This window comes from Burkholderia sp. CpTa8-5 (genome assembly GCF_017815045.1).
Taxonomy (GTDB): domain Bacteria; phylum Pseudomonadota; class Gammaproteobacteria; order Burkholderiales; family Burkholderiaceae; genus Burkholderia; species Burkholderia sola.
Window position 1 is genome coordinate 1 of the sequence record NZ_JAGIQD010000029.1, and the last position, 57,671, is coordinate 57,671.

Consider the following 57,671-nt stretch of genomic DNA (forward strand, 5'->3'; position numbering starts at 1 on the left):
GCGGCAGCGGCCGCCGCGATGTGCGGCTGCGCGAACGAATGCAACCTTCACCAGCATGCGCACGCGAGCGCATGGGCCAGCACGTTGCCGACGTCGGATGCGAAGGGCTTCTGGGGCGCGTTCGGGTGTTCGTGCTGGGCGATCTGATATCGCGTGCATACCGCTTTCAACTCCCCGGCATGGGTCCGCGCGCTGCCGCTCGCGGTGCGCGTGTTTCTCGCCTGTCGTCCGGGCCGCCCGGATGAGCGGCCTGCATCCCGCTGAATCAGAATCCGCGCGCGGCGCCACGCCGCGCGCGTCAACATCACGGAGAAAACCAATGAGTTCATTCAACCTGCGCAACCTGCTGCGCATGACCGCCGCGTCGTCGGCCGTGCTCGCCGCGCTGCTGGCCGGCGCGCCGGCATTCGCCGACGAAACCCACCTCGACGACATCGCGTCGCCGGCCGCCGCCGCGCGCTCCCCCGCGATCGCGGTCGGCCCGCAGTACGACACGACCCACGTGTGCGTCGCGCCGGAAGACTTCGATCGCTTCACCGACAGCTTCGTCGCGACGTTCGGCGGCAAGAAGTCGAAGCAGGGCGTGTTCCAGGTCACGCCGACGCCGAGCCAGACGATGTCGCAGCTCGTGCTGACGCCGGTCGGCACGATCTCGGTATTCGGTTTCAAGACGCCGATCCCGTATCCGTTCTGCGAGGAACGCACCGGCTATCTCGTCACCGACATGGACGTCGCGGTGAAGTCGGCGCGTGCGCATGGTGCGGACATCGTCGTGACGACGTTCCCCGACCCGATCGGCCGCGACGCGATCGTCCGGTGGCCGGGCGGCGTGAACATGCAGCTGTACTGGCACACGCAGGCGCCGAACTACGACCCGCTGCAGACGGTGCCGGAGAACCGCGTGTACGTATCGCCGGAAAGCGCGAGCAAGCTCGCGCGCAACTTCGCTGCGTTCTCGCACGGCAAGATCGTGTCCGACGTACGCCATGCGCCGGGCATCGAGATCGGCCGGCCGAACGATACGTACCGCCGCATTCGCATCGAGTCGGGCTTCGGCAAGATGACCGTGCTCGCGACCGACGGCCACCTGCCTTACCCGTTCGGGCGGGAAATGACGGGCTACGAAGTCGCCGATCTCGCCGCGACGCTGAAGCAGGCCGAAGCCGCGGGCGTGACCGTGCTGGTGCCGCCGTTCAAGTCGGACGGTCGCGACGCGGCGCTCGTGCAGTTCCCGGGCGGCTACGTCGCCGAAATCCACGCGCGGTCGAAATGACGGTGCGCCGGCCGATGAAGCGATCGTGGCGCGGCGCGCTGCCGTGCGTCGTGCTGGCGGGCGGCGCCGCGTTGCACGCGGGATCGGCCGTCGGCGCCGATGCCGATGTGGCGGCGGCCGGCGCGGCCGCGTCGCCGGCCGCCGCCGCCGCGGCGTGCACCGCGAAGCGCCCGACGGTGTCGTTCAACCGCTGGCAGGAAGACTGGTCGGTGCTCGCGAATCCGTGCGTGCCGCGCAAGCCGTTCGACGCGCTGAAATACATACGGCTCGGCGACGATCCGTCGACCTACCTGTCGCTCGGCGCGAACCTGCGCGAGCGCTTCGAACTGAACAACGCGCCGCTGTTCGGCCTCGGCGCCGCGCACGACGACAACTACGTGATCCAGCGCGCGAACGTGCATGCCGATCTGCGCTATCGCGGGCACTTCCAGGCGTTCGTGCAGTTCGTCGATGCGCGGCCGTTCGGCAAGGACACGGTCGGCCCGGTCGACAAGGATCAGCTCGATATCGAGCAGGCGTTCGTCGCGTACGTCGATCAACTGGGGCCCGGCACGTTCAAGACGCGGATCGGCCGGCAGGAGATGGCGTTCGACTTGCAGCGTTTCGTGTCGGTGCGCGACGGCCCGAACGTGCGGCAGGCGTACGACGGACTGTGGACCGATTACGAAATCGGCAAATGGCGCTTGATCGGCTATGTGACGCGCCCGGTGCAGTATCGCAATGCGGCCGTGTTCGACGACGTGTCGAACCGGCACCTGCGATTCGACGGCGTGCGCGTCGAGCGCACCGCAACGGGGCCCGGCGATCTGTCCGCGTACTGGTCGCGCTATACGCGCGACAACGCGCGCTATCCGGATGCATCCGGCACCGAGCGGCGCGACGTGTTCGACATGCGCTACGCGGGCAAGACCGACGGGTTCGACTGGGACGTCGAGGCGATGCTGCAGACCGGCCACGTCGGGCAGGATACGGTCGGCGCGTGGGCGTTCGGCGCGCTGGGCGGCTACACGTTCGCGAAGACGGCCGGCACGCCGCGCGTCGGCATCCAGGTCGACGGCGCGTCGGGCGACGCGCATCCGGGCGACCGGCGCGTCGGCACGTTCAACCCGATGTTTCCGAACGGCTATTACTTCACGCTCGCCGGCTACACCGGATACAGCAACCTGATCCACGTGAAGCCGTCGCTGACGTTCAAGCCGGCCAGCTCGGTGACGGTGCTCACCGCCGTCGGCTTCCAGTGGCGGCAGACGACCGCCGACGCGATCTACGGTCAGGGGATGTCGGCGGTGCCGGGCACGGCCGGCAAGGGCAGTGCGTGGACGGGGATGTACGCGCAGGCGCGCGTCGACTGGCTCGTGAACGCGAACGTCGCGCTCGCGCTCGAGGCCGTGCACTTCCAGCTTGGCTCGTCGATTCGCGCGCTCGGTGCGCGCAATGCCGACTATCTCGGGATGGAAGCGAAGTTCGGCTGGTGACGCGTCGTGTCGCTCCGCGCCGCACGTGTCAGCGCTGCGCGCGGGCGAGCGATTCGACGAAATCGATGAACGCGGTCACGCGCTTCGAGCCGCGCTGGTTCGGCAGGTACAGCGCGGTGATCACCGCGCGCGCCGAGCCCGGCGTCACGTCGTACTGATCGAACAGCCGCTGCAGGCGGCCCGCTTCGATATCCGCGTCGACGAGCCAGTCGGGCAGCAGCGCGATACCGGCGCCGTCGAGCGCGGCCTCGCGCAGCACCTCGCTGTGATTCGATTTCAGCCGGCCGGTGACGACGACCTGCGTCGTGCGTTGCGCGCCGGCGAACGTCCACGTCTGCTGGTCGACGCCGAAATGAAAGCGCAGGCACGCGTGATCGACCAGTTCGCCCGGCGTCGCGGGCGTGCCGTGCGCGTCGAGGTACGCGCGGCTCGCGACCACGTAGCGCCGGAACGTGCCGAGCGGCCGCGCGACGACTTCCGCGGTCGGGGCCGCGTCGCCGAGCCGGATCGCGACGTCGATCCGCGCGGACACGAGATCGACGCGTTCGTCGGTCAGTTGCAGGTCGAGGTCGAGCTTCGGATGGCGCGCGACGAACGCGGCGACGTGCGGCGCGATGCGTCGCAGCCCGTACGCGACCGGGACCGACACGCGCAGCGGCCCGGACGGCGCGTCGCCGCGGTCGGCCACCAGCGCGTCGGCATCGGCGAGTTCGCCGAGCACGCGTTTCGCTCGCGCATAGTAGACGGCGCCCGCGTCGGACAGCGTGACCTGCCGCGTCGTGCGGTTCAGCAGCACGGTGCCGAGCGATGCCTCGAGCGCGTCCACTGCGCGCACGACGGACGAAGCGGCGAGATCGAGCCGGCGCCCCGCGCTCGAGAAGCCGCCGGCTTCCGCTACTTCGACGAATGCGCGCAGCGCGGAGAATTTGTCCATGGGGTTGCTAGGGCCTGTTCACGCTAATAACGGGCTTGCGCTGGCCCCCGGAAGGGCCGAGCGCAAGGATTGCGACGAAGCGAATACTCGACGTATTCGCGAGGAGCATGACGCGGCGATCGGCCCTTCCGGGGGCAGCCCCACGAATGCATTTTTCCAAACAGGGGAACGCGCCTTTCCGCCCACATTGCGGCGTCGTGCGTCGCTTGTTTGGCACGGCCAAACGGCGCTCCTTACTCCTTGCACTGCGGGCGGAAAGGCACGTTCGCAAGCCCGTTATTAGCGTGAACAGGCCCTTGTGCGGGTCGTAACGTCGCGTAGCATGCGGTTCGCATTCTAGCGCCGGCCGGTGCGGCGGCCGCGCGCGCGTGCCGCGTCTTCAGGACAATTCAGGCGACGCTCAGGATTTTCGCCACGACGCCCGATAAGCTGCGCGACATTGCGTGTTGCACGGGTCGGTCCGTTCGTGACCGGGCGCGCGCACGGTTCGTCGCGGAGATCGCATGAAGACCCTGTTCCGGCACGCGTGCGTTGCGCATGCAGCCCGTTTGCTGATCGTGGCCGGGTGCGCGGGCCTGTCGGCGCCTGCGGCGTTCGCGCAGGCCGGCGCGCAGCCCGACGCCCACGCCAATGCGCAAACCGAAACGCAATCCGCAGCGCCAGCCCCTGGCGCGGGCCAGCAGCCTCCCGGCTTCTACCGGCAGAAGATCGGCGATTTCACGGTGATCGCGCTGTCCGACGGCACTCATCCGTTTCCGGTCGACACGGTGTTTCGCGACATCTCGAAGCACGAGATCCGGCGCGACCTCGACCGCGCGTTCCTGGAGCCGCCCGTGCAGGGATCGATCAACGCGTTCCTGGTCGATACCGGATCGAAGCGGATCCTCGTCGATGCGGGCGCCGGCACGCTGTACGGCGACTGCTGCGGCAAGCTGATCGACGACCTGCGCGCGGCCGGCTACGCGCCCGCGCAGATCGACGAAGTGCTGCTCACGCACCTGCACAAGGACCATGTCGGCGGGATTGCGTCGAATGGCGCGATGACGTTTCCGAATGCCGTCGTGCGCGTGAACGCCGTCGAGGCCGCGTACTGGCTCGATCCCGCCAACAAGGCGCAGGCGCCGGCGTTCCTCGCGTCGTTTTTCGACGCGGCCGCCGCGGCGGTCGCCCCTTACGTCGCGGCCGGCCGCTTCAAGACGTTTCGCGGCGAAGCGACGCTCGCGCCCGGCATTCGCGCGGTGCCGATGCCCGGCCATACGCCGGGGCATACGGCTTATCTGATCGAGAGCGGGAACGCGGGCCTGCTCGCGTGGGGCGATATCGTGCACGTGGCGGCGATCCAGTTGCGCGACGTCGACGCGACGGTCCAGTACGACAGCGATGCCGGCGCCGCCCGCCGTACGCGGCGGGACACGCTGAAGCGCGTCGCCGATCGACGCTATCTCGTCGGCGCCGCGCATATCGCGTTTCCGGGGCTTGGCCACCTGCGCCGCGAGGGTGCGCAATACGACTGGGTGCCGGTCAACTACGACGCGACGCCGGTGCGGTGACGGCCCGGCGTCCTTCGTCATCGCACACGAAGTGCCGTCACACCGCTTCTCCGACGGGCCGGCTACAGCGGAGAGGCCACCTCCGTGGCGGCATGCGCATGCTGCGGCATTCTGGAGGACGACGCGCCACGATGCGAATCGCTCAGGCGCGTTGCGTGTCCCGGTCCGGCGTCGACGCAAGCCACGACCGTCCGGTTCTGGATCGCGAGTCCGAGATACCGCGACGACACATCCAGCAGACATCCAGCAAAATCGACCATCATTTCGTCGTTCCCCCTGCATTCGTATCAGCAAAATCTTCATCAAGCTGCGCACGGCGTGAGCGTCGCCTGCGTCGCCGCCATCCGGGCCATGTTCGGTACAGCCGCCATTGCGCCGATCTCGTCGCGCTGCTCGCCGAAGGCGTCGAGCAAATACTCGGTCAATTTGCGCACCCGCGCGGGGAGATTGCGTCTGGACCGGTAAACGAGACAGGCTTCCAGTGGCGCCACCTGCCACGCATCGAGCACACGCACGAGTTCGCCGCGATTGAGCGCCGCTCGTGCGAGCGGGTCGGGCAGGATGGCTAGCCCCTCCCCGTCGACGGCCGCCGCGAGAAGCGCATGAGGGCAATTCGTGCGCAGCGCCGCGCGCGCGGCAAGCGTCACACTGTCCCCGGATGCTGCATGGCTGACCGTCCACACCGAATGCTGTGCGCCCGTCGCGAGGCAAGCTTCGGCAGGCACATCGAGCGGGTGAGCGAGATCGTTGGTCCGTTCGAGCCACGCAGGACTCGCATAGAGCCCGAGCGGCACGGCCGCGAGCGATCGCGCGATGCACGACGACGGTGCCGAACGACCGACGACGATCGCGAGGTCGGCAAGATCGCCGAGCGTGTCGGCCAGGTGATCGACGCGCCGCACGTCGACCCGTACTTTCGGCCAGGCGCGCATGAAGCGGACCAGGACGGAAGTGAGGCGGGCGGTATCGAAGATTGCCGGCACCTCGATGCGGACGTTACCCGCGCAATCGCCGGCTTCGTCGCTGCCGGTACGCGCGAGGTCTTCATAGGAGGACAGGACGCCCGTGACGCGCTCGAGCACCGCATGGCCCGCCGTGGTCAACGCGACGCGGCGCGTGGTCCGGTTGAAGAGCTGCACGCCGAGCATCGTTTCGAGATCCTGCACCGCGCGGCTGACCGACGGTACGCCAAGATTGGTGGCGTCCGCTGCCCGCGTGAAACTGCCGTGGTCCGCCACTGCCTTGAATACCTCCAGTGCTTTCAGACGCTCCATATCGACCTCCGATCATTGATTGGCTTGCATGGAGCCATATTGGCGGGCAGACGCGCATCGGGCCAGTTACGACTTGTTAAGCGTTGCTAAGTCGGCGCCCGAATCCGTGCCAATCGTCGTCGGCTGCAACAAAGCGGTTCTTTTTAAGATCTTTTAAGGGCGCGTACTGAGCTTTTGAGTAATGATTGGCTGTTTTTGCGTCAGTGTGCGCGCCCAGCGCACCGTATTGGTCGACACGGCCGACCCTCAACCCGCGCGACGACGCTCTCGATGACCGCTCCTTACAGCCTCGCGTTCGGCCCTTTTACGCTGCAATTCCCGCAACGAATCCTGCTCAAGGACGGGACGCCGCTGAAAATCGGCAGCCGCGCGCTCGACATTCTCGTCGTACTCGTCGAGCAGGCGGGCGCGCTGGTCTCGACGCGCAATCTGTGCGACAGCGTCTGGGTGGACAACGTCGTCGAGGAAGGCGCGCTGCGCGTGCATCTGTCGGCGTTGCGCAAGGTGCTCGGTGACGGACCGGACGGCGCGCGTTACATCGTCAACGAACCCGGACGCGGCTATCGTTTCGCGGCGCCCGTTACCCGTGCCGACGCAGTGGACCCTGCCGCACCACGGCCCCATACGCACGCCGCCCAGCCTTCCAACGGGTCCGAAAGCGGTTCACGCGGTCTGCCGGTCACGCTCGCTCGCGTGATAGGCCGCGAGGACGTCATCGCAGGTCTGACCGACCACTTGCCCGAGCGACGCTTGCTCACCATCGCCGGCCCGGGAGGCATGGGCAAGACGACGGTAGCCGTGGCCATCGCGCATCGCTTCGCCCAGCGCACCGGCATGCGCGCCGTGTTCGTCAATTTCGCGCCGGTTTCCGCGGCCGCGAGCGCGGCCAGTACGATCGCCTCGGCGCTCGGCGTGGCCGTCTCCAGCGGCGATCCGGTACCCGATCTCATCCAGGCGCTCGGGGCGTCGCCGGTGCTGCTGGTGCTGGACAACTGCGAGCATCTGATCGATGCCGTTGCCGTGCTCGCCGAGCAACTGCTGCAAGGCGCGTCGGGCGTGCATCTGCTGGTCACGAGCCGCGAGCCGCTGCGCGCGGAAGGCGAATCCGTCCATCGCCTCGCCGCGTTGCCGTCGCCCGAAACGGTCGCAGGCGTGAGCCTCCACGATGCCGTGCAGTTCCCGGCGATCGCGCTGTTTCAAGACCGTGCGCGCGCCGCCAATGACCGGTTCGCGTTGAGCGACGCGAATCTGGCCCCCGTGATCGATATTTGCCGACGGCTCGACGGCATCCCGCTCGCGATCGAGTTTGCGGCGGCGCGCGTCGGCCTGATGGACGTGCATTCGATTGCAGCGCGGCTCGACGACCGTTTCGCGCTGCTCACGCAGGGCCGCCGCACGGCGCTTCCGCGCCAGCAGACGCTGCGCGCGACGCTCGACTGGAGCTATGAATTGCTCCGGCCGGAGGAGCGCCAGGTGCTGCGCCGCCTCTCGGTCATGCGGGCCGCGTTCGGCATGGATGCCGCGGCGGCTGTCGCGGCCGGTGGCGACGTCGATGAACTCGCCGCCTTCGACGCCGTCACCGGCCTGATCGCCAAGTCGCTGATCGCCTGCGCGATCGACGATCCGGACCATCCGTATCGACTGCTCGACACGACGCGCCATTACGCATATATGCGACTTGAAGAGGCGGACGAACTCGACGACGCGCGCCGCCGCCATGCGCTGTACTGCTGCGCGATCTTTGCCGACCCCGTGGCGGCGTGGGAAGGCAAGGCGCCGCGCCAGTGGCTTGCGATTCACAGCCAGCGAATCGACGACGTGCGAGCCGCGTTCGATTGGGCGGCCGCGCAGGATCGCGAGCCGCAGCTCGCGATCGACCTGCTGATCGCGACGGCGCCGCTGTGGTTTCATCTTTCGCTCCCTCACGAGTTCCTCCGGATGGCCGAGCGCGCGATCGCCGCGGCGGAAAACTCGGATCTGGCGGGCAAGGCGCAGCATATCGAGCTGCTCGCCGCGTACGGTCACGCGCTGTGGCACACGCGTGGGCCGACGGCGGCGATGGCGAACGCATTCGACGCCGCACAGGCCGCCGCGCAGCGCCTTGGCGACGACCGGCTCGCATTGCGCATGCTGTGGGGCGTGTGGGCGCATCGCACGCTCGCGGGCGCGTACACGGAAAGCCTCGAACATGCGCGTGCGTTTCGCGCTGCCGCCGCACGGACGGGTGATTTTTCGACGACGCAAACCGCCGACCGGATGTGTGCGCTGTCACATCACTTCCTCGGGGACCACGATATCGCGCGCGCGTTGATCGAAGCGGTGATGGCGCGCGACAAGGATCCGGTGCGCGCGACGCACGCAAATCACGCGCAGGTCGACGCGCATATCGCTGCGATTTCCATTCTGATGCGCATTCTGTGGCTGCAGGGCGAGACCGACGCGGCGATGGCGCTCGCGCGCGACTGCGCGACGGAGGCGCTCGCGATCGATCACGATCTGACCGTCTGTTATGGGCTCGCGATCGGCTCGATCGCCGTCGCGACATGGGAAGGCGAAGTGGCGCTCGCGCGCGAATGGACCGCGCGGCTTCGCGAGCGCACGCGCCGGCGCGGTCTCGCGTATTGGGACAAATGGGGCGAGGGCTTCGAGGCCATTCACGAAGGCAGACCTGTCACGCCGGCGGGCGCCACCCCGATGCAACTCGAAGCGTTCGCGCGCGCCGGCGACGCAGCGAGCGCACACGCATTGATCGAAGCGGGACGGGCGGACACGCCGTCGTGGTTGCAGGGGCATTTGCAGGAGGCCGCGGCAACGCGCGGTGTGCGGACCTGAAGCGACGGCAAATCGGCTCGAAGCGCGCGTCGGTAGCCTGAACGCCTTGCTGGACATGGGCTTAACGGCTCTTAGCAACGCTTAACTGTGGCTCGTGCGGGAATCCGATGAAAATTTGATCTGTCGACGGCCAACGGCGCCGGATCGACAAGCAAGCTCACTCATCGGAAACTGCGCCATGAACGATTTCACGTCTGCCCGTCTGCCCGAAGACGCCGCACCGGGCCTGATCAGATCCGCGGACTCGTATCCGGTTCTCGATGCGGAAACGCAATCGTTCGTCGACCATGCCGCCGAGGCAGGGGTTCCGGCAGAGCGTTTGCGCGAATGGGCAAACGGCGATGCGACGGACGCGATACACGCCGAAGAAATCGCGCTGACAGCGGGTGCTGCGGATCCGGGCTTCACGATACGGATCGTGCGGCCGCCGCAGGCGGCGCCCACTCCGCTGCCCGCCGTGCTCTTCCTGCCGGACGGCGCGAGTTTCGCGGGTGGCCAAAGCGACAACCGGCTGGCGCGCAGGATCGCCACCGACGCCGAGGCGGCCGTCGTACTGGTCGATTACACGTCCGCGCCCGCTGCGTGCTTTCAGACCCAAAACGAGCAGGCATTCGCCGCGCTCGTTCATCTGCAGGAGCACGCACGTGCATTGAATCTCGACGGAGGCGCCCTCATCGTCGCGGGCGAAGGCACGGGCGGTCATCTCGTCGCCACCCTCGCGCTGCTCGTCAAGGCGCGCCGCGGCCCCCGTATCGCGCTTCAGATCATGCTGTGTCCGACGCTTTCCGCAAGCACGGCGGGCGCGTCGGCAGCGAGATATGCGGGCGGTCCGAGCTTGACCACACCGACCACGGGCATGCGTGCACGGACGCGCTTTCCGTTGGACAACCTCGGCGAAACAATCGCAATGCCGCTAAACGCGAGTTACACGGATCTCGAAGACCTGCCGCCCGCGCTGATCGTCACGGCCGAAAACGATGTCGCACGTGACGACGGCGAAGCCTACGCCCGCAAGCTGATGCTCGCCGGGGTGCGCGTCAGCGCGGTTCGCTGCCTCGGCACGATTCACGATTTCACGGTGCTCGATGGCCTTGCCGACACGCCGCCCACCGAGGCGGCATTGCGATTGGCATGCGGCACGATCCGCGCGACGCTACGCGGACACTGAATATGGGACAGATCGATATGTCAGTCGAGTGCATTGACGAGCGCCGCAGCTCAACCTTCCCCTCTCCTCAGGAAATCGAGCAGCAACGCGTGTCCATCATAACGATTAAGTTGCCCTCGGTTGGGGGACGTCCTCTAATTCAGGCGTGACCGACTCGCCTCGGTATTCGGTGGCGTCTGCAATAACTCGGGCGGTGCACTCGTGCAACGTGGTCCTGCATACACGCAAATGTCGGTCTATGTCGCCAAACCCGCGTTGAAGCAGCATTACATGGACCTGGATCCGTGCAATTGCTTCAATCCCGGCATGGGGCATACATCCAGATTCGCGAACTACCGGGAAGGCGGATCGATGGGAGCAGCGCCGGGCCTATATGCTTCAGCGCGACCGTGCGCGCCGCCACGCGCCGGGCGGATGGCCGACGATCCGCGCGAACACGCGGTTCAGATGGCTCTGGTCGGCGAAGCCGCACGCGACCGCGATGTCGGCCAGCGTCATGTCGGACGTCTCGATCAGCTCGCGTGCGCGCGTCACGCGCTGTTCGAGCAGCCACTGGTGCGGCGTGCGGCCGGTCGTGCGCGAGAACGCGCGGATGAAATAGCCGCGCGACAGGTCGCATTCGTTCGCCACTTCCTCGATCGATACGCCGAGGTCAGCCTTTTCCATCAACAGCTCCTGGGCGCGCGCCACCTTCGCGGCAGACAGCACGCCCTTGCGCTCGAGCTCGCGCGTGCGCGCGTTGCCGTAGCGGCGCAGCAGATGCGTGCCCATCGCGAGCCCGATCTGTTCGATGAACAGCGCGTTCAGCGGGCCGCCCGCGTCGAGGCTGTCGGCCACCGCGTGCGCGAGATGGCCGAGCACCGGGTCGCGTACGTCGGGACGGCACGTGAGGCCGCCGATCGATTGGCCGCTGTGCTCCGGGCCGACGTGTTCGAGATACGCATGCGGCAGCTCGACCAGCACGAAGTCGAAGTTGCCGTACAGATCCGCGTGGAAATGGCGCGAGAAGTCGCGAATGTAGATCGAGTGATGCTGGAACCGGCGCTCGCTCGCGCCGGCGCGCCCATAGAGCGTGCGGCGGTGGCCGCCGCTCAGCGACACGCCGACCAGGAAGCCGCGGTCGCACGGCGGCATCTCGATGCGTTCGACGTGCGCCTCGCGCATGCATTTGCGGTGCAGCCTCAGGCCGCCGGATGCCGTCTCGACATCCTTTGCCAGCAGGCTCGACACGCAGCCGAGCGTGTCTTTGGGCCGCCGCGGAGGCGATGCCACCGGCGCGGCGATGACGGAGTCTGACATGGAATTCCCCAGCGAGGGACTCGGAACATGAAATGACGAGTCCAGTTTAGATGCGCACGCGAACGTTCAAAATGAATTTGCATAAACGTCCGCTCGCCATCCTGACAAATTGCTTTCAATGCGTGGGCGCGGCGAGTGCGCCACCCGGCTCAACGCCTGCGCGAGCGGCCCGGCAGAGTATAGCGCCCCACTTTTACACGCAAGTGATCGTGCCGGTCGCGCCCGCCCGAAATGCGCGGGCAGAGCGCATTTTCCTTCAAGATTTTCGATGGCCATCCGTCTACACTCGGTCCGGAATTCGACATTTTCCGTCCGGTGCAACGGCGCGCCGGACGCGGACTTCCTGCCGGGTGAACTGCCGCGTTCATCGGGCAGCCATCCCGAGGGAACCGGAGGCGGCCATGATCCAGATCGGAACTTTGTCTGTGGATTTCGAGCAACGCGACATTCGTCAGCACGGCGCGTCGCTGCGCATCGGCGCGCGCGCGCTCGACATTCTCGAAGTCCTGCACCGTGCAAGCGGTTCGGTCGTGTCGAAGGACGACATCATGGACGCCGTCTGGCCGGGCCTGATCGTCGAGGAAAACCGGCTTCAGGTGCATGTGGCGACGCTGCGCAAGGCGCTCGGCGCGAGCCGCGATCTGATCAAGACGGTGCCCGGGCGCGGCTACCTGCTGGTGGCGAGCGCGTCGTCCGGCCCGGACCTCGTACCCGTGGTCGACGCGCCGGCCGTCGCGGCGGCGCCGGCCGTCGTCGCCTCGCCCGATACGCCCGATGTACCCGATGCGCCCGCGTCGTCGCTGCTCGCGCCGCTCGTCGGGCGCGACGCCGAACTCGCGCAGATCGTCGACATGCTCGAACGCACGCCGGTCGTCACGCTCGTCGGCGCGGGCGGCATCGGCAAGACGAGTCTGGCCGTGCGCGTCGCGCACGGCGTGCGCAGCCGCTCGCGCGAGCGCGTGCTGTTCGTCGAACTGGCGCGCGCGTCGACGCGCGACGACATGCTGATCGCGCTCGCCGCCGAGCTCGGCCTCGACACGCCCGGCGTGCCCGCCATCGACCGCATCGGCGACGCGTTCGCGACGTCGCGCTGCCTGCTCGTGCTCGACAACGCGGAGCACATCGTCGATCTGGTGGCGAGCCTCGTCGAAACGCTGACGTCGAGCGCCGGCTCGCTGCGCGTGCTCGTGACGAGCCGCGAGCCGCTGCACATCTCGGCCGAGGCGGTGCTGCGCATGAGCCCGCTCGCGGTGCCGGACGGCAACGCGTCCGCCGACGAAATCGTCCGCTGCTCGGCCGTCGAGCTGTTCCTCGAACGCGTGCGCGCGGCCGCGCCGGATTGCACGGTCGACGAAGCCGGCGTGCGGCTGATCGGCGACATCTGCCGGCGCCTCGACGGGCTGCCGCTCGCGATCGAACTGGCCGCGGCGCGCGTGGCGACGCTCGGGCTCGCGGTCGTCGCGTCGCGTCTCGACGACCGGCTGAACCTGCTGACGGGCGGGCTGCGCTCGGCGCTGCCGCGTCATCAGACGCTGCGCGCGACGTTCGACTGGAGCTACGTGCTGCTCGATCGGCCCGCGCGCGCGCTGTTTCGCCGGATGGGGTGCTTCATCGGGCCGTTTTCGTTCGATGCCGCGTACGCGGTCGCCACCGAGCCCGGCACGTCGGCCGCGGACATGATCGCGGTGCTCGGCGAACTGGTGGCGAAATCGCTGGTGACCGTCGAGTTTCATGGTGCGTATGCGCGCTACCGGCTGACCGAATCGACGCGCGCGTACGCGCTCGAAAAGCTGCACAACGAAGGCGAGTTCGAGCGCATCGTCGCGCGCCATGCGGCGTACGAGCGCGAGCGCGCGCCCGTGCGGCTCGTCGCGCCCGTGACGCCCGTCACGCCCGCCGACGTGCCGCCTGCCGATGCGCGCGCGCTGGCCGTGGACGAACCGATGGACGAACCGATGGACGAAGCGGTAGACGAACCGGCGGACGCCGCCGAGGCCGCAGCCGTGCCCGAGCCCGACCGGCTGGCGCGCGCGCTGCTGGAGCCGTCGCGAATGCGCGCGTGCACGGCGCGCGCGAGAGAGGTGCTCGACGAACTCGACACGGGCGCGGCAGACCCGGTCGACGCCGCGCGCGAGATGCGGCTGCGGGCGGCCTGCGCGTCGGCGCTGCTGCATACGGACGGCGACGCGCTGGCCGCCGCCGCGATGTGGGACCGCACGCTCGGTCTCGCCGCGCACATCGGCGACGATGCGTTCGACGCGCGCGCGCTGGTCGGGTTGTGGAACACGATGCTGACGCTGTCGGACATTCACGAATCGCTGCGCTACGCGACGCGCTTCGAGCGCGCGGCCGAGCGGCGCGGCGACCGGTCGCAGCGGCTGCTGGCGAACACGATGGTCGCGACGTCGCTGCATTACTTCGGCGAGCATGCGCAGGCGCGCGAGCGGCTGGAAGCGGCGACGGCCGAGCTCGCCGACGTGGGCGAATCGCCGTGCGCGCAGGCCGCGCTGGGCGTCGACATGGCGACGCTGGGCCGCACGATGCTGATCCGTCTGCTGTGGATGCAAGGCGAGCCGGAGCACGCGATGCGCGTCGCCGCGCAAGCGGTCGAGCATGCGCGCCGCGGCCCGTCGCCGCTCGCGTTGTGCATCGTGCTCGGCGCGGCCGCCGTGCCGATCGCGCTGCGCTACGGCGATCACGACATCAGCTCCGACTATCTCGCGACGCTGCGCGCGACCGCCGACGCGCACGGTTTCGACATCTGGCGCAGTCACGCCGAATGCCTGACCGGTCAGTTCGACGTCCAGGCCGGCCATCCCGGCGCCGGGCTCGCGCGCCTCGAACCGGCGCTGCGGCGCGTCGAGGCGAGCGGCTTCCGGCGCGTGCTCGCGCCGTTGACCGTCGCGTACGCGGAGGGCCTCGTGCGGACCGGCCGCGCGGATGAAGCGTGCACCCGGCTCGATGCGACGCTCGCGCGCTGCCGCGCGCACGGCGAGCACCTGTTCGTCCCCGAACTGCTGCGCGTGCGAGGCGTCGCGATGCTCGAGCAGGCGCGCACCGTCGGCGCGGATCTCGCCGTCGCGTACGAGGCGGACGGACATCGTCATCTGCAGATGGCGATCCAGACCGCGAGCGCGCAGGGCGCCGCGATGTGGGCGCTGCGCGGTTCGCTCGATCTCGCCGATCACCTGATCGAGCGCGGCCACACCGCGCAGGCGTCGGCGCTCGTCGCCGGAGTCGCGCGGCACTTCGATCCGCATTCGCGCGCCCACGACGTGCGCCGCTTGCTGCGCGTGCAGAACTTCGTCCGTCCGGATGCGCCGCCCGCGCCGTGCCTGACGCATGCACGACGCGATGCCGCCGACGCGGCGCAGCAGGCGGCATGACGATGCGCGAATCCGGTACGGCAGTGCGGCCGCGCGATCGCAGCATGCGTGCCGACGCGCGCGCCGCGGGAAGCCGCGCGTGTCGTGCGGCGTCGCGCGCGGGCGCGCACGGGAGACTCGACGGTGCTTAGAGCGACGGAACCCGCGCGTTCGGCGGACCTCGTCGTGTTCAACGGCAAGATCGCGACCCAGGACGAACAGCGCTCGTTCGTCCGCGCGCTCGCCGTGAAGGACGGGACCATCGTCGCGACCGGCGACGATCGCGACGTGCTGCGCCATGCGCACGACGACACGACCCGAATCGATCTGAACGGCCGTACCGTGATTCCGGGCCTGATCGACGCGCACCTGCAGGCGATCCGCGGCGGCATGAACTTCAACCTCGAGGTGCGCTGGGACGGCGTACCGTCGCTCGCCGACGCGCTCGAGCTGCTCGGCCGTCAGGTCCGCCGCACGCCCGCGCCGCACTGGGCGCGCGTGGCGGGCGGCTGGACCGCGCTGCAGTTCGTGGAAAAGCGCGGCCCGACGGCGGCCGAGCTCAACGCGATCGCACCCGACACGCCGGTGTTCATCCAGCATCTGGCCGACAGCGCGTGGCTGAATGCGGCCGCGCTGCGCGCGCTCGGCTACGGGCGCGACACGCCCGATCCGCCCGGCGGCGAGTTGCGGCGCGACCGCCATGGGCGGCCGACCGGGCTGCTGCTCGCGCGCCCGGACCCGGCGGTGCTCGGCGCGGCGCTCGCCCGCGCGCCGATGCTCGATGCGGACGACCGCGTCAACTCGACGCGGCAGTTCATGCGCGCGCTGAACCGCGTCGGCGTGACGAGCGCGATCGACGCCGGCGGCGACGGTCTCGCGTATCCGGACGACTATGCGGCGGTCGCGACGCTCGCGCGGCGCGGCGAATTGACGACGCGCATCGCGTATGCGCTGGGCGCGCGGCACGCGGGCCGCGAGCTCGACGACTTCGCGACATGGATCGCGCTGACGGCACCCGACCGCGGCGACGCATTCCTGCGCACGAGCGGCGCGGGCGAGCGGCTGCTGTGCTCGGCCGTCGATCTCGGGAATTTTCTCGAACCGCGCGTCGACCTGCCCGCGTCGGTCGACGCGGAGCTGGCGGCGATCGTCCGGCTGCTGGTGCGTCACCGCTGGCCGTTCCGGCTGCATGCGACCTACGACGAATCGATCGGCCGCTTCCTCGACGTATTCGAAGCGATCGATCGCGACACGCCGTTCGACGGGCTGCGCTGGAGCTTCGACCGCTGCGAGACGATTTCGGATGCCAATATCGCGCGCGTCGCGGCGCTCGGCGGCGGCATCACCGTGCAGCCGCGCATGGCGTTCCAGGGCGAAGCGTTCATCGCGCGCCATGGGGCGGCGGCGGCCACGCGCGCGCCGCCGATCCGCGCGATGCTCGCGGCCGGGCTGCCGGTCGGCGCCGGTTCGGGCGCGACGGGCGCGGCGAGCTACAACCCGTTCGTCGCACTGTACTGGATGGTGTCGGGGCGCAGCGTGGGCGGCACCGCGCTGTATCCGGCGCGCAACCGGCTCGGCCGGATGGAGGCGCTGCGCCGCTACACGGTCGGCAGCGCGTGGTTCTCCGCGGACGAGCATCGCAAGGGCGCGCTGGTGCCCGGCCGATACGCCGACTTCGCGGTGCTGAGCGACGACTATTTCACGGTCGACGCGCGGCGTATCCCGACGTTGTCGTCGGTGCTGACGGTCGTCGACGGCAAGGTCGTGCACGCGGAGCAGGAATTCTCGCCGCTGGCGCCGCCGCCGCCGCCCGTCAGCCCCGTATGGTCGCCGGTCGCCGCAGGCGGCGTCGCCGATGCGGCGGGCGCCGGCGGCCGCGACGCGCCGCACGCGTCGGCGGCGGGCGACGCATGCGCGGCGCCCGGCATCGATGCGTGCCGCGCGCGCGGTCACGGACGCCGCTTCGCGCGGTCGCGCTATCCGACCGCAAGCGCGGCCGCCGAACGCTGCGAAGCCTTCGGCCGCTGCTGCGTCGCGTTTTGAGCGGCGCGTGCCGGTGCGCGACGCACGCCGCCGTGCATTGAACGATTTTCCGCCCCGTGCGCGGGGCATGAAGGAGACAGGATGAATGCTGCGCACCCGCGCGCATCGGCCACCGGCGACGAAGTGGCCGGCGTTCGCATTCCGCGCACGCCCGTTGCGGTCGAGGCAGCCGACGCGGCCCGCGCGTCGTTGCCCGCCGCGCTCGTCGATCACGCGGCGCGCGTGTTCGTGTTCGCGTCGCTCGCCGCGCGGCGGGCGGGCGACGCGTGCGATGCCGATGCACTGTATGTCGCCGCGATGTACGCCAACATGGGGCTGAGCCCGGCGTACGGCCGTTCGACCGAACGCTACGAGCTCGACGGCGCGGATGCCGCGCACGCGTTGCTGCTGCGGCATCGCCGGTCGCGGCGCATGCGCGACGACGTGTGGCACGCGATCGCGCTGCATACGACGCCGGGCGTGGCCGTCCGCGCGTCGCCGCTCGCGCGCGCATTGGCGCGCGCGGTGTCGACGGACCTGATGGCGACCGACTTCGACGCGTACATGGCCCACGAGCGCGACGCGCTCCTTGCCGCGTATCCGCGCGCGGGCGATTTCCCCGAAGCGTTTCTCGACCTGGTCGCGCGCGGCGTCGCGCACCGGCCGCAGTCGACCTTCGGCACGTGGAGCGCCGACGTGCTCGAACGCGCGGATCCGGATTTTCATCGGCCGAATTTCTGCGGCCGCGTGCTGGGCGCGCGGTGGAACGACATGTGACGGCCCCGGTCGAGCGTGCGGCAGCCGCACGCTCGACCGGCTGCGGCGCGCGGCCGCGCGCGGGATGCCGCACGTGGCGCGCCGCATGTGCGGGTCACGCGTGCGACGGCGCCGCATCGTACCGCGCATAGTCGACGTAGCCGGCGCGGTCGCCGCCGTACCAGCCGGCGGCCTTCGGCTCCGCGAGCGGTGCGCGGGCCGCGATGCGCTCGACGAGATCCGGGTTCGCGATATACGCGCGCGCAAACGCGACGAGATCGGCGTCGCCCGCGTCGATCAGCGCGTTCGCCGCGTCCGGCGAAATGCCGCCGTTGACGATCAGCGTGCCGTGGAACGACCGGCGCGCGTGCTCGACGATGCGCGGCAGATCGGGCTCGCCGCTCCAGCCGTTGGTGTCGGCCGCGTGCAGGTACGCGACGCCCGCCGCGTCGAGCATCCGGCCGACGTACGCGAGCGTCGCGTCCGGATCGGCGTCGCGCACGTTGTTGTATTTCGCGTACGGCGAGATGCGCACGCCGACGCGGTTCAGCGGCATCACGCCGCCGACCGCGTCGACGATTTCCTCGAGAAAGCGCGCGCGGTTCGCGACCGAACCGCCGTAGCGATCGTCGCGGCGGTTCAGCGTCGACGACAGGAACTGGTGCGGCAGATAGCCGTTGGCCGCATGGATCTCGACGCCGTCGAAGCCCGCGGCCATCGCGTGCGCGGCGGCCTGCCGGAATTCGTCGACGGCCGCGACGACTTCATCGGTCGTCATCGCGCGCGATGGTGTCGCATGAATCTTCGTGTAGTAGCCGTTCTGCAACTGCGCCCACACCTGCAACTGTTCGAGGTCGTCGTTCACGCCGGACGGCGACAGCGGCGCGGCGCCGCCGAGCAGCGTCAGCGAACTGACGCGGCCGCCGTGCCACAGCTGCGCGAAGATGCGTCCGCCGTTCGCATGGACGGCGTCGGTGACGGTTTTCCACGCGGCGGCTTGCGCATCGTCGACGAGACCGGGCGTCAGCTCGAATGCGGCGGACGCCGGGCTGACGTTGGTGGCCTCGGTCACGATCAGGCCGGCCGACGCGCGCTGCGCGTAGTACTCGGCCATCAGTTCGGTGGGCAGGCCGCGCGACGGCGAGCGCGAGCGCGTCATCGGCCCCATCACGACGCGGTTCGGCAGCGCGAGGCCGTGCAGATCGTAGGCACTGAGCAGGGAAGACATGATGGACTCCTGTGGTTCGACGGGGAGCGGGGCGGCTTTGCGCCCCGCGAACGGATCGATTCGATGGGTGACGATGGATCAACCCGCGGCGTGACGTTGCGCGTGCGGCCGCCCGACGAGCAGGTAGTGGCCGAGCGCGACGATCGGGAACGCGCCGGCCACCGCGGCGACGAGCGGCCAGCCGCCGTGTTCGTACAGCGGGCTCGCGAGCGCGGAGCCGATGGCGCCGCCGACGAAGATGCTCGTCATGTACAGCGCATTGAGCCGGTTGCGGCTCGCCGCATGCAGCGCGTAGATCTCGCGCTGGCCGAGCACCATGTTCATCTGCACCGCGAAGTCGAGCACGATGCCGGTGACGACGAGCCCGTACAGGCCGGCGCCGTGCACGACCCCGACCGCATACGCGAGCGCGCCGGCAACCAGCGCGATCAGCGTCGCGCGCACCGTATGGCCGGCATCCGCGAGGCGTCCGGCCACCGGCGCCGACGTCGCGCCGATCGCGCCGACCAGCGCGAACAGGCCGATCGCCGATTGCGACAACCCGTAGTGACGCGTCAGCTCGACGGGCACGGCGGTCCAGAACAGGCTGAACGACGCGAACATCAGGCCCTGGTAGAACGCGCGGTGACGCAGCACCGGCATCGTGCGAACGAGGTGCAGCAGCGAGCCGATCAGTTCGAAATAGGTTGCGCGATGATCGGGCTGGCGCGACGGAATCGTCAGCGCGAGCACGGCCGTGACGAGCGTCATCAGCACGGCCGCGGCCGCGAACACGAAGCGCCAGCCGAACGCGTCGGCGACGACGCTCGACAGCGGCCGCGCGAGCAGGATGCCGAGCAGCAGCCCGCTCATGATCGTGCCGACGACGCGGCCGCGCGAATGGTCGGGCGCGAGGTGCGCGGCGAGCGGCACGAGGATCTGCACGGCCACCGAGCTGAACCCGATCAGCAGCGAAATCGCGAGGAAGAGCCCGGGCGTGCGCACGAACGCGGCCGCCGCGAGGCTCGCGATCGACACGATGGCCGTCACGATCATCAGCTTGCGGTTTTCGAGCAGGTCGCCGAGCGGCACGATGAAGAACAGCCCGAGCGCGTAGCCGATCTGCGTCAGCGACACGATCAGGCTCGCCGTGTTGCCGGACATGTGCAGGCTCGGCGCGATGAGCTCGGTGATCGGCTGTGCGTAATACAGGTTCGCGACGATCGCGCCGCAGCTGAACGCGAACAGCAGGATCAGCCCCTGCGTGAGTTTGACGCCGTGCGCGGGCGGCGCGAGCGGTGTTGAATCCGTTGACATGATCGACTCCTGGAAAAGGGAAAGGCCGGACACCGAAGCGTCGCGCCGGCATCGGGTTCGCTCGGCCGCGCTACGGTGCACCGCATTGCCGTCCATACTATTGATCAATCGATAAAACCGGAAGCGAGACGCCGCGCAATCGAGCGTTGCGCGGCACGCAAAAGTGCCGCGCCCGGTGGGGTCAGCCGCGTTTGCCCTGCAGCGTCGGAATCTGCTCGAACAGGCCCGCGAGCCAGTCGACGAACACCTTCAGCTTGACCGGGATGTGGCGATTGGGCGGATACAGCACCGAAATCGGCCTGGCCGGCGCGTTGAAATCGGTCAGCACCTCGCGAAGCCGGCCCGATTTCAGGTAAGGCTCGACGAGGTACAGCGATGTCTTGATCAGGCCGATGCCGGCGACGCCGCACTCGATGTAGTTGTCCGCGTCGTTGACGGCCACCGTGCCGCACATCTGCACGATGCGCGGCTCGCCGTCGACGACGTAATCCCACGGGCGCGGTCGCCCGGTGTCGGCCGAGATGTGACTGACCGCCACGTGCTGCGCGAGATCGTCGACGGTCTCCGGCTCGCCGCACCGCGCGAAATACGCGGGCGAGCCGCACGTGCAGGTGGTCAGGCTGCCGATCCGCCGCGCGATCATCCCCGAATCGTCGAGCGCGCCGATGCGCACCACGCAGTCGACCCCTTCGCCGACGAGGTCGATCTGCCGGTCGGTCACGCCGAGTTCGATCATGATGTCCGGATGGGCGTCGAGAAACGCCGGCAGCGCGGGCACGACGACCTGCTTCGCCATCGCGGGCGGCAGGTTCACTTTCAGCCGGCCGCGCGGCACGTTGCGGGCCTGCGACACCGACGCCTCCATGTCGTCGATCTCGCGCAGCACCGCGACGGCGCGTTCGTAATACGCCTGGCCGTCCTCGGTCAGCGAGATGCGGCGCGTGGTGCGGTTCAGCAATCGGCAGCCGAGATGCTGCTCGAGTGCGCTCAGCAGCGCGGACACGCGCGGCGTGGTGAGGCCGGTCGTGTCGGATGCGCGCGTGAAGCTGCCGGTTTCGACGATGCGCGTGAACACGCGCATCGAAAGCAAGGTATCCATCGTCGGAAGTTCTCCCGCCTGTCGGCATGCGGCGCCGGTGCGTGCCGGCGCCATCTTGTCGTGTATCGGATAGGGCGTGTCGCGCAGCGAATGCGACCGACCGCTACGCGTCGATGCGCTTTCTCAGCGCGTCGCCGGCAAACGGCATTTCGCGCAGGCGCTGGCCGGTCGCGTCGAAGATCGCGTTGGCCAGCGCGCCGGCGGTCGGCCCCATCGACGCCTCGGCCGCGCCGAGAAACGGCGCGCCGGGGCGATTGACCAGATGGACCTTCACGTTCTGCGGCGCGGCCGAGAAGCGCAGGATCGGGTAGCTGCTCCAGTCGAAGCTGCGAATCCGTTCCGTGTCGTACTTCAGCGCCTCGTACAGCGTCCAGCTCGCGGCCTGCACGATGCCGCCCTCGATCTGGTTGCGGATGCCGTCCGGCGACACGATCTGGCCCGCGTCGACGGCGGCTTCCGCGTGTTCGAGCGTCACCTGGCCGGTTTCCGGCACGACCGACACCTCGACCGCGATCGCGACGTAGGCCATCAGGTTCTTGTACTTGCCGAACGCGAAGCCGACGCCGCGGTTGCGCGCGCGCGGCGGCCGCGGCCAGCCGAAGTGCTTCGCGGCGAGCTGGATCACCTGCCGCGCGCGATGGTCTTCCATGTGGCGCAGCCGGAATTCGACCGGATCGACGCCGGCCGCGTGCGCGAGCTCGTCCATGAAGCTTTCGATCGCCCAGACGTTCGTGTGCGCGCCGAGCGAACGCATCGCGGACGTCTGCAGCGGCATCGTCGGCGAGAAGTGGTTGACGATGTGCTGGTTCGGCAGCGCGTACAGCGGGATCGCGTTGCGGTCGCCGCCGCCCTCCGGTTGCAGCATCGGCGTCGACGGCGCGGGCACGAACGGCGGCTCGAGCATGCGCGCGGGCAGCAGCCGGCCCGCGTTGACGATCCGCTCGTTGTGCGAGCTGCTCCACAGCGCATAGTTCCAGTCGACGATGCGGCCGCTCGCGTCGAGCGATGCGCTGACCTCGGTCACCATCGCGGGCGTGAAGTGATCCCAGGTGTGTTCCTGTTCGCGCATCCATTGCACGCGAATCGGCTTGCCCGGCATCGCGGCGGCGATCAGCGCCGCATGTGCGGCCACGTCGTCCGCCGCGTTGTGGCCGTAGCAGCCGGAGCCTTCGGTGTGAATGCAGCGAATGTTCGCCTTCGGCATCGACAGCATCTCCGCGAGCGCGTCGCGCAGCGGATAGACGCCCTGCGAGTGGGTCCACACCGTCATCATCCCGTTCTCGAGATGCGCGACCGAGCACGACGGCCCGATCGACCCGTGCAACAGGTAGTTCTTCAGGAACGTCGCGTTCAGCGTCTTCGCGGCCGGCGCGGTGGCCGCGTGCGTGTTCGCGATCTCGATGCGCTGCGTCGAGATCCGCTTCAGGTCCGCGTGCACGGTGCTGCGCTCGGGCAGCTTGCGGCCCGGCGACCACTGGCAGCCGGCGGCGAGCGCGCGCTGCGCGACCACCGCCTGCCACTCGCCCTGCGCGACCACCGCGAGCATGCTGCCGTTGCGCACGATCCGTACGACGCCCGGCAGCTTCAGGATCGCGGCTTCGTCGAACGACAGCAGTTTCGCGTCGTACACCGGCGGCATCACGACGCGCGCGTGCAGCATGCCGGGCAGCTGCATGTCCTGCACGTAGCTGACGCCGCCCGTGACCTTGTTCGGGATGTCGACGCGCGGCAGCGACGTGCCGATCACCGCGAATGTCGCCGGGCTCTTCAGCGGCGACGTGGGCGTCGCGTTGCGGTGCAGGTCGACCGTGCGGATCGCGTCGCCGTAGGTCATCGTGCGGCCGTCGGGCGCCGTGATCACCGCATCGGCGGTCGTCAGCACGCGCGGATCGACGCCGAAGCGTTTCGCCGCGCCTTCGACCAGCAGCGCGCGCACCTGCGCGGTCGCGTTCAGCAGCGCGGAGCCGCTGTCGGCCATCGTATGGCTGCCGGCGGTCAAGCCTTCGTCCGGCGACGCGCCGGTGTCGGCGGTCAGGAACGTGATCAGCGACGGCTTCATGTCGAGTTCCTCGGCGGCCACCTGCAGCAGCGCGGTGCGCACGCCGGTGCCGAGCTCGACCTTGCCGGTGTACACGGTGACCTTGCCGTCGGGCGCGATCTTGACCCATGCATCGAGCAGCGGATTGGTCTTCAGGCTGCCGGCGAGCGCCTGCGTGGCCTTCGCCACGTGCACGGCCGCGCCTTCGTCGGCGATCACCAGCTGCGCGGCCGCGCGCGACGCGGGCGCGAGCGTGAACGCGACGAACAGCGCGCCGGAGACGATGAAGTGCCGGCGGCCTTCGTCGATGTCGTCGTGGGAATTCATCACAGCCCCTTGCTGATCGTGACGGGAGCGGAAGCCGGTTCGGGGGCCGGCAGCCCCGCGACCGAGCGCACCGCCGCGAGAATCCGCATGTGCGTGCCGCAGCGGCACAGGTTCGGTTCCATGTGCGTGCGCAGTTCCTGTTCGGTCGGCTTCGGATTGCGTTCGAGCAGCGCCTGCGCGCGCATGATCATCCCGGCGATGCAGTAGCCGCACTGCGCGGCCTGGTGCTCGATGAACGCGCGCTGCAGCGGGCCCGGATGCTCGGCGGTGCCGAGGCTCTCGATGGTGCGCACGCTGCGCGAACCGACCGCGGCCACCGGCATCAGGCACGAGAAGGTCGGCTTGCCGTCGACGATCACGGTGCAGGCGCCGCATTGGCCGAGGCCGCAGCCGAACTTCGCGCCGTGCAGGTGCAGGTCGTTGCGCAGCGCGTACAGCAGCGGCGTGGACGGATCGATGTCCAGCGTGTGCCGCACGCCGTTGACGGTGAGGGTAATCATCGTGCGGTGTCCTCTTTTCTGAGCTTCGCGGCCATCGCGTCGACGCCCGCCCACGCGGGACGATCGGTATAGGTCTCGCGCACGTACGCGGCGAGATCGGCGATCTGCGCGTCGTCGTACTGGTCGATGAACGACGGCATGTAGTTGAGCGTGTCCTCGCCGTGCCAGCCGATGCCGTTGAACATCATCTGGATCGCGTTGCGCGGCGTATCGGCGTTGACTGCCGTGCTGAACGCGAGCGTCGGCCGCTCGCCGATCGACTGCATCGGCGCGGCCGGCCCGTGGCACTGCGCGCACGATGCCTGGAACAGCGTCGCGCCGCGCTGCGCGGCCGGCGTCGTCGCGGTGTGTTCGCCCGCGGCCGTTGCCGCGGCCGCACGCGCGGTCGCCGGCTTCTGGATCGACAGGATGTACGCGGCGATCGCGTCGACGTCCTCCACCGGCACCGTCGCGAGGTCGCGCGTGACCGGCAGCATCGGCCCGGCCGCCGCGCCGTGCTCGCTCGCGCGGCCGGTGCGCAGGTAGGTGACGAGCTGCGCCTGTGTCCACGGGCGCGCGGCCTGGCCGAGCGCATTGAGCGGCGGCGCTTCCCAACCGTCGACGATGCCGCCGTCGAATGCACGGCCGCGCTGCTCGCCGCCGATCGCGTTCAGCGGCGAATGGCACGATGCGCAGTGGCCGAGCCCGTCGACGAGCATCCTGCCGCGGTTCCATTGCGCGGACTGCGCGGGGTCGGGTTGATACGCGCCTTCGCGCAGGAACAGCACGTTCCAGAACGCGACCAGCGGCCGGAAGTTCAGCGGAAAGATCAGGTCGTTGGCGGGCGCCGTCGCATGTACCGGTTCACGCGTCATCAGGTACGCGTATGCGGCGGCGATGTCGTCGTCCGACATCCGCGTGAAATGAATGTACGGAAACGCCGGGTAGAGCGGCTGGCCGTTGCGGCCGATGCCGGTGCGCAACGCACGGGCGAAGGCGTCGCGCGACCAGCGCCCGATCCCCGTTTCGGCGTCCGGCGTGATGTTGGTCGCGTAGATCGTGCCGAACGGCGTCGCGAGCGGCAAGCCGCCCGCGAACGGCTTGCCGTTCTTCGCGGTGTGGCACACGATGCAGTCGCCGAGCGCGACGACCCGCGCGCCGGCGCGCACCAGTTGCGGATCGAACGAAGCAGGGGCGGGCGGATCGATCGGCGCGATCGACGGCCGCACCATGATGCCGATCGCGACCGCGATGCCCGCGATCGCGATGCCGGCCGCGCCGAACCAGAGTCGTTTGTGCTTCATGTGCGCTCCGCGCGAAGCGGTGCGCCGCACGTCGTGCGCGGCGCGCCCGGGGCGTCGTGCGTCGGCTGGCCGGGCCGCGAACGCGTGGCTGCGCGGCGGTGATTGGCAACTGGATCCACGTTGTCACTCCATCAATCGAAAAGGCGCGCAGGCTGGCCAGCGCGGTTGCTCTTGCAGCCAGTCTACGCAGACGCCCGCGTCATTTCCTGAAACCCGGCTGAAACGTTCTGAACGGGTTCCGGCCCGGTTCGGCGGCACCCGGCACGCACGCGCTAGATCCGCAGCAGCCGGCCCGCATTGCCGCCGAGCACCAGCGCGCGCTGGTCGTCGGGCAGGTCCAGCCGGTCGAGAAAACGCACCGGTTGCGCGTAGCCCATGTCGAAGCAATAGTCGCTGCCGAGCACCAGCCGGTCGATGCCGACGTTCTCGATCAGAAAGTTCAGCACCGGCCCCGAGTGGGACACCGTGTCGTAGCTGAAGCGCCGCAGATAGCTGCTCGGCTGTTGCGCGAGCCGGCGCGTTTCCGGCCGGACGGTCCACCCGGCGTCGAGCCGGCCGGCGAGGACCGGCAGCGCGCCGCCCGCATGCGGCAGCGTGACGTGCAGCGCCGGATGGCGGTCGAGCACGCCGCCGAGTATCAGGTGCGAAGCGGCGATTGCCGTATCGAACGGATTGCCGAGCAGGTTGCTCAGGTAGAAATCGCCGAGGCGCGCGCCGCCGACGGTTTGCTGCGGGTGCAGGAACACCGGCAGCCCGAGTTGCTCGATGCGCGCGAACACCGGCGCGAACTGCGGATCGTCGAGGTCGCGGTTGTCGATGTTCGTGCCCATGTACACGCCGCGCACGCCAGGCAGCGCCGACGCGCGCTCGAGCTCGTCGATCGCATCGGTCGCGTCGAGCATCGGCAGCGTCGCGAGGACGACGAAGCGCGCCGGATGCCGCTGGTGCACGCGCGACGCGGCCGTATTCCACGTGCGCGCCAGTTTCGCGTTGAACGGCCGGTCGCCCCAGTACGCCATCGGCACGCTCAGCGACAGCGCCTGCACGTCGACGCCCGACGCGTCCATGTCCTCGAGCCGCGCGTCGACGTCGATGAATTTCATCGGCAGCGGCCCGAGGCCGCCGGCCGGCGTGCGGAACGTGAACGTCGTGTCGTCGCACGCGAATGCGCCGCCGAACCGCTTGCCTTCGCCGCCGACGAGGTCGCAGAAGCTTTCCGGGTAATAGTGCGCGTGGATGTCGATCGCGCGTGGACGCCGGGCCGGCAGCATGGCTGCAGCGGCCGAGGCGGGCGCCGGTTGCGCCGCCGCGGCCGGACGTCCGGCAAGGGCCGCGACGGCAAGCGCGGCGAATGTGCCGAGCATGCGGCGCCGGCCGGTGGGCAGGCAGCAGGGGCAGGTCATCGGATCGTCTCCAGGTCGTGATTGTCGTGTTGTGGCGTGCCCTGGCGCGGGAGGGCGCCGAGTTCGCATGCGACGAGCTGCGCGTCGAACCGCGCGCGTTCGCGTCGCGCGCGGGCCGAGCCGTCGGTGGCCGACACCGCGACGATCGCGACGAACGCGGCGGCCATCGAGAACAGCGCCGGATATTCGTACGGGTAGAGCGCGTGCGCGTGGCCGAGCACCTGTACCCAGACGGTCGGGCTCAGCACGGTGAGCGTGACCGCCGTGACGAGCCCGATCGTGCCGCCGACCACCGCGCCGCGCGTCGTCAGGCCGCGCCAGTAGATCGAGAGCAGCAACACCGGGAAATTCGAGCTGGCGGCGATCGAGAACGTGAGGCTGACGATGAACGCGATGTTCTGCTTCTCGAATGCGATGCCCAGCACGATCGCGAGCACGCCGAGCACCAGCGTCGTCGCGCGTGCGACGCGCATTTCTTCGCGGTCGGTCGCCTGGCCGCGGCGCAGCACGTTCGCATAGAGGTCGTGCGAGATCGCCGACGAGCCGGCGAGCGTCAGCCCCGCGACCACGGCGAGAATCGTCGAGAACGCGACCGCGCAGATGAAGCCGAGGAAAAAGTTGCCGCCGATCGCATGCGCGAGATGGATCGCCACCATGTTCGCGCCGCCGGCCACCGCGCCGGACGCATCGTGATACCGCGGGTCCGCCGCGACGAGCGCGATCGTGCCGAAGCCGATCACGATGATCAATGCATAGCCGGCGCCGACGATGCCGGTTGCATGGAGGATGCTCTTGCGCGCCGCGCCGACGTCGCCGACCGTGAAGAAGCGCATCAGGATGTGCGGCAGGCCGGCCGTGCCGAAGATCAGCGCGAGCCCGAGCGACACCGCGGACACCGGGTCGGACACGAGGCCGCCCGGCCGCATGATGGCCGCGTGCTTCGGATGGACGCGCAGCGCCTGCGCGAACAGTGCGTCGAGGCTGAAGCCGAAGCGGCTCAGCACCATGAACGCCATGAATGCCGCGCCGGCGAGCAGCAGCACGGCCTTGACGATCTGGATCCACGTGGTGGCGAGCATGCCGCCGAAGAACACGTAGACGACCATCAGCACGCCGACGATCACCACCGCGGCCGTGTAGTCGAGCCCGAACAGCAGCTCGACGAGCTTGCCGGCGCCGACCATCTGCGACACGAGATACAGCAGGACGATGACGATCGAGCTCGACGCGGCGAACGCGCGGATCGGCCGTGGCTGCAGCCGGTACGACACGACGTCGGCGAGCGTGTACTTGCCGAGGTTGCGCAACGGCTCCGCGATCAGGAACAGGATGATCGGCCAGCTCGCGAGAAAGCCGACCGAATAGATCAGCCCGTCGTAACCGCTCGTGAACACGAGCGCGGAGATGCCGAGCAGCGATGCGGCCGACATGTAGTCGCCGGCGATCGCCCAGCCGTTCTGCAGCGCGGTGATGCGGCCGCCGGCCGCGTAATGATCGGCGACGCTGCGGTTCTGGCGGGCGGCCCAGCGCGTGATGACGAGCGTCGACGCGACGAACAGCACGAACATGCCGATGGCGACCGGATTGTGCGGGTGCGCGAGCGGCGCGGAGCCCGCCGCGAACGCCGGCGCCGCGGCTGCGCTCGCGGTTGCAGCGAGGAGGATGGCGAAGGTGCGTTTCATTGGCCGCCTCCGTCGCGGATCGACGCGACGAGCGCGTCATGCACCGCATTCGCACGCCGCACGTACAGCGCGACGAGCGCGAACGTCGCGACGAACATGCCGAAGCCGGCCGGGATGCCCCACGTGGTCGGGCGGCCCGGCACGATCGGCCGGCCGAGCCATGCCGGCGAGAACGCCAGCGACAGGATGAACGCGAAGTAAAGCGCGAGCATGACGGCGGTCAGCGACCACGCGAATCGCCGCCTTCGCGTGACGAGATGGCGGAAGCGGGCATCGCGCAGCAGCGGATGCGTGGCCGCGGCGGGCACGTCCTGATCGGGTGCGGGGCCGGCGGCGGCCGGAATCGAACGGTTCACGGTGTCTCCTTGTCGGTATTGGATGGGGCGCGATGCGGCGGGCGCGAGACGTCGTCCATGCGCCCGCCGGCGGTCAGAACCGCGGCGGCACGGCCGTTTCGCGCATCACGACTTCCGCGGTACGGTAGCGTTCGGCCATCTCGCGTTCGGTGTCGTTCTTCAGTTGCGCCTGCATGTATGCGCCGAGATGGCGCGCGTGTTCCACGATCGCGGCGCCGAACGCGGTGCGCGTTTCGCTGTACGCGTGCAGTGCATCCAGCGGATCGGCATGCGCGGCCAGCGCGCCGACCAGCGCAAGCGCATCGCCCGCGGCCTTCGTGACGCCCATCCCGCAGTGCGGCCGCGCGACGAATGCGGCATCGCCGAGCAGCGCGATGCGGCCGAACGCCATGCGCGGCACCTCGAGGTCGTAGATCGGCTGGAACAGCGGCTGTGCGGCGCGCGACACGACTTCCGCGAACTGCGGCGCGAGCAATGCATGCGCGGCGTCTTCCATGTCGGCGAGCACGTCGCGGCGGATCAGCGTCGGCGGAATGCCGGTCGCCCACAGCTTGCCCGTCGCGTCGGTGAGCAGGTTGGGCAGGTCGGCGTCCTCGCGGGTCGCGCGATACCACACGAAGTTGTAGCGGCGCTCGCCGGGCCGCGTGCTGTTGTGCTGGCCGGCGACCGGGTAGCCGAGGATCTGCTCGCGCGGCGGCAGGCCGAACGCGAACTTGTCGAACAGCGTCGCGTGCGTGCGCTCCGACAGTTCGCGCTCGTCGACGAGGCCGCGCCACGCGACGTAGCCCGCGTACTGCAGGCGCGCGTCCGGCAGGAATCGTTCGCGGATCGCCGAACGGAAGCCGTCGGCCGCGACGACGAGGTCGGCATGCACGACCGAGCCGTCGGCCAGCGTGAGCGTGGCGTGCTCGGGCCCGTCCGCGACGTCGGCGACGACGGCCCCCGCGTGATGGTGCTGGTCGGGCAGCGCGGCGCGCAGGACGTGGTACATCTTGCTCCATGCGGTCAGCGTCTGCGGCAGTTGCCGCTCGGATGCGAGCGAGCCGTCCCGCGCGAGCGTGACGCGCGATTCGACGTTCACGCCGATCGATGCGTCGACGCGCACGCCGGCCGCGCGCAGCACGTCGAACAGCTCCGGATGCGTGACGATGCCGGCGCCACGGCCGGACAGCGCGTCGGGCACGCGTTCGAACACGTCCACGTCCCAGCCGTTGCGCAGCAACAGGTTCGCGGCGAACAGCCCGCCCAGCGAGCCGCCGACGATGGCGGCCTTGCGATGCGTCGAATGGATGCTCATGTCAGTCTCCACGGGTAGCGGCGGGCGCTGCGGCGCCGCGCATGTCGAGGCCGGCGACTTCGGCGGCCGGGTAGTTCAGTTCGATCGTCACGCCCGACGGATCCTCGATGAAGACCTGATGCAATCCGAGGCTCGGCACGGTGCGGTCGCGCCACGCGATGTGTTCGGCACGCAGCGTGCGCCACATCGCCTCGACGCCGGTCGCGACGAATGCGATGTGGTCGACGGTGCCGGTGCCCGCGGCCGGCACGGGCTTGTCGCCGAGATACGCGGCGAGCCCGTTCGGGTTGGCCGGATCGATGCCGATCAGGTGGACCGTGCCGTAATCGGCTTCGTCGTCACCGAGGTAGAGCCACGCGCCCGGAAAGTCGAACGGCGGGCGGTAGCCGCGTCTGAAGCCGAGCACGCGTTCGTAGAAGCGGCACGATGCTTCGAGATCGGGCGTGCGGATCGAGTAATGCGCGAGTCGAGATACGGGCATGACGAACCTCTCGTTTATCGAAGGATAAGTTATCGTTCGATAAATTGTAGGTCGAAAACGGCGCAGCGCAAAGCCGTGATCGAGTCGTGTTAACCCTTGGCCCGGAATCGGGCGCGAATCGGGGACGAACGGGCGCCGATGGCGCCGCGTGTCGCGTTACGACGGAACTTCGCCGGCCACGACTTCGTCCGCGTAGCACCAGATCCAGCGCTCGCCGGGCTCGATCGAGCGGACGAGCCGGTGGCCGGTTTCGCGGAAATGCCGGCTCGCGTGGCGATTCGGCGACGAGTCGCAGCAGCCGATGTGCCCGCAGATCAGGCACATCCGCAAATGTACCCAGCGGCTGCCCGATTTGACGCATTCCTCACAGTAGTCCTTGTCGGTGTCGAACACGCGTGCTTCGTCGAGATGCGTACAGGCGTTGGTCATCTTGCGCTCCGGTGCCGGCGCGGGAGCGACGCTTGCGGCACGGCCGGCGCGAAGCCGCAAGCGGGAGGGGTACGCGGCATTGTGCAGCGTCGCGTCGCGGCCGCACCTTAATTGTCATGAAGCGGCCCGCGCGGCGCGCGGCGACGGCGTACAGTCGCGAATGCGTCCGGCGCGGGCACCGGCCGGGCCGCATTCGACATCGACATCCTCGGGAGGCGCTCATGGATCAACCGCAACACGTGCGGATCGTCGGCCTGCCGCGCAGCAGGGACGCGTATGCGATCCGCGATTTCCTGCAGCGGCGCATGATTGCGTACGACTGGTGCGAGCTGACATCCGACGCCGACTGCGCGCAAGTGCTCGGCATCGCGCCGCTGCACGACATCCGGCTGCCGGTCGTGATCTTTCCGGACGGCTCGCGCCTGTACCAGCCGACCCTGGCCGAAATCGCGGCGCGGCTCGGCTGGGTCGCGCGCCCGCGTTTCGTCGAATACGACGTGTCGATCTACGGCGCGGGGCCGGCCGGGCTGTCGGCGGCGGTCTACGCGGCGTCCGAAGGGCTGCGCGCGGTCGTGATCGAGCGCGGCGCGATCGGCGGGCAGGCCGGCACGAGTTCGCTGATCGAGAACTACATGGGCTTCCCGGACGGCATCCCGGGCGCGGAGCTCGCCGAACGCGCGCGCGAGCAGGCGGTGAAGTTCGGCGTCGAACTGCTGACGATGCGTGAAGGCGTGCATGCGACGTTCGTCGACGGCAAGATCCGCGTCGAGCTCGCCGACGGATCGATCCTGGTCGCGCGCGCGAACATCTGCGCGACCGGCATCGAATATCGGAGCCTCGGGCTGCCGGAGGAGCCGGCGTTTCTGAATGCGGGGCTGTTCTACGGCGCCGGGTCGAGCGAAGCGCCGATGTGCGCGGGCGAGCAGGTGTTCATCGTCGGCGGCGGCAATTCGGCCGGCCAGGCCGCGATGAATTTCGCGCGGCATGCGCGCCAGGTGACGATGCTCGTGCGCGGGGCGTCGCTCGCCGACACGCTGTCGCGCTACCTGATCGACCGGATCGAGCGGACGCCGAACATCGAGGTTCGCTACCGGTCGAGCGTCGCCGCGCTGCATGGCGACGGCTGGCTCGACGCGATCGAGCTTCGCTCGGCCGACGGCACGCGCGAACGGCTGCCGGCCACGCGCCTGTTCGTGTGCATCGGCGGCGCGCCGAATACCGACTGGGCGAAGGACACCGACATCATTCGCAATCCGGACGGTTATCTCGTGACCGGCGGCGACCTGTACGACTGTCCCGCGTTCGAGCGCGTATGGCCGCTCGAGCGGCGGCCGTACCATCTGGAAACCAGCGTGCCGGGATCGTTCGCGGCCGGCGACGTGCGATCGGGATCGGTCAAGCGCGTCGCGTCGGCGGTCGGCGAAGGCGCGATGGCCGTGACCTTCGTGCACCGGTTTCTCGGCGAGGATGCGCATCGGCTCGCGCTCGTGTGACGCGTTCGCCGGCCATTCGATCCTTCATCGCGCGTCGGCCTGCGTCGCGTCGCGTAACCCGTCCCGGCCGGCGCGCGCCGGCGGTGTCCATCCGCCGCCCAACGCGCGCACGAGGCTCACCGTCGCGACGGCCAGCGCCTGCCGGCTGTGAATCAGCTGGCGCCGCGCATTCAGCGCATCGCGATCGGCGTCGATCACTTCCAGGTAGCTGACGTAACCGTGCGCGTAACGGCTCAGCGACAGCCGCGCCGCGGCGTCGGTCGCGTGTGCCGCATGGTCGTAGCGCACGATCCGCTCCTTTTGCGCGGCGATGTCGTTGAGCGCGTCCTGCGCGTCGCGCAACGCAGCGATCGCGGTCGCGCGATAGTTGGCGTCTGCGACGTCCGTGCCGGCCCGCGCGGCGGCCACCGCCGCGTCGCGCTTGCCGCCGTCGAACAGCGTCAGCGCGACGTTCGCGCCGAGACTCCACAGCGAGCTGTTGCGGTCGAGAAACGAGCGCAGGTCGCGGGTGGCGAAACCGCCGTCGGCGGTCAGCGTCAGCGTCGGCAGCCACGCGGTGCGCGCGATGCCCAGCTCGAGCGACGCCGCGTCGGCGCGCCGGGCCGCCGCGAATACGTCCGGGCGTTGGGCGAGCAACGCGGACGGCAGCCCGGCCGGCACATCCGGCACCTGCACGGGCACGGCGCCCGCGTCGACGTCGAACGCGGTCGGCGACACGCCGGTCAGCACCGCGATGGCGTCGACGAGGTTCTCGCGCAGCCGGCGGCTCTCCGCGAGATCGGCATGCGCGGTATCGAGATCGGCGGACGCGCGCAGTCCGTCGAGATCGCTCGCCGCGCCGGCCCGCACGCGCGCGGCGATCACGTCGAGCGCGGTGCGCCGCAGCCCGATCGCGCGCGTGAGCGTCACGAGATCGTCGTCGACGTAGCGCAGCGTCAGGTAGTCGACGGCCACTTCGGTCGCCACCCGCAAACGCACCGCATCGCGGTCGGCCGCCGCCTGCAGCACGTTCTGTTCGCCGACGTCGGCGTCGCCGCGCAAGCGTCCCCATAGATCGACTTCGTAGCTCGCGGCGACCGGAACCGACCAGTTGTGCATCGTGCGCTTCGGCAGCGCGTTGTCGACCGTGCCGGATACGCGCGTGCGGCTGAACGACGGGTCGACGCGCACGGCCGGCGCCAGCGCGGCCTCGCGCACGCCGAGCAGCGCCTGCGCCTGGTCGACGCGCGCGGCCGCCGCGCGGATGTCGAGGTTGTGCGCGAGCGCGGCGTCGACGAGGCGGCCGAGTTGCGGGTCGCCGAGCCACGCAGGCCACGCCGCGAGCGACGGCGCGCGCGCATCGGTCGACGGATCGGCATGGCGGAACCCGTCGCGCCCGACCGGGACGGGCGCGAGCGGCTGCGGCGCGATCGAGCAGGCGGCCAGCAGGCTCGCGGCGAGTACGGCGAAGGCGCGCTTCATCGCGCTGCGCCGCCGGGTTGCAGCGTGACGACGACCGACAGCCCGGGCCGGATGCGCGGCTCCGTCGCGGCCGGGCCGTCCAGCAGGATCTTCACGGGGACGCGCTGCGTGACCTTCGTGAAGTTGCCGGTCGCGTTGTCGGGCGGCAGCAGCGCGAATTGCGCGCCGGTCGCGGGCGACAGGCTGTCGATGCGGCCGCTGAACGCGCGTTCCGGCAGCGCATCGAAGCGCAGTTGCACGGCGTCGCCGGCGCGTACGTGCCGCAACTGCGTCTCGCGGAAATTGGCGACGATCCACGGATGCGGCTCGACCAGCGTGAGCAGCGCATGGCCGGGCGCGACATGCTCGCCGGTCTCGACGGTCTTCTTGCCGACGTAGCCGTCCGACGGCGCGACGACCGCCGTGTAGCCGAGCTGCAGCAGTGCGTCGCGCAATTCGGCATCGTTCTGGCTCGACGCGGCGTCGGCGGCCTGGGCGGCGGCGAGGGCGCTGCGCCGTTGCGCATCGGCCGCCGCGACGCGCGCGCGGGCGGACTTGCGCGCGGCATCGGCCGCATCGAACTCCTGCTTCGACAAGCCGCGCGGCGTCTCGCGGGTCAGTTCGCGTGCCCGCGCGTAATCGAGTTCGGCTTTTTCGGCATCGGCGTGCGCCGACACGAGCGCCGCGTTCGCCTGCTCGATCAGCGCGTGGGCGCGGCTCGCATCGGCATGCGCCTGCGCGACGCGTGCGCGCTGCGCGGCGACGCGCACGTCGAAGTCGCGCCGGTCGATCTGCACGAGCGCGTCGCCCGCGTGCACGAACTGGTTGTCGTCGACGAGCACGCGCTCGACCGTGCCGGACACGCGCGGCGAGATCACGTGCAGGTGGCCGGTCACGTATGCATCATCGGTGCCGCGATCGCGTGCGTCGAACTCGTACGCGAGCAACGCGACGAGCAGCAGCGCGATCGCGGCGATCGCGACGATGGCCGGCTTGCGGGAACGCGCAGGCACGGCGGGCGACGGCGCGGGTGAGGGTGGGGTCATGATCGGCAAACTCCGTTGTACGGGCAGGATTCGACGCACCGCGTTATGCTTGCGCCAGCTTGACAGGCGGGAGCCGCTCGACGATGAACACGACGTTCGCCACCGGCAGTGCCATGCCGGCGCCGGCCGCAGGGCCGGCCTCCGACATTCCGACGTTTCGGTCGATCGCCGCGATCGCGGCCGTGCTGCTCGGCGCGATCATCGCGACGCTGACGTCGCGCATCACGTCGCTCGGGCTGGCCGACGTTCGTGGCGCGCTGGGCGTCGGCTTCGACGAAGGCGCGTGGATCAACACCGCGTTTACCGCATCGCAGATGTTCGTCGGGCCGCTCGCGATCGCGGCGGCCTTCATGTTCGGCACGCGCCGCGTGCTGGTCGCGGGCGCCGTGGTGTTTCTCGGCGCGGAAACCGTGCTGCCGCTCTGCACGCAATTCGGCGCGTTCATCGTGTGCCAGGCGATCGCGGGGCTCGCGTCCGGCGTGTTCGTGCCGCTGACGATCGGCTTCGTCGTGCGCACGCTGCCGCCGCGGCTGATTCCGTTCGGCATCGCCGCCTATGCGATGAATCTGGAGATGTCGCTGAACCTGTCGGCCACGCTCGAAGGCTGGTACAGCGAACACCTGAGCTGGCGCTGGCTGTTCTGGCAGAACGCGGCGCTGACCGTGCCGTTCATCGCGTGCCTGATGCTGTCGCTCCCCGACGAGCCGATCAAGCGCTTCGCGTCCGGCATCGACGCGCGCGGGATGCTGCTCGGCGCGGGCGGGTTCGCGTGCCTGTGCATCGCGCTCGACCAGGGCGAGCGGCTGTTCTGGCTGCAGTCGCCGCTGATCGTCGCGCTGCTGGCCGCCGGCATCCTGATGATCGCCGCGTTCCTGATCCACGAACTCGCGTCGCCGCGCGCGGGCATCGATCTCGGCTACCTGGCGCGGCCCAACATCGCGCTGCTGATCGTGCTCGTCGGCCTCGTGCGCTTCACCGTGCTCAACACGAGCTTCATCCCGTCGCTGTTCCTTGCCAGCACCTACGGGCTGCGCCCGCTGCAGATCGGCGATACGCTGCGCTGGATCGCGATTCCGCAGCTGCTGTTCGCGCCGTGCGTCGCGCTGTTGCTGCAGCGTGTCGACCCGCGCCGGCTGATCGTCGCCGGCTTCGCGATGGTGGCGATTGCGTTCGCGCTCGGCTCGCGGCTCACGCCGGTATGGGCCGAGCCCGATTTCATTCCGTCGCAATTGCTGCAGGCGCTCGGCCAGACGATGGCGCTCACATCGGTCATCGTGTTCTTCGGCCGGCACGTGACGGCCGAGCATGCGCTGACGTTCGGCGCGGTCGTGCAGACGACGCGCCTGCTGAGCGGGCAGCTCGGCACGACGTCGATCGCGGTGATTCAGCGGATCAGGGAGGCTACCCATTCGAATCTCGTCGGTCTGCATGTGTCGCTGTCGGATCCGGAAACGCTCGAACGGCTGCGGGCCGGCGCGGCGTCGCTGGTCGCGCATGGCGCCACGTTCGCGACGGGCAACCAGGCGACCTACGCGCTCGTCGATCGCGCGGTGCGCGTGCAGGCCACGACGCTCGCGCTGGCCGACAACTTCCGCGTGGCGATGGCGTTCGCGCTCGCCGGCGCGCTGCTCGGCATCCTGCTGCGCCCGGTGCGGGCGCCGTGAGCGCGGCGCCGCGCGATCTGAAATTTCCTGAAAAGTCCTGAACGGCACGTGTGCGGCGTCCGTCGCGGCGGCATGCGCGCCGCCGCGGCGGACGGCGCGCTTACGCCTGCAGGAACGCGAGCAACTCGGCGTTGATGCGATCGGCGTTCACGACGCACATCCCGTGCGCGCCGCCCTCGATCACCTTCAGCACCGCGTGCTTGACGATTTTCGACGACAGCCGCGCCGAATCGTCGATCGGCACGATCTGGTCGTCGTCGCCGTGCAGCACGAGCGTCGGCACGTCGAACTTCTTCAGGTCCTCGGTGTAGTCGACTTCGGAGAACTCCTTCACGCACAAATACTGGCCGTGAATGCCGCCCATCATCCCCTGCGACCAGAACGCGTCGATCGTGCCCTGCGACACCTTCGCGTTCGGGCGATTGAAGCCGAAGAACGGCACCGCGAGATCCTTGTAGAACTGCGAACGGTTCTCCGCGACGCTCTTGCGGATGCCGTCGAACACGTCCATCGGCAGGCCGCCCGGATTGGTCGGCGACTTCACCATCTGCGGCGGCACCGCGCCGATCAGCACGGCCTTCGCCACGCGCTTCGTGCCGTGACGGCCGATATAGCGCGCGACTTCGCCGCCGCCGGTGGAGTGGCCGACAAGCGTGGCTTCGCGCACGTCGAGCGCATCGAGCAGCGCGGCGAGATCGTCCGCGTACGTGTTCATGTCGTTGCCGCGCGACGGCTGGCTGGAGCGGCCGTGACCGCGGCGGTCGTGCGCGATCACGCGATAGCCGCGCTGCACGAGGAACAGCATCTGCGCATCCCATGCGTCCGCGCACAGCGGCCAGCCGTGCGAGAACACGACCGGGCGGCCGCTACCCCAGTCCTTGAAGTAGATCTGCGTGCCGTCCTTGGTGGTGATGGTGTTCATCGTCTGCGCGCCTGCATGGGCTGAAGAGGGGCTGTGGGACGGCGTGCCGGCGGCGGCCGCCATCGCGGGCAGCGCGGCTGCGGCAACGGCCGTCGCGCCGGCGAGCAGCATGTCGCGGCGGCGGGCCGACGCAACGGCATCGGTCGGTTCGGTATGCATCTGGACTCCTGGGGTATGCGGCGGCGAGGCCGCACGGGATGGTGGATCGGTGGCGGCCGGCCGCGGCCATCCCGCCCGGCAGCCGTCCGGCGTGCGCCGCCGCGCGGCGACTGGCGCGCGCGGACGAACGAATGCCGTCGGGAGCGTATCCCGACGCGGTGCGCGCCGTACTGAAATCCGGCTGAATTTTCTTGAACGCCGCGGCGCCGCGCGCGAATTTGCCGCATTGCAGAAAAATTAAGCGCGGGACCGGGACTCTTCAGCGCGCGGCGGCTATCGTCAACATCGGGTCACCGCCACACGTTGCGCGCCACGCGAACGGGCCGGCAGGGCCCGCGCCGCCCGTCACCTGCCTGGATATGCCGCCATGGACGCCTTCAATCGCTGGGAGCACATGATCACGTCGCTCGGACCGATGCCCGTCGCGGGCGTCCGGATGCTGCCGATGCCGCGCACGCGGGACACGGACGGCGCGCGTCGCCCGCATCGGGACGATGCGCCGGTGCCGTCGAGCGGCGACGTGCGCCGCCGCAGCGCGATCGTCGCCGTCGAGCGGCAGACCGATTCGTCGATGCTGGTGTCGTGGAGCGATCCGACCCGCTGCCGCTACGACGAACAACGCTGGATCTGCGCGAAGGCGCGCAGGCTGGCACGCTGCGCGCTTACCGGGCAGCCGATCCGGATCGGCGACGCGATCTACAAACCCCAGTGGCGCGGCGAGAAACGCCCCGCGAACTGCCGTGAGATGGTTCTCGCGACGGCGCTCGAGCAGTTCGTCGCCCGGCAGTCCCGGGCATGACGCGCCGCGCCGCACGCTTCGGCCGCGTCCGCGGCTTCCCTACCCGCAAGGAACCCTCATGAGCACGTTCACCACCCGCGACGGCGTGTCGATTCACTACAAGGACTGGGGCAGCGGCCGCCCGGTCGTGTTCATTCACGGCTGGCCGCTGAACGCCGACATGTGGGACGTGCAGATGCATCATCTCGCGTCGCACGGCCTGCGCTGCATCGCGTACGACCGGCGCGGCTTCGGGCGGTCCGGTCAACCGTGGAGCGGATACGACTACGACACGCTGGCCGACGATCTCGCGACGCTGCTCGACACGCTCGACCTGCATGACGTGACGCTCGTCGGCTTTTCGATGGGCGGTGGGGAGGTCGCGCGCTACATCGGCCGGCACGGCACGCGCCGCATCGCGAAGGCGGTACTGATCGGCTCGGTGACGCCGCTCGTCGCGCGCCGCGACGATCATCCGGAAGGCGTGGACGTCGCGGTATTCGACGGCATCCGCGCGGGCATCGTGGCCGATCGCGCGGCGTTTTTCGACGGCTTCTGGCCGCTCTTTACCGGCTCGAACCGCGGCGGCTCGACGGTGTCGCGGGCGGCGCTGGGGTGGACGTCGGTCATGGCGCTGCAGGGCGGGCTGAAGGGCACGCTCGATTGCGTCCGCGCGTTTTCCGAAACCGATTTCCGCGCCGACCTGCAACGGTTCGACGTGCCGACGCTCGTGATTCACGGCGACGACGACCAGACGGCGCCGCTCGCGCTGACCGGCGCCGCCACCGCGAAGCGCGTCCCGCATGCGACGCTGAGCGTCTACGAAGGCGGCCCGCACGCGCTCTACCTGACGCACGCGGCCAGGCTGAACGACGAACTGCTGGCGTTCGCGCAGGCCTGAGCCGGCGCCGCAGGCCGGCCCGGCCTGCGGCGAATCGCGCGCAAACGCGGGCAAACGAGCCGACGGATATTCGGCGGCCACAATAGAGGCGTCTGAAATAAACCGGCCGGTCAATCAAAACGAAAATGTGCCGCATTGCGCCGATCGAAAATCGTTTCGTCTGATATAACGAAATCGCATTCATCGGCGCATCCACGATTTGCACATGAAACGTGCGCGGCCCTGCCGCATGTCGGTGCGGGGCGAAAAGCAGCGTTTCCCGACGGCATTGTTCGTCATTTCAAAAAATTCGTGTCGTTCATTCTGATAATTTGAATCATTCGACCATGCAAATACCGTAGCATTGATGCCGAACCGGCCCCCGATTTCAGTGGGGCGCCGTTGAATGTCACCCTCAAGAAATTCTCATGATCCGGATTGGAACACTTCACGTTTTTCTCGACAGACGTGAAATTCGTTCGAACGGCAAGCTGCTGCGCATCGGCAGCCGCGCATTCGAAATTCTCGAGCTGTTGATTCGGGCGGACGGTGCGCTGGTATCGAAAGACGACATCATGCAGCGCGTATGGCCGCACACCGTCGTCGAGGAAAACAACCTGCAGGTGCACATCGCTTCGCTGCGCAAGGCGCTGGCCGGCGACCGGAACCTGATCGTGACGGTGCCCGGCCGCGGCTATCGTCTGGTCGTCGGGCAGAACGACGGCGACGCGCCCGTGCGTCCCGCGATGGGGCGGCCGTCCGCTGCGCCGAGCGCGTTGTTCGGCCGCGAACAGACGGTCGCCGACGTGCTGGCCGCGCTGCAGGGCGCGCGCGTCGTGACGCTGGTCGGCGCGGGCGGCATCGGCAAGACGCGGGTCGCGATCGAAGCGGCGGCGCGCGCCGCCGCACGTTTTCCGGAAGGCACCGTATTCGTTTCGCTTGCCACCGTCGCGTGTCCCCGCTTCGTGCCCGACGCGCTCGCCGGCGCGTTCGGCATCACGCAGCCGATCGGCCCGCTGACGCTCGAAGCGGTGCTCGCCAGCGTCGCGCGTCGGCGGATGCTGCTCGTGCTCGACAATTGCGAGCACCTGCTCGACGCCGCCGCGCAGATTGCGAGCGCGCTCACCGATGCGGACGACGGGCTGTGCGTGCTCGCGACGAGCCGGGAATCGCTGCGCATCCACGGCGAGCGCGTGTGCCCGGTGCCGCCGCTCGACGTGCCCGACGAAGGGGCCGGCGATCGCGAGGCGATGAGCGCGAGCGCGGTGCAGTTGTTCGCGGCGCGTGCGCGCGCGGCCGATCCGCGTTTTCCGCTCGATGCGCGCAGCCTGTCGTTGATGGCGTCGGTCTGCCGCCGTCTCGACGGCCTGCCGCTCGCGATCGAGCTGGCCGCGGCCCGCGCCGCCGTGCTGGGCATCGACGTGCTGGCCGCCCATCTCGACGATCACTTTCGGCTGCTGACCGGCGGTTTTCGCACCGCGTTGCCGCGCCATCAGACGCTGCAGGCGATGGTCGACTGGAGCTACCGATTGCTCGGCGACGCCGAGCGCCTGCTGCTGCGATGGCTCGGCGTGTTTCGCGACGGTTTCTCGATCGAGGCCGTGCGCGAGGTCGTCGGCGCCAACGGGCTGGCCGGCGCCGACCTGCTCGATACGATCGCCGGCCTCGTGTCGAAGTCGCTGCTGATCCTCGAAACCGCACACGGCGCACCGCGCTACCGGCTGCTGACGACCACGCGGGCCTACGCGCAACAGCAGCTCGACAGTCACGGCGAAGGGACGGCTGCCGCGCGCGCGCATGCGACCTACTTCCTCGCGTTGTTCCGGCGCATGGCCCACGGTGGCGACGAGCCGCGCGGCGAGGCCGGCAGCACGACCCGGCTCGATGCGGTGCGGCGCGAGCTCGGCAATCTGCGGGCCGCGCTCGACTGGGCGTTTTCGGCGCAGGGCGACGCGGCGCTCGGCACCGCGCTCGCGGCCGTCGCGGTGCCTTGCCTGTTTGATCTGTCGCTCGTCGACGAATGCCGCGAGCGGGCACGCGTCGCGCTCGATGCGATGCGCGACGCGGACGCGGCCCCCGTGTCCGACGATGCGCGCGTGCGGTTGCTGGCCGCGTATGCGGCCGCGCTCGCGCATACCGCAGGGTCGACACAGGTCGTGCAGGATGCGTGGTCGGAGGTGCATGCGCTCGGACTCGATGCGGCCGAGGCCGAGCGGCCGACGCGCGAGTCGTGACGCCGGGTTCGTCGCGCGTCTCCGATGCTTCAGAACGATTCAGCCCGGTTACAGGACGGCCGCAGGCGGCACGCGTAGATTGCGTGGACGGAGGGCGCCCGCACTCCGTCGGCACGCGTGCGCGCCGACCCCGTGCGCTCGCCGGCATCGCGCGACACCACTGAACGCCGGCGCGGCGAAACGCCCCGGGGTGCACGTCGCCACGCATCCCGCTCAATCGACGAACCGGCGCATGAAACCTGATCCTTCCGACCTTTCCCGTCACGCGACCGACCTCGGCCTGCTGTTCCTGCGTGTCGCCGCCAGCGTGCTGCTGCTCGTGGTGCACGGCTTGCCGAAGATCGTCCATTACACGGCCGAAGCCGCGGCCATCGAAGATCCGTTCCATCTCGGCCGCACGCTGTCGATCCTGTTCGCGATCTTCGCGGAGGTCGTGTGCCCGATCTTCATGATCGTCGGTCTGTACCCGCGGCTGGCGGCGCTGCCGGTGATGATCGTCACGCTCGTCGCGCTGGTGTTCGTCCACCCGGACTGGCCGCTGCGCGATGCGCAGTTCGCGTGGATGCTGCTGATCCTGTTCGGCACGATCGCGATCGCGGGCGCCGGCCGCTATGTGTTGCCGTTGCCGGGCATCGTGCGTCGGCGTGACTAGCCGCAGCCCGCGCATCGGCGGGCAGCACGCGATGTGCCCGACGATGCCGTTCCCGCGGCGAGCTGCGTGCTGCCGCTTCGCCCTTTTCGCGCGCCGCGCTGGCGATCCGACATGTTGAATTTCTCCGATACGGCGATCTACGGCGCGCCGATCGTGCTCGCCGATCTCGCCGCGTGGCGGTTGCTCGGGCACGATCGCCCCGTGGCTCGCGCGATCCGGCGCTGTGCGGCGTTCGCCGCGCTGAGCGCGGTGCTGTTTGCGACCGGCGTCAGCCCGCTCGCCGTTCCCGCGTCGCTCGGCGTGCTCGACCGGATCGTGGTCCAGGCCGTGTGCATCGCGTGGTGGCTCCAGTGCGCGATCGTGTTCAGCCTGCTGCTCAATCATCTGCTGCTGCCGCGTGCGTGGCACAGCCAGCGGCTCTTTCACGACATCGCCGCGGGCATCGTGTTCGGCGCGGCCGCGGTGGCCGCGCTCGGCTACGTGCTCGGCCTGCCGTTGAGCGGTCTGGTCGCGACCTCCGGCGCGGTCGCGGTGATCCTCGGTCTCGCGCTCCAGAACACGCTGAACGACGTGTTCTCCGGGCTCGTGCTGAACACCACGCAACCGTTCAGGCTCGACGATACGGTGTCGATCGGCGAGCTCGAAGGGCGGATCGTCGAGAGCAACTGGCGTTCGACGAAGCTGATCGACAACCTCGGCAACCTGGTCGTCGTGCCGAACAGCTCGGCGGCGCGCGCCACCATCGTGAACCTGAGCGAGCCGGCCGGCCTGCACGGCGTCACGCTCGTGCTCGACCTCGATCCCGCGGTGCGGCCGGCCGTCGCCGTCGGCGCACTGGAGCGGGCCGCGGCGAGTTCGCTCGACGTGCTCGCGCGCCCCGCGCCGATCGCCGTCGTGAAGGCGTTCCGCGCGAACGCGATCCAGTACGAACTCGTCTGCTACGTCGACGCGCTGCAGAAGAAAACGACCGTGCGCAACGCGCTCTACGATCTCGCGCATCGGCACCTGGCCGCGGCGGGCGTCGTGTGGCGGCCGCTCGTGGGGCCGGCGCCGGTGTCCGCATCGTCGTCGACGTCGCAAGCGGATTCGGTATCGCGTCGGCTGCTGCTGTTGCGCGCGGTCGAACTGTTCGCGCGCGTCGACGACGACGATCTGGCCGTGCTGGCCGATGCGCTGGTCTCGCGTTCGTTCGGCAAGGGCGACGTGATCTATGCGTCGAATTCGGAGTCGCGCGTGCTGACGATCGTCGAATCGGGTGTCGCGGCGGTGTTCGTGCCGGGCGCGTCCGGCGACGTCGAAGTCCGGCGGATGGCGCCGGGCGATGCGATCGGGCAGTCGGTCGTGCTCGCCGGCACGCGGCTTCACGCGACCGTCCACGCGGTGACCGCGATGACCGTGCATCAGCTTCGCAGCGAGGATCTGTCGGCGCTGATCGGCCGGAAGCCGGCGCTCGGCAGGCTGATGTGCGAGTCGCTCACCGACCATATCGCGACCGAGGAACGGATGATGATTCCGCCGGTCGAGAAGGCGCACGCGGGGTTCAGCCTGATCGGCTGGCTCGAGAAGGAAATGAAGCGGCTGCACGATTCGCTCGGCTGACGCCGGGGTGGACCGAGAGGGGCCGGCAGCGGGGGATCGGCATGCGCTTTTTTTCACGGCGCGTGGCGCCGTGCCGGGGGCGCTGGATGACGCGCGCTGCCGGGCCGTCAGCCATCGACGAGGCGGCCGCGCGTGCGACCCCGCCGTGCCGCCGGGCCATGAACGCGCGCGTCAGTCCGGCGTCGTGAAGCGCTCGACGAGATCGGGCTGGTCGAGTTGCTCGACCCACCAGTGCAGCGCGCGGCCGGCCTCGTCGCCGCGCCACGCGAGATAGCAGTGCGTGGTGTCGCGCATGCCCGTCACCTGCCGCGCGACGAGCTTGCCGTCGGCGATCGCGCGCGCCGCGATGCATTCCGGCAGCGTGCCGACCGCGAGCCCTTCGCATTGCGCTTCGAGTTTCGCGGCCAGCGTCGGGACCGCGAGGGTCGGCTGGCCCGCATCGATCGCGACCGACTGCGGCTGCAATTCGCGCGACGTATCGCTGATCACCGCGCCGCGATACCGGACGACCGACGCCATCGCCAGCGGTTCGGGCATCGATGCGAGCGGATGGGTCGGCGCGACCGCGAACACGTGCTTCAGCGAGCCGATCGGCCGCGCGACGATGCCCGGCAATTCCGGCGGTTCGCCCGCCGCGCCGACGACGAGATCGGCCCGGCGCGAAATCAGCGCATCCCACGCGCCGCCGAGCACTTCGGTCGACAGCCGCAGCCGCGTGTCCATCCCGAGCGCGTAGAACCGGTGCACGTACGGCCACAGCGCATCGAACGGCAGAATTTCGTCGATACAGACACGCACTTCCGTTTCCCAGCCCTGTTGCGCACGCAGCGCCTTCATTTCGAGTTGCTCGGCCGCGCGCAGCAGGCGCCGGCCCTCCTCGACGACGATGCGTCCCGCATGCGTGAGCTTCGCGCGGCGTCCGCTGCGGTCGAACAGCGCCACGCCGAGATCGCTTTCGAGTTTCTGCACCAGATAGGTCAGCGCGGACGGCACGCGATGCAGCAGTTCCGCGGCTTCGGCAAAGGTTCCGGTGCGGTCGATCGCGTCCAGGGCTTCGAGCGCTTCGAATGACAGCTTCATCGCGGATTCCGGTAGAGGTGGCTGGCGCATCATACCAGCGCCGGGGCGGCATGAGCAGCGTGCGTCGCCGCGATTTGCTAGAGTGGCGGGTATCGTCATTCGCGACCCGCATCGCCCCATGAGCGCCCCTCAGCCGGATACCGCACCGTCCGATTTCCTCCCGGCCGACGTCAGGCAGACCGTCGTCACGCAAGCGTTGCCGCACGGGCAAATCGGTATCGTCCGACTCCAGAGCTTGCGCCGGAACATGGGGCTGACCGCACCCTACGAACTCGAGAATACGGATCTCATCGTATTGCAGTTGCGTCCGTTCGGCGAACAGGATCTGTGGCTCGATGGCCGCCCCGCACCGTTCGTCCCGTATGACGCGGGAACCGTGTCGATCTACGATCTCGACCGCCGCTGGGTGGCCGACCTCAAGGGCGCGTTCGATTGCCTGCATTTCCACCTGCCGCGCCACACGCTCGAGGAAACGGTCGACGACCTCGGCGGCCGGCAGCGGCCGCAGCTTTACCTGCCGCCGCATCTGAGCACCCACGACTCGATCATCCACGCGCTCGGCCAGTCGCTACTGCCGGCGCTGGCCCGGCCGGGCGAAGCATCGCAGATCTTCATCGATCACGTGGGGCTGGCGTTTCAGGCACACGTCGCGCACCGTTACGGCGGCGTCGGCGAACGGCGGGAAAGGTCGGACGGCAAGCTCACGCCGTCGCAGGCGCGGCGCGCGCAGGAGCTGTTGCTCGCGCACCTCGACGGCAACATCGGGCTGGCCGACGTCGCGAGCGCGTGCGGGCTGTCCCGCAGCCATTTCGTCAAGGCGTTTCATCGAACGACCGGGCTGCCGCCGCATCGCTGGCTCGTCGTGCAGCGCGTCGAACGGGCGAAGGAATGGATGCGCAACCCGAACGTGCCGTTGAGCATGATCGCCGTTGCGTGCGGCTTCGCCGATCAGAGCCATTTCTCGCGAACCTTTGCGCGATTGACCGGTGTCACGCCACGCCGGTGGCGCGCGGACCATACGTGAGCGTCGCGATACGACGGAGGCGGGGCGCACGGCATGACACACGCGGCGACGTGCAGGCATGCGACTTGCGTGCGAGCACGGGCCGCATCACATCGGAGGTTTTCATGAAACGACACTGGCCGCGACAATCGATGCTCGCGATAGGTGTGTTCGCAACGTTCGGCTTGCATGCCGCCATCGCATCGGCGGCAGCCGACGTGTCGATCAGCCGGGCCGATTACGGGACGACCGCGAGCGGGCAGGCGGTGAGCCAGTACACGCTCGCGAACCGGCACGGCGTGACGCTGAAAGTGATCACGTACGGCGGCATCGTGACGGCGCTCGACGTGCCGGACCGCACCGGCCACGTTGCCGACATCGTGCTCGGCTTCGATTCGCTGCGCGACTACGAAGCGCACAACGGCAACATCCATTTCGGCGCGCTGATCGGCCGGTATGCGAACCGCATCGCGGGCGGGCGTTTCGCGCTCGACGGCAGGACGTGGACGCTGCCGGTCAACGACGGGCCGAACACGCTGCACGGCGGCCCCGACAGTTTCGACGCGAAGGTGTGGAAGGTCACCGGCACGCACAGCGACGCGGCCGGTTCGAGCGTCACGCTGCGCTACGTGAGCCCCGACGGCGAGAACGGCTTCCCCGGCACGTTGACGACGGACGTGACCTACACGCTGACCCGCGACGACCAGATCCGCATCGACTACCGCGCGACGACCGACAAGGACACGGTCGTCAACCTGACCAACCACAGCTACTTCAATCTGGCGGGGCACGCCGGCGGCAGCGTCGAGCGGCAACTGATCGAGATCGCCGCCTCGCGTTTCACGCCGACCGACGATACGTCGATTCCGACCGGGCAACTGACGAGCGTCGCGGGCACGCCGATGGATCTGCGCCAGTTGACGCCGATCGGCGCGCATTTGCGCGATGCGTATCCGCAGTTGGCGATCGCGCATGGCTACGACCAGAACTGGGTGCTCGACCAGGGCGGCCAGCCGGCGCCCGCGTTTGCCGCGCGCGCCTACGACCCGGCGTCCGGGCGTTTCCTCGAGCTGTACACGACGCAGCCGGGGCTGCAGTTCTATACGGCCAACGGGTTGAACGGCAGCGTCGCGGGCAAGGGCGGGACCGCCTACCGGCAAACCGATGCGTTCGCGCTGGAAGCCGAGCATTTTCCCGATTCGCCGAATCGCCCGGCTTTCCCGTCGACGGTGCTCAAGCCGGGCGACACGCTGCACGAAGTGACGGTGTGGCGGGTGGGCGCGCGATGAGCGTCGGCGTCGGCATCGGCGGGCGCGCGTCGATCACACGTTGATCGTGCCGCGCCCGATTTCGATCACGCGGCCGCCGACGCCGATTTCGCCCGCGGCATCGACCGACAAGTGCAGCAGGCAAGGCCGGCCAACGGCTTCGCCTTGCTCGACCCGAAACGCGGCCGGCAGATCGTGACTGGCGGCAAGCAGCCAACCGCCCAGGTTCGCACAGGCCGAACCGGTGCCCGGATCTTCCGACACGCCGCCGCCCTGCTTCACGAAGAAGTAGCGGGACACGACCGTTCCCGGGCGTGCGTCGTCGAACGCGAATACATAGGCGGTCTTCCGGCCGAGGCTGCTTCGCGGCCAGATGTCGAGGTGCGCGCTGTCGGGCTGCGCGCGTCGCACGGCGGCCGGGTCCTTGAGCGCGACCAGCAACTGGTCGGCGCCGGTGTCGACCCACAGCGGCGGCGCGAGCAGGTCGTCCTCGGCGAGCCCGAGCAGCGCCGCGATCCGCGCATCGGACAACGTGCACGGCGCCGTGTTCGGCATGCCGGCGTGCGGCGCGATGAAGGTCCACACGTCGTCGTGCGCGGTGACGTCGACGACGCCGGCCTTGAATTCCAGCGTCAGCGCATCGCCTGCGTTGAGCCGCTCGCGCACGACGTGCGCGGTGCCGAGCGTCGGATGGCCCGCGAACGCCATCTCGTAGCCGGGCGTGAAGATGCGCACGCGTGCATGCGCCCGCTCGGACGGCAGCACGAAGGTCGTCTCCGACAGGTTGAACTGCACGGCGAGCGCCTGCATGGTCGCGTCGTCCATGCCGCGCGCATCGTCGAACACGCAAAGCGGATTGCCGCCGAACGTCGATTCGGCGAAGACGTTCAGCAGGCGGAAGGTGTAGGGGGTCATGGGCATTTCGTATGGATCGCAGCCGGGAAGGGCATGCCGTACGCCATTGTGCCTGCATGATTCGACGAAGGTGGCGGCACACGTGCCGTCCGGTTTTCATGCATGATCGGTGTGCACCGATTCGCTGACGGCGAGCCGGCAGCGGCAGTCGGTTTTTGCGCCGGAACAGACGATCACGTTCGAAGGGGTGCGATGAGCAATCGCGTGCGACCCCGGCTTTCACGCATGCAGGAGGAAGACATGACATCCGACGAAGGCGTCCTGCATCCCCGCGACGCGCCTACCGGTTCACCGTACACCGCGCTGGAAACGATCGTGCGCGGCGTGGAAGCGCTCCGGATTCCCGCCGATACGGAGTGGCCCACGGCGCGGCTTTACCTCACGGACAACGACCGCCAGTGGAAATTCTCCGCCGTGCTGGTCCCGATCGTCGCGCGGCGCGAGCCGACGATCCTGCTCACCAAACGATCGTCGGGGCTCAGCGAATATTCGTCGCACGTGAGCTTCCCGGGCGGCCGCCCGACCGAGTCCGACGCGAGCATCGGCGCGACCGCATTGCGCGAGTCATTCGAGGAAATCGGCCTCGATCCCGCTGCGGTGCGCGTGATCGGCAGCCTGCCGATTCACAAGACCCGAAAGCGGAATCACGCGATCTTTCCGGTGGTCGGCATCGTGCCGGAAGCCGCCGCGTGGGCGGCCGCGCCGGCCGAAGTCGAGGAAATTTTCGAGTTCCCGTTCGCCGCGCTGCTGAATCCGGATCTGCCGCGGCAATACGCGGACGGCGAACGTGCCGGCGGCTGGTATTGGGCGGATCAGCCGCAGGACATCTGGGGAGTGACCGCGTTCATCCTGAAGTCGCTGGCCGGCCTCGCGCTCGATGCCGCGCGATGAACGCGTGCGTCGCGGTCGGCGTTCAGCGCACGTGAATGGCATCAATGCGACGACACGAACACCGCGTCGTCGAACGCTTCCGGGATCGCGAAGCTCGCGCGCATGCGCTGCGCTTCCTTCGCCGGCGTCGAACCGAACAGGCGCTTGAACTCCCGGCTGAACTGCGACGGGCTCGTGTAGCCGACCGCGTAGCCGGCCGCCTCCGCCGTCAGGTCCTGGCGCACCATCAATAATCGCGCCTGATGCAGGCGCGTCGACTTCAGGTACTGCATCGGCGACACCTGCGTGATCGCCTTGAAGTGACTGTGAAAGCTCGGCACGCTCATGCCGGCTGCGTCGGCCAGTTGCGACACGTCGAGCGGCCGCGCGTAATCGGCGTGGATCATCCGCAACGATCGGCCGATCCGGCCGAATTGCCCGCGCATCGCCAGCGCGCTGCGCATCGCGTTGCCCTGCGCGCCGGTCAGCACGCGGAAATACAACTCGCGAAGCAGCGCCGGGCCGAGCACCGCGGCGTCGAGCGGCCGCTGCATCGCGTCGACGAAACGCAGCACCGATGCGTGCATCGCTTCGTCCATCGGTGTCGACATCATGCTCTTCGGCGCCTGCACGGTTTCCGCGACGCCGGCGCGGTCGATCTGCGCGGCGAGTTCGGCGGCCAGCGTGAAATCGAGGTGCAGGTACAGCGCGAGCAGCGGGCGCTCGGGCGTCGCGTCGGTCTCCATGCTGAACGGGACGGGCACGGACACGGCCAGGTAATGGTGTTCGTCGTACAGATAGCGCTCGCCGCCGAAGTAGCCGCGCTTCGACCCCTGGCACACGATCACGATGCCCGGGTCGTACAGCACCGGCGTGCGCGACAGCGCGCGGTTCGAGCGCAGGACGCGCACGCTCGGCAGCGCGGTCAGGTTGTAGCCCTCGTCGGGCGCCAGCGCGCGCAGCAGCGTCACCAGGCGCTTTCGGTCACGCGGCGACAGCAATGGAGGTCGGGCGGAGGCGGGCACTGTGCTCATAGTTTTGTGCAAGAAAATCAGCGGAATCGGGCTTATTCGGCGTCGTTCTTCAGACTAGTATGCACGCTTCAATCCACATTCGGGAGAAGCTCGCATGGCATCCGGCAACCTCATGCTCATTACCGGCGTCAGCAGCGGTTTCGGCCGCGCGCTGGCCCAGGAAGCGCTGGCCGCCGGTCACACGGTGGTCGGCACGGTACGCAGCGAGCAGGCGGCGCGCGCGTTCGAAGCGCTGTCCGCGCAGGCGGCCGTCGCGCGCGTGATCGACGTGACCGATTTCGAGCGCATCGACGGCGTCGTCGCGGACATCGAGGCGAACGTCGGGCCCGTCGACGTGCTGGTGAACAACGCCGGTTACGGGCACGAAGGGATCATGGAGGAGTCGCCGCTCGACGCGATGCGGCGGCAGTTCGACGTGAACGTGTTCGGCGCGGTCGCGATGATGAAGGCCGTCGTGCCGTTCATGCGCGAGCGCCGGCGCGGCCGCATCCTGAACATCACGTCGATGGGCGGGCACATCACGATGCCGGGCATCGCGTACTACTGCGGCAGCAAGTTCGCGCTGGAGGGTATTTCCGAGACCGTCGGCAAGGAGCTCGCGCCGTTCGGCATCGCGGTGACGGCCGTCGCGCCGGGTTCGTTCCGCACCGACTGGGCCGGCCGCTCGATGGCGCGCACGCCGCGCTCGATCGCCGACTACGATGCGCTGTTCGACCCGATCCGCCGCGCGCGCGAGGAAAAAAGCGGCAAGCAGCCGGGCGATCCCGCGAAGGCCGCGCGGGCGATGCTCGCCGTGATGGCAGCGGACCATCCGCCCGCGCATCTGCTGCTCGGCAGCGATGCGCTGCGGCTCGTGCGCGACAAGCTGGCGGCGCTGGACGACGAAATCCGCGCGTGGGAAGCCGTGACGGTGTCGACGGACGGCTGACGCGCTGCGTCGTTCGTTTCCTGCCGGTGAATGATCGGCCATCGCATTGCACGATGGCGTCGCGATTTCACAATAAAGCCGATAATGACGGCGGCCCGTTCGCCACGTTCATCCACCTCACAGGAGCACCGCGATGCCGTACGTCACCACGAAGGACAACGTCGAGATTTTCTACAAGGACTGGGGCCCGAAAGATGCGCAGCCCATCGTGTTCCACCACGGCTGGCCGCTGTCCAGCGACGACTGGGACGCGCAACTGCTGTTCTTCGTCCAGAACGGCTATCGCGTGATCGCGCACGACCGGCGCGGCCATGGCCGCTCGGCGCAGGTGTCGGACGGTCACGACATGGATCATTACGCGGCGGATGCATTCGCGGTCGTCGAAGCGCTCGACCTGCGCAATGCGGTGCATATCGGTCACTCGACCGGCGGCGGCGAAGTGGCGCGCTACGTCGCGAAGCACGGCGAGCCGGCCGGCCGCGTCGCGAAGGCCGTACTGGTCAGCGCGGTGCCGCCGCTGATGCTGAAAACCGAATCGAACCCCGAAGGCCTGCCGCTCGAGGTGTTCGACGGCTTCCGCAAAGCGCTCGCCGACAATCGCGCGCAGTTCTTCCTCGACGTGCCGAGCGGTCCGTTCTACGGGTTCAACCGCGAAGGTGCAACCGTGCATCAGGGCGTGATCCGCAACTGGTGGCGGCAGGGGATGGAAGGCAGCGCGAAGGCGCATTACGACGGCATCAAGGCGTTTTCGGAAACGGATCAGACCGACGACCTGAAGTCGATCTCCGTTCCGACGCTCGTGCTGCATGGCGAGGACGACCAGATCGTGCCGATCGCGGATGCCGCGCTGAAGTCGATCAAGCTGCTGAAGAACGGCACGCTGAAGACGTACCCGGGCTATTCGCACGGGATGCTGACGGTCAACGCCGACGTGCTCAACGCCGATCTGCTCGCGTTCGTGCGGGCGTAAGGATGGCGGCGCCGGCCCGCTGCGGCGGGCGGCGCCGTGATTGAAGGCGGGCGATCCGGCCGCGGCTGCGATCGCCCGCGCCGTGTTTTCACCCGCTAACCGTTGCGCAGGAATACGACATAACCGCGAAACCACGGATTCGACGCGAGATACGGCGGCGCATCCCATTCGCCGCCCTGGATCACGCCGATCCGAAACGGCAGTTGCAGCCGCGCGACGCGCGGCAGGTACGCCGCATAGTCGGGAATCGTGCGGCGGCCCTGGTAGGTCTGCACGACCACCTCGTCGACGATCCCCTTGAGCTGGTTGACCTGGTCGGTATCGATGCGGCTGCTCCAGTCGAGCAGCCCCGTGATGCTGAGCCGGCAATCGGCGGGCAACGTATCGCGCAACGTGCGCAGGAACGCAAGGTAATCCTGAAGATGACGCGTGCCGGCATCGAAGTCGATCTGGATGCCGGCGATCGTGCGACCCGACGCACGCCAGCGTGCGAGCTGCGCGAGCATGATCTGCGTGACGCGCGGCGTCCAGCGCAGCGTATGCGCCCGATAGACGAGCCACACGCGCGCATCGGGCGCGGGCGGCAGCGCGACGCCCTGCGCGATCACGCGCACCTGCGACTCGTCTTGCGGCGACGCTTCGATCTGTCCTTGCAGCACGTAGACGATGCGCGCACCGCGCACGACCGCCTGCGGCTTCACGCCCGCCCACAGCCAGAACGCGTCGTACCGCGCGGCGTCGACGGTGCCGCCGAGCGCGACGCGCGCGGCCAGCAGCAGCGCGACGCACGCGATGCGCTTCATGCGGCGCTTACCAGTAGTAGCGGAGCTTCTGCGCCCACGGGCTGCCCGGATAGGCGGTCTTCAGCGTGTCGAACCAGCGCTTGCGCGTGCTCTTCGGCACGTCCTTGCCGCCGCATTCGTTGGAGCCGCCCGGTGCATAGCACTTGATCGCGCGATAGAACGCGTACGCGCGGTCGTTCGGGTTCGCCTGCGTATCGGCCATCACCGTCACGTAGCTCGACATCCGCTCGTACGGCTTGCCCGCGAACTGCGACGGCGTCGCGCCGAGCGTCGGCGGCACGCGCGTGGCGGCCGTATTCGACGCGTTGCGGATCCACAGCGGCACCGGATCGCTTTCGAGGCCGGACATGGGCGGATGCAGCCGCACGAAATCGGCGAGGCAGTTCAGCCCTTTCGGATCGGCGGGATTCTGCTGCAGCGTCGCGGCGATGTCGCGCGCCGACAGGCACGTGTAGCCGTCTTCGTTTTTCGCGCCGGCCGCGACGAACGGCTTCACCGGATCGGTGGGCGTGCCGGGCACCAGCGCGGTATCGGCGAGGAAGTCCGCGTAGTGCGAACGCGTGAGCTCCTTGTACAGCAACGTGTACAGCGCGGTGCTGCGCAGCGCGCCGGTGGTCGCCTGATTCTGCGCCTGCGCGCGCAGCAGGTCGGCATTGGCCGTGCGCTGCAGCAGCACCCCGCGGATCGCGGCGTTCTGCACGGGCGAATCGTCGGCGAACGCGTCGTTGACGAGCCCGGCCTGCTCCAGGTTGATCGCGAGCGCGAGTTCGAGCATTTCGCGCTGGAAGCGGAACGTCGCGAGCGGGATCAGGTCGCGCCACAGCTGGCGGGCCTTGTCGTTCTGGCCGCTGTCCTCCAGCGCGAACCCGCGCAGCGCCTGCTGGCTCAGCCCGAAGTAGTCGAGCGGCGCGGCGGGCGTCTGCGGCAACAGGTCGAGGGCGGCGTCCGGCTTGTGCCCGAGCTGCACGTACCAGGTCGCGAGCAGGTAGTCGTACAGCGCGGGCGCGTTCGCGAAGCGCGGCTTCTGCGCCTGCAGCTCGTCCAGCGTCATCGGCTTGCGGCTCGCATCGGTGCTGTCCGACGTGCGCATGCGCTGCAGGTCGACGGTGGCGAGCACGGTCGGCGACTGGATCTGGCGCGCGTCGAATTCCGGGCCGAACAGCAGCTTGCTGTCGAGTTCGTTCGCCAGTTGCATCAGCGGCACGTTCGACGTCGCCGGCGACCAGCGCGCGAGCGCATGGCCGTACAGGTCCGCCTGCTGCGTGACATTGCCGCCGAGCCACGCGACCCGTCGCAACAGCCCGCTCGCGGACACCGCATAGCGCCCCTTCGGATATATCTTCAGGTAGGTCTGGAACACCGTGTTCGCCGCGTCGAGCGATACCTTCGTCACGCGCGCGCGCGTCGGCGTCGGGCTGTCGTTGTCGAATGCGTTGGCTTGCGCGGCGTTCAACTGCGCGCGCCCGGCCATGTACAGGCCGGTTTCCTTCAGCCACGGGTCCGCGCTGTGCGAGGCGTTCGCGAACGCGCGGGTCGCGGTGAGGAAGTCGGCGCGGTAGAACGCGTTCGTGCCGTCGAGGTACGCGGCGAACTGCTGGCCGAGCGGCGACTTGACCGGCGGCTTCGTCCACGCGGCACTCGCGCCGCCCGCGGCACAGGTCTTCTGCGCGATGTCGGCGCGCGCCGCGCGCAGGCGCGCGGCTTCGTCGGCGGGCAGGCCGCCGGCGCCGCCCAGTGCATCGTTGAACGCGTCCGCGCCCGCGCTCATGCTGCGGCAGATGCTGCCTTCGCCGTCCGCGTACCGGTTCGACGACGCATCGGCATCCGCCCCGCCGCCGGTCTTGTCGGGCGCCTTCTGGCCGATGTCGATCCATCCGGAGAAGTCCATCGGGAACGGCACGATGATCCGGTCGATCCGCTCTTTCGCGGGGATGGTCTTCGGGTCGGGAAACACCTGCGCGACCTTGGCGCTGTCGACCATCATCAGCATCGCGTTGATGCGCGTGTCGTTGGCGGGCGTCAGCATCGGTACGTTGCCGCACGAGTAGGACGTCTGCCGGAGCGTGTTCGGCACGTAGCAGCCGTCGTCTCCGCTCGCATGGGCGGCCGGCATCCACAGCAGGCTGGCCGCCAGCGCGGCGAACAGGTTTCGGTTCAGCGTCGGGTTTCTTGGCATTTTTCTTGTGTCGGGTAGGGGGCCGCGACGGCCGGTTCTCTCAGGGGGCGCGTTGCCCCGGCGCGTATCGTACCTCACGGGCCGTCATGTCCGGCAGTGTGCCGGCCTGCCAGCCGCGCCGGGGGCCGGCGCCCGCGAAACGGAAATCCACTCAGTGTGGACGCAACGCCACCTTGAATCCGGATCGCTTGAATTAAGATGCAGCCGGCAGTGGCGGACGTCCGACGATGGACGACCTGACGGGGGCCGCGCTGCACGACGGGGAGGGCTGCCGAAAGCGGCATTCGCGTTGATCCGCACGACGGAAGCGATCATGAAATGGACGCGGGAAGATGCCGGTTTCCATGCCTGTTCAATAGCATTGCTTAACGATTGTGCGGGCGAAACGATGCGTCGTATCCGCCCGACGGCAGACGAGAGTACGCCGAAAAATGAAAACAAGAGGATTCCGATGAAACCCATTACATGGATGGTCATGGCGGCCGCGCTCGCACTGACCGCATGCGGCGGCGACGATGTCGCGACGAACGGCGGCGCGTCGTCGTCGACGCCGACGAATCCCGGTTCGCCGTCCGGCTCGACGTCGCCCGGCGGCGGGTCGACAGGCGGCCCGACCGGCGGCGGCGCCACGCAGCCGCAGGCCGGCTGGTCGACGGCCGCCGCGGTGGACGGCAAGGGGCCGGAGGGCGCCCCGAGCGTGACGCTCGACGCGAGCGGCAATGCGCTCGCCACGTGGATGACCAACGGCCCGACCGGCGCGAACGGCAACGAGATGTGGGGCGCGCGCTATGCCGCTGGCTCGGGCTGGGGAACCGCGACGCGGCTCGACACGGGCGACGGCTCGCATTCGATGAACACGACGAGCTCGAGCCCGTCGCGCGTGGTCGGCAACGCGAGCGGGCAGGCCGTCGCGTTCTGGACCGAATGGATGCCGGGCCCGAACACGTATGCGCTGTGGGCACGCCCGTACAGCCCGGCCGGCGGCTGGGGCGCGGCGTTCGAAGTCGCGCCGGACGTGACGGGGTCGACCTATTCGGCCGGCATCGACGGCCAGGGCAACGCGCTCGTCGCGTGGACGCAGTCGATCAGCCTGCTCGATACGCGTATCGCATGGACGCGCTACACGCAGTCCGGACAGTGGTCGCCGACGGCGCTGATCCAGATGCCGGTGCAGACCGGGCCGGGCGCGGTGACCGGCGACACCGACAACGTGGGGCCGATGATCTCGGTGCTGTCGTCCGGCCGCGCCGTACTCGCGTGGCGGCAGACCAACCATACGCACTCGGCGCTGTGGACGGCCACGTACGACCCGGCCAACGGCTGGACCGACGTCAATCAGGCCGTATCGAACACGAGCCTGTTCACGACGATCATCTCGCCGGTGGCCGGCATGGACGCGAAGGGCGACATCACGCTGCTCTGGGGGCAGCTCGACGTGACGGGCGGGAAGCTCACCACCACCACGATGTCGCAACGCTACGTGTCCGGCACCGGGTGGCAGCCGTCGCAACCCGTCGCGCCCGCCATCGTCGAGCCGACCGGTTTCATCGCGACGCCGATGCTCGCCGTCAACGAGAACGGCGTGGCCGCCGCGATGTGGGCGGAAGGCGGCGCGGCGCTGCAGGTGAGCGTGTCCGATGCCAGCGGCAACTGGGGGCCGTTGCAGCGGCTGACCGAACACTTGAACGGCGCGGCACTCCAGTACCCGCCGCTCGTGGTCGATGCGGGCGGCAACGTGACGGCCGCGTGGCAGGACACCGGTTTGCCGGGTGCGTCGGCCGTGATCGCGGCCAGCTACCGGAAGGGTGCGTGGAGCGCGTCGACGGTGGCGCCGCAGAGCGCGTCGTGGCCCGCGCTGGCCGTCAACGCGACGGGAGCGATGGCGCTGCTCTGGCAATCGTACGTCGCGACGATCGGCAGCCAGATCCAGGCCAGCTTTTATACGCCGGGCACGTAAGCGCCTCGCATTGGGAAATCGAAGGAGAAACCATGAAGCAAACCTTGCATTGCACCGTACGGACCGCGCTGGGCGTCACGGTCGCCGGCCTCGTGCTCGCCGCGTGCGGCTCGACGCAGATGAACATGGTCGACGTGCAGACGTCGACCGCGAAGACGCTCGGGCTCGCGTCGTCGGACGAGATCACGATCGCCAACGTCCAGTACGGGAAGAAGGACGGGCTCGGCGGCCAGAAGGTGAGTTACGACGCGACGACCGGCAAGGGGCGGCGTTTCGGCTGTACGGTGTTCATGATTCCGGGGCTCACGCCGATCGATCGGCCGACGTACAACAACTGGGAATGCCATCCGCAACGCTGATGGCCGCGATGAGGACCGCGCCCGCCATCGGGCGTCGGTCGATCGCTTAGGGGGACGATGCATCGCGTGGGCCT

45 protein-coding genes and 1 pseudogene are annotated in these 57,671 nt (G+C 69.2%); 23 read left to right on the forward strand and 23 right to left on the reverse strand.

Annotation, left to right across the window (positions count from 1 at the left end; all coding sequences use genetic code 11):
- Positions 1–319: 319 nt before the first annotated feature.
- Complete coding sequence (locus tag J8I35_RS29240) at positions 320–1,273, forward strand: glyoxalase (RefSeq protein WP_124557073.1); 954 nt, start codon at positions 320–322, stop codon at positions 1,271–1,273.
- A 14-nt stretch (positions 1,274–1,287) separates the two neighbouring features.
- Positions 1,288–2,748: an alginate export family protein gene (locus tag J8I35_RS29245; RefSeq protein WP_050018289.1), complete on the forward strand. Its 1,461-nt coding sequence runs from the start codon at positions 1,288–1,290 to the stop codon at positions 2,746–2,748.
- A 28-nt stretch (positions 2,749–2,776) separates the two neighbouring features.
- Here the strand turns inward: J8I35_RS29245 and J8I35_RS29250 are convergent, their stop codons facing one another.
- Positions 2,777–3,682 (reverse strand): LysR family transcriptional regulator, encoded by a 906-nt coding sequence (locus tag J8I35_RS29250; RefSeq protein ID WP_050018288.1) that lies wholly within the window; start codon positions 3,680–3,682, stop codon positions 2,777–2,779.
- Positions 3,683–4,185: 503 nt separating this feature from the next.
- Between J8I35_RS29250 and J8I35_RS29255 the strand changes: the two genes are divergently transcribed.
- A complete protein-coding gene (locus J8I35_RS29255; RefSeq protein WP_124557075.1) occupies positions 4,186–5,232 on the forward strand; it encodes an MBL fold metallo-hydrolase in 1,047 nt (348 codons plus the stop codon).
- 302 nt (positions 5,233–5,534) lie between these two features.
- Here J8I35_RS29255 and J8I35_RS29260 read toward each other — a convergent pair whose 3' ends face one another.
- Complete coding sequence (locus tag J8I35_RS29260; RefSeq protein ID WP_124557076.1) at positions 5,535–6,506, reverse strand: LysR family transcriptional regulator; 972 nt, start codon at positions 6,504–6,506, stop codon at positions 5,535–5,537.
- A gap of 270 nt (positions 6,507–6,776) precedes the next feature.
- Between J8I35_RS29260 and J8I35_RS29265 the strand changes: the two genes are divergently transcribed.
- The 3 genes and pseudogenes from J8I35_RS29265 to J8I35_RS34735 all read left to right on the forward strand — a co-directional run.
- Positions 6,777–9,338: a winged helix-turn-helix domain-containing protein gene (locus J8I35_RS29265; RefSeq protein ID WP_209928313.1), complete on the forward strand. Its 2,562-nt coding sequence runs from the start codon at positions 6,777–6,779 to the stop codon at positions 9,336–9,338.
- A 178-nt stretch (positions 9,339–9,516) separates the two neighbouring features.
- Positions 9,517–10,506 carry an alpha/beta hydrolase fold domain-containing protein gene (locus tag J8I35_RS29270; RefSeq protein ID WP_245170478.1) on the forward strand — a complete coding sequence of 330 codons (990 nt, stop codon included), beginning with the start codon at positions 9,517–9,519 and terminating at the stop codon, positions 10,504–10,506.
- Positions 10,507–10,662: 156 nt separating this feature from the next.
- Positions 10,663–10,836, forward strand: a pseudogene (locus tag J8I35_RS34735) (hypothetical protein); the annotation flags it as partial.
- A 48-nt stretch (positions 10,837–10,884) separates the two neighbouring features.
- Here J8I35_RS34735 and J8I35_RS29280 read toward each other — a convergent pair.
- Entirely contained in the window at positions 10,885–11,805 is a 921-nt protein-coding gene (locus J8I35_RS29280) for an AraC family transcriptional regulator (RefSeq protein ID WP_209928316.1), read from the reverse strand.
- A 401-nt stretch (positions 11,806–12,206) separates the two neighbouring features.
- Here J8I35_RS29280 and J8I35_RS29285 point away from each other — a divergent pair, with 401 nt between their 5' ends.
- From J8I35_RS29285 to J8I35_RS29295, 3 genes are all read left to right on the forward strand, one after another.
- Positions 12,207–15,191 (forward strand): winged helix-turn-helix domain-containing protein, encoded by a 2,985-nt coding sequence (locus tag J8I35_RS29285; protein ID WP_209928317.1) that lies wholly within the window; start codon positions 12,207–12,209, stop codon positions 15,189–15,191.
- Positions 15,192–15,314: 123 nt separating this feature from the next.
- Positions 15,315–17,213 carry an amidohydrolase gene (locus tag J8I35_RS29290; protein ID WP_050014175.1) on the forward strand — a complete coding sequence of 633 codons (1,899 nt, stop codon included), beginning with the start codon at positions 15,315–15,317 and terminating at the stop codon, positions 17,211–17,213.
- Between the two features lie 81 nt (positions 17,214–17,294).
- Positions 17,295–17,969: a phosphohydrolase gene (locus tag J8I35_RS29295; protein WP_209928319.1), complete on the forward strand. Its 675-nt coding sequence runs from the start codon at positions 17,295–17,297 to the stop codon at positions 17,967–17,969.
- A 94-nt stretch (positions 17,970–18,063) separates the two neighbouring features.
- Here the strand turns inward: J8I35_RS29295 and J8I35_RS29300 are convergent, their stop codons facing one another.
- From J8I35_RS29300 to J8I35_RS29355, 12 genes are all read right to left on the reverse strand, one after another.
- On the reverse strand, positions 18,064–19,176 hold the full coding sequence (locus tag J8I35_RS29300; RefSeq protein WP_209928320.1) for an alkene reductase: 1,113 nt from the start codon (positions 19,174–19,176) through the stop codon (positions 18,064–18,066).
- Positions 19,177–19,254: 78 nt separating this feature from the next.
- Entirely contained in the window at positions 19,255–20,472 is a 1,218-nt protein-coding gene (locus J8I35_RS29305) for an MFS transporter (protein ID WP_204384617.1), read from the reverse strand.
- 181 nt (positions 20,473–20,653) lie between these two features.
- Positions 20,654–21,571 carry a LysR family transcriptional regulator gene (locus tag J8I35_RS29310; RefSeq protein WP_050014126.1) on the reverse strand — a complete coding sequence of 306 codons (918 nt, stop codon included), beginning with the start codon at positions 21,569–21,571 and terminating at the stop codon, positions 20,654–20,656.
- Positions 21,572–21,674: 103 nt separating this feature from the next.
- Positions 21,675–23,936 (reverse strand): molybdopterin cofactor-binding domain-containing protein, encoded by a 2,262-nt coding sequence (locus tag J8I35_RS29315; protein WP_124557085.1) that lies wholly within the window; start codon positions 23,934–23,936, stop codon positions 21,675–21,677.
- Positions 23,936–24,436 (reverse strand): (2Fe-2S)-binding protein, encoded by a 501-nt coding sequence (locus tag J8I35_RS29320; protein WP_050014128.1) that lies wholly within the window; start codon positions 24,434–24,436, stop codon positions 23,936–23,938. The genes J8I35_RS29315 and J8I35_RS29320 overlap by 1 nt, the downstream gene beginning before the upstream one ends.
- Positions 24,433–25,719: a cytochrome c gene (locus tag J8I35_RS29325; RefSeq protein WP_209928322.1), complete on the reverse strand. Its 1,287-nt coding sequence runs from the start codon at positions 25,717–25,719 to the stop codon at positions 24,433–24,435. Before J8I35_RS29325 ends, J8I35_RS29320 begins: the two co-directional genes overlap by 4 nt.
- Positions 25,720–25,991: 272 nt before the next feature.
- Positions 25,992–27,122: an amidohydrolase family protein gene (locus J8I35_RS29330; RefSeq protein WP_209928326.1), complete on the reverse strand. Its 1,131-nt coding sequence runs from the start codon at positions 27,120–27,122 to the stop codon at positions 25,992–25,994.
- Positions 27,119–28,804 (reverse strand): cation/acetate symporter ActP, encoded by a 1,686-nt coding sequence (gene actP, locus J8I35_RS29335; protein WP_209928329.1) that lies wholly within the window; start codon positions 28,802–28,804, stop codon positions 27,119–27,121. Before actP ends, J8I35_RS29330 begins: the two co-directional genes overlap by 4 nt.
- Complete coding sequence (locus tag J8I35_RS29340) at positions 28,801–29,160, reverse strand: DUF485 domain-containing protein (RefSeq protein WP_204384610.1); 360 nt, start codon at positions 29,158–29,160, stop codon at positions 28,801–28,803. Before J8I35_RS29340 ends, actP begins: the two co-directional genes overlap by 4 nt.
- 73 nt (positions 29,161–29,233) lie before the next feature.
- Positions 29,234–30,457 (reverse strand): FAD binding domain-containing protein, encoded by a 1,224-nt coding sequence (locus J8I35_RS29345; RefSeq protein WP_209928330.1) that lies wholly within the window; start codon positions 30,455–30,457, stop codon positions 29,234–29,236.
- A gap of 1 nt (position 30,458) precedes the next feature.
- Entirely contained in the window at positions 30,459–30,938 is a 480-nt protein-coding gene (locus J8I35_RS29350) for a VOC family protein (RefSeq protein ID WP_050014134.1), read from the reverse strand.
- A gap of 156 nt (positions 30,939–31,094) precedes the next feature.
- Positions 31,095–31,367, reverse strand: a complete 273-nt coding sequence (locus J8I35_RS29355; RefSeq protein WP_209928332.1) for a UBP-type zinc finger domain-containing protein — start codon at positions 31,365–31,367, stop codon at positions 31,095–31,097.
- A gap of 221 nt (positions 31,368–31,588) precedes the next feature.
- Here J8I35_RS29355 and J8I35_RS29360 point away from each other — a divergent pair, with 221 nt between their 5' ends.
- Complete coding sequence (locus tag J8I35_RS29360) at positions 31,589–32,860, forward strand: NAD(P)/FAD-dependent oxidoreductase (protein ID WP_050014136.1); 1,272 nt, start codon at positions 31,589–31,591, stop codon at positions 32,858–32,860.
- 24 nt (positions 32,861–32,884) lie between these two features.
- Here J8I35_RS29360 and J8I35_RS29365 read toward each other — a convergent pair whose 3' ends face one another.
- Positions 32,885–34,321: an efflux transporter outer membrane subunit gene (locus J8I35_RS29365; RefSeq protein ID WP_209928333.1), complete on the reverse strand. Its 1,437-nt coding sequence runs from the start codon at positions 34,319–34,321 to the stop codon at positions 32,885–32,887.
- Positions 34,318–35,346 carry an HlyD family secretion protein gene (locus J8I35_RS29370; protein WP_209928337.1) on the reverse strand — a complete coding sequence of 343 codons (1,029 nt, stop codon included), beginning with the start codon at positions 35,344–35,346 and terminating at the stop codon, positions 34,318–34,320. The genes J8I35_RS29365 and J8I35_RS29370 overlap by 4 nt, the downstream gene beginning before the upstream one ends.
- A gap of 83 nt (positions 35,347–35,429) precedes the next feature.
- Here J8I35_RS29370 and J8I35_RS29375 point away from each other — a divergent pair, with 83 nt between their 5' ends.
- Positions 35,430–37,010 carry an MFS transporter gene (locus J8I35_RS29375; RefSeq protein WP_050014139.1) on the forward strand — a complete coding sequence of 527 codons (1,581 nt, stop codon included), beginning with the start codon at positions 35,430–35,432 and terminating at the stop codon, positions 37,008–37,010.
- A gap of 100 nt (positions 37,011–37,110) precedes the next feature.
- On the opposite strand, the gene J8I35_RS29380 is transcribed toward J8I35_RS29375, so the two are convergent.
- Positions 37,111–37,932 carry an alpha/beta hydrolase gene (locus J8I35_RS29380; protein ID WP_185625057.1) on the reverse strand — a complete coding sequence of 274 codons (822 nt, stop codon included), beginning with the start codon at positions 37,930–37,932 and terminating at the stop codon, positions 37,111–37,113.
- Between the two features lie 526 nt (positions 37,933–38,458).
- Here J8I35_RS29380 and J8I35_RS29385 point away from each other — a divergent pair.
- From J8I35_RS29385 to J8I35_RS29405, 5 genes are all read left to right on the forward strand, one after another.
- Positions 38,459–38,890: a DUF3331 domain-containing protein gene (locus J8I35_RS29385; RefSeq protein ID WP_050014141.1), complete on the forward strand. Its 432-nt coding sequence runs from the start codon at positions 38,459–38,461 to the stop codon at positions 38,888–38,890.
- Positions 38,891–38,948: 58 nt separating this feature from the next.
- On the forward strand, positions 38,949–39,770 hold the full coding sequence (locus J8I35_RS29390; RefSeq protein ID WP_050014142.1) for an alpha/beta hydrolase: 822 nt from the start codon (positions 38,949–38,951) through the stop codon (positions 39,768–39,770).
- A 407-nt stretch (positions 39,771–40,177) separates the two neighbouring features.
- Positions 40,178–41,983, forward strand: coding sequence for a winged helix-turn-helix domain-containing protein (locus J8I35_RS29395; RefSeq protein WP_209928339.1), 1,806 nt, complete (start codon positions 40,178–40,180; stop codon positions 41,981–41,983).
- 232 nt (positions 41,984–42,215) lie between these two features.
- Positions 42,216–42,635, forward strand: a complete 420-nt coding sequence (locus tag J8I35_RS29400; RefSeq protein ID WP_209928341.1) for a DoxX family protein — start codon at positions 42,216–42,218, stop codon at positions 42,633–42,635.
- A 111-nt stretch (positions 42,636–42,746) separates the two neighbouring features.
- The gene (locus J8I35_RS29405; protein WP_209928342.1) at positions 42,747–44,234 is read left to right on the forward strand and encodes a mechanosensitive ion channel family protein; all 1,488 of its coding nucleotides are present in this window, start codon (positions 42,747–42,749) and stop codon (positions 44,232–44,234) included.
- Between the two features lie 171 nt (positions 44,235–44,405).
- Here J8I35_RS29405 and J8I35_RS29410 read toward each other — a convergent pair whose 3' ends face one another.
- The gene (locus tag J8I35_RS29410) at positions 44,406–45,314 is read right to left on the reverse strand and encodes a LysR family transcriptional regulator (protein ID WP_089471125.1); all 909 of its coding nucleotides are present in this window, start codon (positions 45,312–45,314) and stop codon (positions 44,406–44,408) included.
- A gap of 118 nt (positions 45,315–45,432) precedes the next feature.
- Here J8I35_RS29410 and J8I35_RS29415 point away from each other — a divergent pair, with 118 nt between their 5' ends.
- Positions 45,433–46,338, forward strand: a complete 906-nt coding sequence (locus J8I35_RS29415; protein ID WP_050014147.1) for an AraC family transcriptional regulator — start codon at positions 45,433–45,435, stop codon at positions 46,336–46,338.
- A 104-nt stretch (positions 46,339–46,442) separates the two neighbouring features.
- Entirely contained in the window at positions 46,443–47,606 is a 1,164-nt protein-coding gene (locus J8I35_RS29420; protein WP_209928344.1) for an aldose epimerase family protein, read from the forward strand.
- A 33-nt stretch (positions 47,607–47,639) separates the two neighbouring features.
- Here J8I35_RS29420 and J8I35_RS29425 read toward each other — a convergent pair whose 3' ends face one another.
- On the reverse strand, positions 47,640–48,500 hold the full coding sequence (locus J8I35_RS29425; RefSeq protein WP_209928349.1) for a PhzF family phenazine biosynthesis protein: 861 nt from the start codon (positions 48,498–48,500) through the stop codon (positions 47,640–47,642).
- A 240-nt stretch (positions 48,501–48,740) separates the two neighbouring features.
- Between J8I35_RS29425 and J8I35_RS29430 the strand changes: the two genes are divergently transcribed.
- Positions 48,741–49,391 carry a CoA pyrophosphatase gene (locus J8I35_RS29430; protein WP_245170479.1) on the forward strand — a complete coding sequence of 217 codons (651 nt, stop codon included), beginning with the start codon at positions 48,741–48,743 and terminating at the stop codon, positions 49,389–49,391.
- A gap of 41 nt (positions 49,392–49,432) precedes the next feature.
- Here the strand turns inward: J8I35_RS29430 and J8I35_RS29435 are convergent, their stop codons facing one another.
- Positions 49,433–50,404, reverse strand: coding sequence for an AraC family transcriptional regulator (locus J8I35_RS29435; protein ID WP_050014150.1), 972 nt, complete (start codon positions 50,402–50,404; stop codon positions 49,433–49,435).
- Positions 50,405–50,498: 94 nt separating this feature from the next.
- Here J8I35_RS29435 and J8I35_RS29440 point away from each other — a divergent pair, with 94 nt between their 5' ends.
- Entirely contained in the window at positions 50,499–51,332 is an 834-nt protein-coding gene (locus J8I35_RS29440; protein ID WP_209928355.1) for an oxidoreductase, read from the forward strand.
- A gap of 133 nt (positions 51,333–51,465) precedes the next feature.
- Positions 51,466–52,302 (forward strand): alpha/beta hydrolase, encoded by an 837-nt coding sequence (locus tag J8I35_RS29445; protein WP_050014152.1) that lies wholly within the window; start codon positions 51,466–51,468, stop codon positions 52,300–52,302.
- A 95-nt stretch (positions 52,303–52,397) separates the two neighbouring features.
- On the opposite strand, the gene J8I35_RS29450 is transcribed toward J8I35_RS29445, so the two are convergent.
- Positions 52,398–53,105 carry a DUF3142 domain-containing protein gene (locus J8I35_RS29450; protein WP_050014153.1) on the reverse strand — a complete coding sequence of 236 codons (708 nt, stop codon included), beginning with the start codon at positions 53,103–53,105 and terminating at the stop codon, positions 52,398–52,400.
- Positions 53,106–53,112: 7 nt separating this feature from the next.
- Complete coding sequence (locus tag J8I35_RS29455) at positions 53,113–55,281, reverse strand: hypothetical protein (RefSeq protein WP_209928358.1); 2,169 nt, start codon at positions 55,279–55,281, stop codon at positions 53,113–53,115.
- Positions 55,282–55,732: 451 nt separating this feature from the next.
- Here J8I35_RS29455 and J8I35_RS29460 point away from each other — a divergent pair, with 451 nt between their 5' ends.
- Together J8I35_RS29460 and J8I35_RS29465 are read left to right on the forward strand one after the other, a co-directional pair.
- Positions 55,733–57,238: a hypothetical protein gene (locus tag J8I35_RS29460; RefSeq protein ID WP_209928360.1), complete on the forward strand. Its 1,506-nt coding sequence runs from the start codon at positions 55,733–55,735 to the stop codon at positions 57,236–57,238.
- Positions 57,239–57,270: 32 nt separating this feature from the next.
- On the forward strand, positions 57,271–57,597 hold the full coding sequence (locus tag J8I35_RS29465; RefSeq protein ID WP_124557104.1) for a hypothetical protein: 327 nt from the start codon (positions 57,271–57,273) through the stop codon (positions 57,595–57,597).
- Positions 57,598–57,671: the final 74 nt, after the last annotated feature.

Excerpts from the sequence above, each read along its gene's own strand:
- J8I35_RS29240 (WP_124557073.1), top strand. The coding sequence starts at position 320 with ATGAGTTCATTCAACCTGCGCAACCTGCTGCGCATGACCGCCGCGTCG.
- J8I35_RS29245 (WP_050018289.1), top strand. The coding sequence starts at position 1,288 with ATGAAGCGATCGTGGCGCGGCGCGCTGCCGTGCGTCGTGCTGGCGGGC.
- J8I35_RS29250 (WP_050018288.1), bottom strand. The coding sequence starts at position 3,682 with ATGGACAAATTCTCCGCGCTGCGCGCATTCGTCGAAGTAGCGGAAGCC.
- J8I35_RS29255 (WP_124557075.1), top strand. The coding sequence starts at position 4,186 with ATGAAGACCCTGTTCCGGCACGCGTGCGTTGCGCATGCAGCCCGTTTG.
- J8I35_RS29260 (WP_124557076.1), bottom strand. The coding sequence starts at position 6,506 with ATGGAGCGTCTGAAAGCACTGGAGGTATTCAAGGCAGTGGCGGACCAC.
- J8I35_RS29265 (WP_209928313.1), top strand. The coding sequence starts at position 6,777 with ATGACCGCTCCTTACAGCCTCGCGTTCGGCCCTTTTACGCTGCAATTC.
- J8I35_RS29270 (WP_245170478.1), top strand. The coding sequence starts at position 9,517 with ATGAACGATTTCACGTCTGCCCGTCTGCCCGAAGACGCCGCACCGGGC.
- J8I35_RS29280 (WP_209928316.1), bottom strand. The coding sequence starts at position 11,805 with ATGTCAGACTCCGTCATCGCCGCGCCGGTGGCATCGCCTCCGCGGCGG.
- J8I35_RS29285 (WP_209928317.1), top strand. The coding sequence starts at position 12,207 with ATGATCCAGATCGGAACTTTGTCTGTGGATTTCGAGCAACGCGACATT.
- J8I35_RS29295 (WP_209928319.1), top strand. The coding sequence starts at position 17,295 with ATGAATGCTGCGCACCCGCGCGCATCGGCCACCGGCGACGAAGTGGCC.
- J8I35_RS29300 (WP_209928320.1), bottom strand. The coding sequence starts at position 19,176 with ATGTCTTCCCTGCTCAGTGCCTACGATCTGCACGGCCTCGCGCTGCCG.
- J8I35_RS29305 (WP_204384617.1), bottom strand. The coding sequence starts at position 20,472 with ATGTCAACGGATTCAACACCGCTCGCGCCGCCCGCGCACGGCGTCAAA.
- J8I35_RS29310 (WP_050014126.1), bottom strand. The coding sequence starts at position 21,571 with ATGGATACCTTGCTTTCGATGCGCGTGTTCACGCGCATCGTCGAAACC.
- J8I35_RS29315 (WP_124557085.1), bottom strand. The coding sequence starts at position 23,936 with ATGAATTCCCACGACGACATCGACGAAGGCCGCCGGCACTTCATCGTC.
- J8I35_RS29320 (WP_050014128.1), bottom strand. The coding sequence starts at position 24,436 with ATGATTACCCTCACCGTCAACGGCGTGCGGCACACGCTGGACATCGAT.
- J8I35_RS29325 (WP_209928322.1), bottom strand. The coding sequence starts at position 25,719 with ATGAAGCACAAACGACTCTGGTTCGGCGCGGCCGGCATCGCGATCGCG.
- J8I35_RS29330 (WP_209928326.1), bottom strand. The coding sequence starts at position 27,122 with ATGACCTGCCCCTGCTGCCTGCCCACCGGCCGGCGCCGCATGCTCGGC.
- actP (WP_209928329.1), bottom strand. The coding sequence starts at position 28,804 with ATGAAACGCACCTTCGCCATCCTCCTCGCTGCAACCGCGAGCGCAGCC.
- J8I35_RS29345 (WP_209928330.1), bottom strand. The coding sequence starts at position 30,457 with ATGAGCATCCATTCGACGCATCGCAAGGCCGCCATCGTCGGCGGCTCG.
- J8I35_RS29350 (WP_050014134.1), bottom strand. The coding sequence starts at position 30,938 with ATGCCCGTATCTCGACTCGCGCATTACTCGATCCGCACGCCCGATCTC.
- J8I35_RS29355 (WP_209928332.1), bottom strand. The coding sequence starts at position 31,367 with ATGACCAACGCCTGTACGCATCTCGACGAAGCACGCGTGTTCGACACC.
- J8I35_RS29360 (WP_050014136.1), top strand. The coding sequence starts at position 31,589 with ATGGATCAACCGCAACACGTGCGGATCGTCGGCCTGCCGCGCAGCAGG.
- J8I35_RS29365 (WP_209928333.1), bottom strand. The coding sequence starts at position 34,321 with ATGAAGCGCGCCTTCGCCGTACTCGCCGCGAGCCTGCTGGCCGCCTGC.
- J8I35_RS29370 (WP_209928337.1), bottom strand. The coding sequence starts at position 35,346 with ATGACCCCACCCTCACCCGCGCCGTCGCCCGCCGTGCCTGCGCGTTCC.
- J8I35_RS29375 (WP_050014139.1), top strand. The coding sequence starts at position 35,430 with ATGAACACGACGTTCGCCACCGGCAGTGCCATGCCGGCGCCGGCCGCA.
- J8I35_RS29380 (WP_185625057.1), bottom strand. The coding sequence starts at position 37,932 with ATGAACACCATCACCACCAAGGACGGCACGCAGATCTACTTCAAGGAC.
- J8I35_RS29385 (WP_050014141.1), top strand. The coding sequence starts at position 38,459 with ATGGACGCCTTCAATCGCTGGGAGCACATGATCACGTCGCTCGGACCG.
- J8I35_RS29390 (WP_050014142.1), top strand. The coding sequence starts at position 38,949 with ATGAGCACGTTCACCACCCGCGACGGCGTGTCGATTCACTACAAGGAC.
- J8I35_RS29395 (WP_209928339.1), top strand. The coding sequence starts at position 40,178 with ATGATCCGGATTGGAACACTTCACGTTTTTCTCGACAGACGTGAAATT.
- J8I35_RS29400 (WP_209928341.1), top strand. The coding sequence starts at position 42,216 with ATGAAACCTGATCCTTCCGACCTTTCCCGTCACGCGACCGACCTCGGC.
- J8I35_RS29405 (WP_209928342.1), top strand. The coding sequence starts at position 42,747 with ATGTTGAATTTCTCCGATACGGCGATCTACGGCGCGCCGATCGTGCTC.
- J8I35_RS29410 (WP_089471125.1), bottom strand. The coding sequence starts at position 45,314 with ATGAAGCTGTCATTCGAAGCGCTCGAAGCCCTGGACGCGATCGACCGC.
- J8I35_RS29415 (WP_050014147.1), top strand. The coding sequence starts at position 45,433 with ATGAGCGCCCCTCAGCCGGATACCGCACCGTCCGATTTCCTCCCGGCC.
- J8I35_RS29420 (WP_209928344.1), top strand. The coding sequence starts at position 46,443 with ATGAAACGACACTGGCCGCGACAATCGATGCTCGCGATAGGTGTGTTC.
- J8I35_RS29425 (WP_209928349.1), bottom strand. The coding sequence starts at position 48,500 with ATGACCCCCTACACCTTCCGCCTGCTGAACGTCTTCGCCGAATCGACG.
- J8I35_RS29430 (WP_245170479.1), top strand. The coding sequence starts at position 48,741 with ATGACATCCGACGAAGGCGTCCTGCATCCCCGCGACGCGCCTACCGGT.
- J8I35_RS29435 (WP_050014150.1), bottom strand. The coding sequence starts at position 50,404 with ATGAGCACAGTGCCCGCCTCCGCCCGACCTCCATTGCTGTCGCCGCGT.
- J8I35_RS29440 (WP_209928355.1), top strand. The coding sequence starts at position 50,499 with ATGGCATCCGGCAACCTCATGCTCATTACCGGCGTCAGCAGCGGTTTC.
- J8I35_RS29445 (WP_050014152.1), top strand. The coding sequence starts at position 51,466 with ATGCCGTACGTCACCACGAAGGACAACGTCGAGATTTTCTACAAGGAC.
- J8I35_RS29450 (WP_050014153.1), bottom strand. The coding sequence starts at position 53,105 with ATGAAGCGCATCGCGTGCGTCGCGCTGCTGCTGGCCGCGCGCGTCGCG.
- J8I35_RS29455 (WP_209928358.1), bottom strand. The coding sequence starts at position 55,281 with ATGCCAAGAAACCCGACGCTGAACCGAAACCTGTTCGCCGCGCTGGCG.
- J8I35_RS29460 (WP_209928360.1), top strand. The coding sequence starts at position 55,733 with ATGAAACCCATTACATGGATGGTCATGGCGGCCGCGCTCGCACTGACC.
- J8I35_RS29465 (WP_124557104.1), top strand. The coding sequence starts at position 57,271 with ATGAAGCAAACCTTGCATTGCACCGTACGGACCGCGCTGGGCGTCACG.